Below are 46,595 nucleotides of genomic sequence, written 5' to 3'. Positions count from 1 at the left end.
GACAAGTCGAGCAGAGACGAAAGTCGGCCATAGTGATCCGGTGGCTCCACGTGGACGGGCCATCGCTCAACGGATAAAAGGTACGCCGGGGATAACAGGCTGATGACTCCCAAGAGTCCATATCGACGGAGTCGTTTGGCACCTCGATGTCGGCTCATCACATCCTGGGGCTGGAGCAGGTCCCAAGGGTTCGGCTGTTCGCCGATTAAAGTGGTACGTGAGCTGGGTTTAGAACGTCGTGAGACAGTTCGGTCCCTATCTGCCGTGGGTGTCGGAGTTTTGCGAGGATCTGTCCCTAGTACGAGAGGACCGGGATGGACATACCTCTGGTGCACCGGTTGTCACGCCAGTGGCATGGCCGGGTAGCTAAGTATGGACGGGATAACCGCTGAAAGCATCTAAGCGGGAAACCCACCTCTAAACCAGAGCTCCCTTGAGAGCCGTGACAGACCATCACGTCGATAGGAGGCATGTGGACGGGCAGCAATGCTCGAAGCTAAGCCTTACTAATCGCTCGATCGGCTTGATCTCACCCCACACAACCGCGCCATGCGCAGCAGCAAGCCTGCTTGACGCAACACCGCCAGTTCGATACTCCTCCCTCACTTGCACTGAACAAGCACATGCTTCGGAGAAAGCGTCGGTCTTGAGCCTTGGTGACCTGGTGGTCATGGCGAGGTGTCAAACACCCGATCCCATCCCGAACTCGGCCGTGAAAAGCCTCCGCGCCAATGGTACTGCGTCTTAAGACGTGGGAGAGTAGGTCGCCGCCAGGTCACCAAGCCTCAAGAGACGCTCAATCACCAAAGCATAAGCTTGCATCTTCATCGTCCGGCACCCCATATCAAGAACATCCGCGGGGTGGAGCAGCCCGGTAGCTCGTCAGGCTCATAACCTGAAGGCCGCAGGTTCAAATCCTGCCCCCGCAACCAAATCAACAAAAAGCCCGCCTCCTAAAGGAGCGCGGGCTTTTTGCTGTTCCCATTTTCCGGATGGACGGGCGTGATGTCCGGCCTTTCCGCTTGTCTAGGAACAAGGGCGCCACTTGCCGGCGCCGTCCAGGACAAGGACCGTGATGCCGACCATGCTCGACTGCCTGATCGTCGGCGGTGGCCCCGCCGGGTTGACTGCTGCCATCTATCTCGCGCGCTATCGCCGCAAGGCTCTGGTGGTCGACGAGGCGAAGAGCCGCTGCGCCTGGATCCCGACCTCCCACAATCTTGCCGGGTTTACCGGCGGCATCGGCGGTACCGACCTGTTGGAGCGTATCCGGGCACAGGCCGAAAGCTACGGTGCCTGCATCGAGACGGGGTCGGTGGCGACGCTGGAGCGTCTGCCGGGCGGTCGCGGCTTTCGTGCCGGTTTGGGCGATGGCCGCGAGATCGACGCCGCGTCCGTGCTGCTCGCCACTGGCGTGATCGACGGCCAGCCGCGGATGCCCCATCTCTACGAGGCGATGCAGCGCGGCCTGATCCGCGTCTGTCCGATCTGCGACGGGTATGAGGTGATCGACCGGCGCATCGCCGTTCTGGGGCACGGCGTCCAAGCGGTCGGCGAAGCCCGTTTCATCCGCACCTACAGCCCCTATGTCACCTTGCTGACGCTGGGAGAGCGGATGGCCCTGTCGATTGAGGAGCGGGGTGAACTGGATGCCGCCGGCATCGCGGTGATCGAGGAGCCGGTCGCCGCCGTCGGCACCTGCGAGGATGACAGCACCCGCCTGACCCTGGAGAGTGGCCACATCCTTGACTTCGATACGCTCTATTCCGCCCTTGGCATCACCGCCCGCTCGGGCTTGGCGGAGCGGCTCGGCGCCGCCATGGATGAGGATGGCCGCCTGATCGTCGACCGGCACCAGCGCAGTTCCGTCCCCGGCTTCTATGCCGCCGGCGACGTCGTTTCAACGCTGAACCAGATCGCCGTCGCCATGGGGGAGGCCGCTATGGCCGCCACCGCCATCCACAACGACCTGCGCCATCGGGACTGAACCTGACTCGACGGTCAATGAACCTCCCGTTCGACGCGGGTCAGCAGATCGGTGAAGAAGGTCACCTCCTCCGGCGTCAGGCCCAGCTTGGCGTGACGGGGAAGGAACTGGGCAACCGGCCGGCCACTCTCCCGCCCTTGTAGGACGCCGTCGCGGACCACCAGCGACTCCCTGGCCAGATCGGCCGCGGACTCGTGACAGCGGCCGCACCGCTCCTGAAAGCGCGGTCCCGTGCTGGCTTGGGCGAGCAGCATCTCGTACATCGGCTGAACGAGGTTGTCCGGCAGATGGTGGTTGTGCAGGAAGACCAGCAGGTCGTCCTTGTGATGGACACCCTGGAGCTTTCCATCGGTCACGGTCAGGGACCGTCGGGCGAAGGGTCCGGCATGGCGATGACAGTCCCCGCAGGTCTGCTCCCAGAACCGGTGAAGATCGGTCGCGTTGCCAAACGATGCCGGCAGAAGACCTGCGAGCAGGAATGCCGCCGCGATTGCTCTTTTCATCTTGCGCCTCCCGGTGGAGTTGCAGGCGTGATGGAGGCGACGTCCGCACGCAGGCACCCGATCCACCACCAACATCAGCCAAGGCTGACATCATTCCGGTCGGGTTGCGACCTGCGCCGACGGGACTGTGCCGTTTGTCACGACCTGCACCCCATGCCCCGCGGTCATTGCGGTTGCGCCATGGGGTCGGCATGTCGTACCCATTTCGCCAGTTGCATCCACACGGATGCCCCCGCTTTGCATGCTTTTTGGGTGTGCGGGCAAGTTGCGAGCAGATGGCGAGCCCATGGCCAAGCGCAAGGTTTTCGACGATTTCGATCCGGCACCGTCCGGTCCCTCCGTCTCCGAGACTCTGCGCGCGACGCGCATGGCGCATGGTTACGACCTGCGCGACGTCGCGACGATGCTGCGCATCCGCTATCCTTACCTGCTGGCGATCGAGGAAGGTCGGTACCAGGAATTGCCGGGCAGCACCTATGCCATCGGCTTCCTGCGCTCCTACGCGGAATGCCTGGGGCTGGACCCGGACATGGTCGTCACCCGCTACAAGGAGGAGGCGGCCGGTACCGTCCGCCGGCAGGAGTTGTATCTGCCGACACCGGCGGCCGAAGGGCGCGCCTCCGGCGGGACTCTGTTGCTCGGCACGCTGGTGCTGGCCGGCATCGTCTATGGCGGCTGGTACTATCTGTCGGCGACCGACCGGTCGGTCGCCGATCTTGTGCCGGTCCTGCCGGACCGTCTGGTATCGCTGTTGGACGGCGTGCCGGCCAAGCCGGCGGAGCAGGCCCCGGACCAGTCCGCCACCGCGCCGGGGCAGCCCACAGCCGCTCCCGAGGCGCCCACGCCGGTCATCGCGTCCGCTCCGCCTTCGTCTCCTCCGGCCGCTCCCACTGCGGTTCCGCCGTCCGCCGTCACCTCGCCTGCCGCGCCGTCCCCGTCCACCACGACCCCTGCCGCCGGCAGTCCGCAGGCCGTCGCGTCGGCGCCGTCCGCCGCATTGCCGCCGCCGGGGCAGACTGGCGCGAAAACTCCGGCAGCCTCCGCGCCCGCTGCGGCAACCCCGGGGCAGGGCATCGTCAATGTTCCGGCCCCGCCGGCGGAGGACGATGACGAGGCCTCGCCGCAGGACCCGACTCCGCTGAATGCCGCGACGACGCCGCCGGCCGCACCCGCCGCCCCGACGGCGACGGTGCCGGCCAACGGCAAGGTGTACGGCACGCTGAACACCAACGCGAAGCTGATCCTGAAGGCGACGCAGGACAGCTGGCTGCAGGTGCGCGACGGCGGCGACATCGTCTTCACCCGCGTGCTGAAGCCGGGCGACACCTTCCGCGTCCCCGACAAGCCCAATGTGAAGATCCGCACCGGCAATGCCGGCGGGTTGGTGGTGATGGCCGACGGCGGCGAGAGCCCGCCGCTGGGGTCGGTCGGGCAGGTTCTGCGCGACGTCGCCATCGACGCCCATGGGGTGGTGCGGCGCTGACGCGCCGTTCGGGGCTCCGGTTTGGGGCGGCAGCCATGCATCGGCGGCGCCCCACCACCGTCCTCTCTTGAATCCCGGGCGCCGGAGCGCACTTCTGGCCTGACGCCGGCTGCGCTAGGATGCGGCATCCGGTATTGCTTTTCGCTGTCCAGAGGCTGACCTGAGATGACCGTCCGCGCCTACCGCCAGATCCTTCGCCGCAAATCGCGCCAGATTCGCGTCGGCAACGTGTTGGTCGGCGGCGATGCGCCGATCTCGGTCCAGACCATGACCAACACGCCGACCACCGACGTCAAGGCGACGGTGGAGCAGATCCAGGCTGCCGAGCGGGTGGGGGCGGACATCGTCCGCGTCTCCTGCCCCGACCGTGAGTCGGCTCTGGCGCTGAAGGAGATCGTTCGGCAGGTGAAGGTGCCGATCGTCGCCGACATCCATTTCCACTACAAGCGCGCCATCGAGGCGGCGGAGAGCGGGGCGGCCTGCCTGCGCATCAACCCCGGCAACATCGGCTCGGCCGAGCGGGTGCGCGAGGTGGTGAAGGCGGCCAAGGACCATGGCTGTTCGATGCGCATCGGCGTCAATGCCGGCTCGCTGGAGCAGGATTTGCTGGAAAAATACGGCGAGCCCTGCCCTGAGGCGATGGTCGAAAGCGCGTTGAACCATGCGAAAATCCTGGAGGACAACGATTTCCGCGAGTTCAAGATCTCGGTGAAGGCATCTGATGCCTTCCTGGCCGTCGCCGCTTATCAGGGCTTGGCGGAGGCCTGCGATTACCCGCTGCACATCGGCATCACCGAGGCGGGCGGCCTGCGCGCCGGGACGGTGAAGTCGTCGATCGGGCTGGGCATGCTGCTGTGGTCGGGGATCGGCGACACGCTGCGCGTTTCGCTGTCGGCCGAACCGGCGGAAGAGGTCCTGGTCGGCTACGACATCCTGAAGTCGCTGGGCCTGCGCCGCCGCGGCGTCACCGTGATTTCCTGCCCCAGCTGCGCCCGGCAAAACTTCAACGTCATCAAGACGGTGGAACTGCTGGAGCAGAAGCTGGCCCACATCACCACGCCGCTGACCCTGTCGGTGATCGGCTGCGTCGTGAACGGACCGGGCGAGGCGCGGGAGACCGACATCGGCCTGACCGGCGGCGGCAACAACACCCATCAGGTCTATCTGTCCGGCGTCACCGACCACCGGCTGAAAGACCAGGACATCGTCCAGCATCTGGTTGGGCTGGTCGAGAAGAAGGCGGCGGAGATCGAGGCGGCAAAGGCCGCGGCGGAAGCTGCCGAAGCCGAAACCACCCGAGAAACCAAGCGAGACGTGGCCCCCGCCGCAGAGTAAGCTGCCCGGAATTCGGGCAGGGACAGCGACCCTAGGCGTGACCACCACCTCCTACCTCGTCATCGGCGCCAGCCACCGGACCTGTTCCGGCGTCGTCCGCGACCGCCTGTCCACCGACGAGGCGGAAGTGGCGGGCATGCTGGACCGGCTGCGCGCCTCAGGCGTGGGGCAGGCGGTGTGGCTCAGCACCTGCGACCGGGTTGAGGTGCAGGCGGTCCACGAGCGCCCGAACGAGGCGGCGCTGGCGATCGCCGAGGCGATGGCCGACCGGGCCGGGCTGTCCACCGCCGATCTGGCGCCGCAGCTCTACACCCGCACCGGCATCGACGCCGTGCGCCACTTGTTCGCGGTGGCCTGCTCGCTCGACAGCCAGATCGTCGGCGAGCCGCATATCCTGGGCCAGCTGAAGGCCGCCCACCGCAGTGCCGCCGGCGCCGGGCTGACCGGGCCGGAGCTGGAGGCGGTGCTGCAGGCCGCCTATGCCGCCGCCAAGCGGGTGCGCAGCGAGACGCCGATCGCCGAGGGCGCCACCTCGCTGGCCGCCGCCGCCATCCAGGTGGCGCGCGACCTGCACGGCGACATCCGGCGCTGCGGCGCCCTGCTGGTGGGATTGGGCGACATGGGCGCCCTGGTGCTGGAGGGGCTGCGCGAGGCCGGGCTGCCGCGGCTGACGGTCGCAGCACCGGTGGACCGGCGGGCGGAAGCCGCGGCGCGGCGGCTCGACGGGCATTTCGCCCCCTGGGCCGATCTGGAGACGGCGCTGACCGGCGCCGATATCCTGGTGACCGCAGCCGGCCTTGGGCGCTATATCCTGACCGCCACGATGATGGAGGCGGTGTTGAAGCGCCGCCGCCGCCGGCCGGTCTTCGTGGTCGATGCCGCCATTCCGTCGGACGTCGACCCGGCGGTCGCCGGCATGGACGGCGCCTTCGTCTATGATCTGGCCGATCTGGAACGTGTGGCGTTGCAGGGCCGCGTCGGGCGCGAGGCGGCGACCCAGGCGGCCTGGATGATCGTGGACGAGGCGGTGGCCGCCTTCGCCCGCGACCGTGCGGAACGCGCCGCGGTGCCTGCCGTGGCGGCGCTCCGCACCCATTTCGAGGCGGAGCGTCGGCGCCTGCTGGCCGGGCATGCCGATCTGGACGCGGCGTCGGCGACGCGGCTTCTGGTCAACCGGCTGCTGCACGCCCCGTCGGAGGCGCTGCGGGCGCTGGCAGCCGATGGCAGCGGCGAAGGGTTGGCCGAACGGGCCGCGGCCGAACGGCTGATGTTCCGTCTTTTTGGGCTGGACAGGCTGACCGGCGCGGCACTGGAAGAGACTGAACGGGATAAGGACGAGCGACGTGAGCCTGGACGAGAAGTTCGATAAGGTGATGGCCCGGTATGACGAGCTGCGCGACACGCTTGCGGCCGGCCTGACCGAGTCCGGCGACTTCGCCCGGCTGTCCAAGGAATATGCCGACCTCACCCCGATCGCCGAAGCCATCGCGGAGCTGAAGAAAGGCCGCGCCGAGGCCGCCGATCTGGCGGAGATGATTGCCGACTCAGGTGCCGATCCCGAGATGAAGGCGATGGCGGAGGAGGAATTCCACGTCCTGACCAAGCGCATCCCGGAGCTGGAGCGCAAGGTGCAGATCTCGCTGCTGCCGAAGGACGAGGCGGACGAGAAGAACGCCATCCTGGAGGTGCGTGCCGGCACCGGCGGCGACGAGGCTGCCCTGTTCGCCGCCGAGCTGTTCGAGATGTACCGCCGCTATGCCGGCCTGCGTGGCTGGCGCTTCGAGGCGATGGACGTCAGCGAGACCGGCATCGGCGGCTATAAGGAGGCCACCGCCAACATCACCGGCCGCGGCGTGTTCGCCCGGCTGAAGTTCGAGTCCGGCGTCCACCGCGTCCAGCGCGTTCCGGCGACCGAGGCGCAGGGCCGCATCCACACCTCCGCCGCCACCGTCGCCGTGCTGCCGGAGGCGGAGGAGGTGGACATCCACATCGACGAGAAGGATCTGCGGATCGACGTGTTCCGCTCCTCCGGCCCCGGTGGCCAGTCGGTCAACACCACCGACAGCGCCGTGCGCATCACCCACCTGCCGACCGGGCTGGTGGTGAGCCAGCAGGACGAGAAGTCGCAGCACAAGAACAAGGCCAAGGCGCTGAAGGTGCTGCGTGCCCGGCTGTACGACATGGAACGCGCCGCCAAGGATGCCGTTCGCGCCGCCGACCGCAAGAACCAGGTCGGCAGCGGCGACCGATCCGAACGCATCCGCACCTACAACTTCCCGCAAGGGCGGGTGACCGACCATCGCATCAACCTGACGCTCTACAAGATCGACAAGGTGATGGCCGGCGAGGCACTGGACGAACTGGTCGACGCGCTGATCGCCGAAGACGAGGCCGCCCGGTTGGCGGAGCTGGGGTGAGCCTTCACACGTCTACGCCCCAATCTCCCTCTCCCGCCGAAGGCGGGGGAGGGTCTGGGAGGGGGCCGAGCACCTCCCAGATCATGCGCGCTACTCCTTCGGGATTGCTGAGCACATCGGTGTTCCAGAAGCGCATCACCCGCCAGCCGGCATCCCTCATCCGCCGGTCCCGCACGGCATCGTAGGACGACCCGTTATGCTGTCCGCCATCGACTTCGACCACGAGCTTCGCTTCAATGCAGGCGAAGGCGGCGATATAGGGCGGGATCGGGTGTTGGCGTCGGAAGTACCATCCGCGAATTTGGCGGCGGCGCAGCAGACTCCAAAGCTTGCGCTCGGCGTCGGTGGGAATGCGGCGCATGCCGCGTGCCTGGGTGAGCGCGGATTTCTTGGCGCGTGGCATGTGGTGTCGGCGTATGCCCCCTCCCTACCCCTCCCCCGCTTCGCGGGAGAGGGAACTTGGGGCGAGTTTGAGTACGTATGTGTGGTTGAGGAAGGTGTAGAAAGGTCGCATCCATGAATCTCCGCACCCTGCGGGCGCAGGCCGAGGCGCGGCTGCGCGAGGCCGGCGTCGATACGCCGGAGCTTGACGCCCGCTATCTGCTGGAACATGCGCTGACCCTCACCCGCACCGACTTCGTTACGAAGGCGGAACAAGTCATCCCTGACGATGATGCTGCGCGTGCGCTGGCGCTGGTCGAGCGCCGCGCCGCGCGGGAGCCGGTGGGGCGTATCCTGGGGCACCGGGAATTCTGGACCATCGACCTCGCCCTCAACGCCGACACGCTGGAGCCGCGGCCGGACACCGAGACGGTGGTGGAGGCGGTGCTCGCCGCGATTCCCGACCGAAAGGCCAATCTAAAGCTCATCGATTTCGGAACCGGAACGGGTTGCATTCTGCTGGCGCTGCTGTCGGAACTGCCGAACGCCACGGGTCTCGGCGTCGATCTCAGCCCGTTGGCGGTGGAGGCGGCGGTCGGGAATGCCGAGCGCAACGGGCTGGCGGACCGGGCCCGCTTCCAGACCGGCGATTGGGCCAAGGGGATCGGGGATCGTTTCGATATCGTGGTGTCCAACCCGCCCTACATCCCCAGCGCCGACATCGCCACACTGGAGCCGGAGGTGCGGGAGCACGATCCGCTTCGCGCGCTGGATGGCGGTCCTGACGGGCTGGAGCCTTACCGCATCCTCGCCGCCGAACTGCCGCGCCTGCTGGTCCCCGGAGGGCTGGCTGCTTTCGAGGTCGGGCAGGGTCAGGCGGAGGACGTGGCGGCGCTGGTCGAGGCGCAGGGCTTGGGCGAGACCGCGATCCTGTGTGACCTTGGTGGGGTAAAGCGTTGCGTGCGGGCGCGGAAGGGGCTGTGAGGCAGTCGCTTATCCAAAAAAACGGTTGGATCGGCGGGCTTTGGCGGGTAGTGTGCGGTACACGACCGCGAACCTACGGCCTGCGGAGCAAGAATCTCGGATGGTTTTCTGCCGAGCGCTGTCCGCCATGGCCCGCCGCACCTGATGCGGGCGCGTCGTTTGAACCCCGTGAGCGACCCATGGAAATCGTCCATGGCGGGCTCGGTGGCCGGGCCGCAAGGCCGGATGGCCGCCGGAGCGTTCCGGGGACTGCACTTCTCTTGCATGGGGCCTTAAGAGCCGAATGAGACAGGGACCGAACTCCAGGCGTTCGCGTGGTCGTGGCAACAGCGGCGGCGGGGGCAGCGGCGGCGGTGGTGGCGGGGGCGGCGGTGCCGGCCGGCGCCAGAACGTTCCGCTGCGTCATCAGACCTTCGACAGCAACGGCCCCGACGTCCGCATCCGCGGCAATGCGTGGCAGGTGCAGGAAAAATATCAGGCGCTGGCCCGCGACGCGATGTCGTCCGGCGACCGCGTGCAGGCGGAAAACTACCTGCAGCATGCGGAGCATTATCTCCGCATCATCAACCAGATCCAGGAATCGGAAAACCGCCAGCGCGGCGGCCAGCCCAGCATCGGGCATGGTCATCAGTCGCAGAGCGCCTCGCATGCCGGCGATGACGACGATCAGGGCGCCGAGGACGAGACCGACGGCGAGGAACGGGCGGCCGTCAACGCCTGAGACGTGACGCTTACCAGACGTGACGCTTATTCGGCCGGCGTGACCGGGTCGCCCACCGCGATCCGGCCGCCGCCTGTCACCCGGGCGCGCAGCAGGATTTGGCTGTGGCCATAGCCGCGCTCCATGATGTTCGGCAGGCTGAGATCGGCGACGCCGGTGTCCGGGTTCACGTCGTTGCCGGGCGTACAGTCCAGCGCCTCCACCACCTCCAGCGTCGCGGCACCCACGGTCAGGGTCCGGCCGATCCAGCCGCGTTCCGCCCAGGGATCGATGCCGTCCACCAGCAGGTTGGCCCGCAGGCGCCGGGGATCGACCGGCTGCTTGGCGATCCGCTCTTCCAGATCGTGCAGGCTGGCGAGGTTCAGCAGCGTGACCGACGGCTCCTCGCTGTTGCCGAAGGCGCCATGCTGCGCCTCGATCAGGCGGGGCATGCCGGGGACGATCCCGGCCAGATAGGCGGCGAAGAACTGCTCCAGCAGCGTGCGGCCCATCGGCTGGTCCAGCCGGCCGCGCGACACCTGCCGTCCGCCGCGGCGGATGATCAGCGCCCGCGTCGCCTCGTCGAATTCGGTCTGCAGCGCCGCCAGCTTTTCCGTGCGGTCCAGTGTGAAGAAGTCCGACGGCAGGCGCCAGCCCTCCGTCTCGGTATCCAGGGCCGCCGGGCCGTGCAGCAGGCCGTAACGGCGGTCGAGCGGAATGGCCTGGCCGGCGGTCAGGTCGGTGGCGGGAAGGTCCTGGCCGCTCATGCCCTTGACGGGATAGCGGCGGATGGCGGTCAGTGTGGCGTTCATTGCACTGCACAATGAAAGGGCTGGAGCATCCCTGTCAACCGATGCTGTGCCTGTATCTTACGCTTCGGCTGGGGTAAAGGCCGTCGGAATCGACCGAACCGCCCGCTCCACTCCCTAATCTGGTGCCGTTACCAGCGTTCGGCGACCGGGCGGTGCCCCAGAAATTCCTCCAGCCGCCGTCCGGTGGCCGGCGACAGCCCTGCCGGCAGCTGATCGAGTGGGAAGAATCGGGCCTCCACGATCTCCACCCCGTCCGCCTTCGGGCTGCCGCTCCAGCCCTGCACAACATAAACCGCCACATGGTCGCTCGCGCCGTTGCGGAAGCGGGCGTAGATGCCGAAAGGCTGAGCGGGACGGTCGGCAATCAGTCCGACCTCTTCCCGCACCTCCCGCCGCATGGCGTCGGCCAGCGTCTCCCCGCGTCCAACGCCGCCGCCCGGCAGATGCCAGCCATCGACATAGCTGTGCCGGATCAGCAGAACGCGCCTGCCCTCCGGGTCCGACTCGTCGATGATGATCGCCCGCACCCCCATGGTCAGCGGCCGGGCGATCTGGTGCCAGACCCCGCGCAGGGTCCAGGCGAGACGAAGCAGTCGGGCCGTCATGGTCCTGGGCATGGCGTGGTGGGCGGGAACCGGCGAAGGTTTGGTGGTGGGGGCGGTGGTGCGCGTGCTGGTACTGGAGGCGGCCAAATCGGTCATGATGGAAATCCGGAAGGACCCGTGGACGGCGGGCGGACGGAAGTCTAGCCGGGCCGGGCGCGTGCCGTGTAGGGGGGCAATCGGCGGGGCGGGTGCTACCCCTTTTCCACGGTCCTAGGCGGTCCGTCAGAGAGGGCCGTGGCAGCGTTTCTCCAACGATACCCTTTCTGCGCCGATGGTCTTGCATGGCTTTTTGCCATGCTTACATCTTCGGCAGCATCCTTGCGGATCGCACAGGTACGTGGATCGGATTGACCGGGCTGCCTCGCGGACGGTCGACAGGAGAAGGGGAGCATCATGGATTTCGAGCAATACACCGAGCGCAGCCGCGGGTTCATTCAGTCTGCGCAGACCCTGGCCGTGCGCCGTGGGCATCAGCGCCTGACCCCGGAACATCTGCTGAAGACCCTGCTGGACGACAAGGAAGGCCTTGCCGCCAACCTGATTCGTGCGGCGGGCGGCGACCCCAAGGCGGCCCTGTCGGCGGTCGATGCCGAACTGGACAAGCTGCCGAAGGTCGAGGGCAGCGGCGCCGGTCAGCTCTACCTGACGCCCGAACTCTCCCGCGTGTTCGAGCAGGCGGAGAAGGTCGCCGAGAAGGCCGGCGACAGCTTCGTCACCGCCGAACGCATCCTGCTGGCGCTGGCCATGGCCGACGGCACCCCGTCCGCTAAGGCGCTGAAGTCCGCCGGCGTGACGCCGCAGGCGCTGAACACCGCCATCAACGACATCCGCAAGGGCCGCACCGCCGACAGCGCCAGCGCCGAGCAGGGCTATGACGCGCTGAAGAAGTACGCCCGCGACCTGACCGCCGCGGCGCGCGACGGCAAGCTCGATCCCGTCATCGGCCGCGACGAGGAAATCCGCCGCACCATCCAGGTGCTGGCCCGCCGCACCAAGAACAACCCTGTCCTGATTGGCGAGCCCGGTGTCGGCAAGACCGCCATCGTCGAAGGGCTGGCCCAGCGCATTGTCAAGGGCGACGTGCCGGAAGGGCTGAAGAACAAGCAGCTGCTGTCGCTCGACCTCGGCGCGCTGGTGGCCGGTGCCAAGTATCGCGGTGAGTTCGAGGAGCGGCTGAAGGCGGTGCTGTCGGAAATCCAGGCGGCGGCCGGCGAGATCGTCGTCTTCATCGACGAGCTGCACACGCTGGTCGGCGCCGGCAAGTCGGATGGCGCGATGGACGCCTCCAACATGCTGAAGCCGGCGCTGGCGCGCGGCGAGCTGCACTGCGTCGGCGCCACCACGCTGGACGAGTTCCGCAAGTATATCGAGAAGGACGCGGCGCTGGCCCGCCGCTTCCAGCCGGTCTTCGTGTCGGAGCCGACGGTGGAGGACACCATCTCCATCCTGCGCGGCCTGAAGGAGCGCTATGAGGTGCACCACGGCGTGCGCATCACCGACAGCGCCATCGTCTCGGCGGCGACCCTGTCCAACCGCTATATCACCGACCGTTTCCTGCCCGACAAGGCCATCGACCTGATCGACGAGGCGGCGAGCCGCCTGCGCATGGCGGTGGACAGCAAGCCGGAGAGCATCGACGAACTCGACCGCCGCATCATCCAGCTGAAGATCGAGCGCGAGGCGCTGAAGCGCGAGCAGGATTCCGCGTCGCGCGACCGCCTGACCAACCTGGAGCGCGAGCTGTCCGACCTGGAGCAGGAATCGGCCGAGCTGACCGCCAAGTGGCAGGCCGAGAAGGACCAGCTGCAGGGCGCGCAGAAGATCAAGGAGGATCTGGAGAAGGCCCGCACCGAACTGGAGACGTCGCAGCGCGACGGCAACTGGGGCCGCGCGGGCGAGCTGGCCTATGGCGTCATTCCGGGTCTGGAAAAGGCCTTGAAGGATGCCGAGGAGCATGCCAGCAGCCGCATGCTGAACGAGGAGGTGCGCGACAGCGACATCGCCGCGGTGGTCAGCCGCTGGACCGGCGTGCCGGTCGACAAGATGCTGGCCGGCGAGCGCGAGAAGCTGCTGGCGATGGAGGAGAAGCTGCGCGGCCGGGTCATCGGCCAGGACGAGGCCATCGTTGCCGTGTCCAACGCCGTGCGCCGTGCGCGGGCCGGCCTGCAGGACCCGAACCGTCCGATCGGCTCCTTCCTGTTCCTGGGTCCGACCGGCGTCGGCAAGACCGAGCTGACCAAGGCGCTGGCCGAATTCCTGTTCGACGACGAGACGGCGATGGTCCGGCTCGACATGTCGGAATACATGGAAAAGCACTCCGTCGCCCGCATGATCGGCGCGCCTCCGGGCTATGTCGGCTATGAGGAGGGCGGGGCGCTGACCGAGGCGGTGCGCCGCCGGCCCTATCAGGTCGTGCTGTTCGACGAGGTGGAGAAGGCCCACCCCGACGTCTTCAACGTGCTGCTGCAGGTGCTGGACGATGGCCGGCTGACCGATGGGCAGGGCCGTACCGTCGACTTCCGCAACGTCGTCATCATCATGACCTCCAACCTCGGCTCGCAGGCGCTGGCCGAGCAGGCGGAGGGCGAGGACAGTGCGGCGGTGCGCGACGAGGTGATGGAAGCCGTCCGGGCCCATTTCCGGCCGGAGTTCCTTAACCGCCTGGACGAGATCCTGCTGTTCCACCGGCTCGACCGCCGGCATATGGGCGGCATCGTCAAGATCCAGCTCGGCCGCCTGACGAAGATGCTCGCTGACCGCGAGATCACGCTGACGGTGGACGAGGCCGCGACCGAATGGCTGGCCGAGGCCGGCTACGACCCGGTCTACGGCGCCCGTCCGCTGAAGCGGGTGATCCAGCGCGAGTTGCAGAACCCGATGGCGACCCTGATCCTGGAAGGCCGCATCAAGGACGGTCAGACGGTGGCGGTCGGGGCCGAAGGCGGTTCGCTGACCATCGATGGCCAGCCGGTGAGCGGGCTGGTCCGTAAGGGCTGACGTCTGTGCCGGCCGCATTGCACCGATGAGTGCGATGCAGCTTTGTCGGGTGGCTGAACTGTGCGTATGATCGGCGGAACTGTTTAACATATCGAACAGTTTCCGCCGATCCTTCGCGGACGGCGGGGCAACGCACCCGAACGCCCGAACAGGAAGCCACGTTCCATGACCGCTCCCGTCAGCACCGCCGGCAATTCCGCCGCCAGCCGCGACAAGGCCTTCGTCCTCCATCCCTACACCAACCTGGATGTCCACGAGACGCAGGGGCCGATGATCATCGAGCGCGGCGAAGGCATCCGCGTCTTCGACGACGGCGGCCGGGATTACATCGAGGGGATGGCCAGCCTGTGGTGCGTCTCGCTCGGCTGGGGTGAGGAGCGGCTGGTCCAGGCGGCGACCAAGCAGATGCGGCAGCTGTCCACCTATCACATCTTCGGCCACAAGTCGCACGAACCGGGAATCGATCTGGCGGAAAAGCTGATCGGGCTGGCGCCGGTACCAATGTCGAAGGTCTTCTTCGCCAATTCAGGCTCGGAAGCCAACGACACCGCGATCAAGCTGATCTGGTACTACAACAACGCGCTCGGCCGGCCGGAGAAGAAGAAGATCCTCTCGCGCCAGCGCGCCTATCACGGCGTGACGGTGGCGACCGCCAGCCTGACCGGGCTGCCCAACAACCACCGCGATTTCGACCTGCCGATCGCCCGCATCATCCACGGCGACTGCCCGCACCACTACCGCAATGCGCTTGAGGGCGAGAGCGAGGAGGCCTTCGCCACCCGTCTCGCCGAACAGCTGGAGGCGCTGATCCTGGCCGAGGGGCCGGACACCGTCGCCGCCATGTTCGCCGAGCCGGTGATGGGCGCCGGCGGCGTCGTGGTGCCGCCCGCGACCTACTTCGCCAAGATCCAGCCTGTGTTGAAGAAATACGACATCCTGCTGGTCGCCGACGAGGTGATCTGCGGATTCGGCCGCACCGGCAATTTCTGGGGCAGCCAGACCATGGGCATGCAGCCGGACATCCTGACCTGCGCCAAGCAGCTGTCGTCCGGCTATCTGCCGATCTCCGCCGTCATGGTGTCCGACGCGATCTATCGCGCCTGCGTCGACGAGAGCCGGAAGATCGGCACCTTCGGCCATGGCTACACCTACTCCGCCCATCCGGTGGCGGCGGCGGTGGCGCTGGAAACGCTGAACATCTACGAGGAACGCGACATCGTCGGCCATGTCCGCTCGGTCGCGCCCGCCTTCCAGTCGCGGCTGAAGGCGCTGGCGGAGCATCCGCTGGTCGGCGAGGCCCGCGGCACCGGCCTGATCGGCGCGTTGGAGCTGGTGGCCGACAAGGCGACCAAGACGCCCTTCGATCCGCCCGGCCGCGCGGGCGCCCTGGTCAACGGCCTTGCCCAGGACAACGGCCTGATCGTCCGCGCCATGGGCGATTCCATCGCGCTCTGTCCGCCGCTGGTGATCTCGGAGGCGGAGATCCACGAGACCTTCGACCGGCTGACCAAGGCGCTCGATTCGGCAGTGCCGGTTCTGCGCGGGTAAGGATCGGCGGAGGGGGGTGGGGCCTGCGCCCTATCCCCGCCGCAGATGCATCTTGCCCAGGCCGCCCAGCGCGTCGAACAGCTGGCGGAACTGGGTGAGGAACTGCTCCCAGGTCACCTTCGTCGTCGGCTCGATGGCAGCGTGCAGGGCGCCCAGGCTGGTCTTGCCGTCGATCCGCGACAGGATCGGGCCGGCCAGCCGGGGCAGGGGCAGCGCCACCACGCTGCCCATCAGGTCGAACTCCAGGCTGCCGCCCGGCGGCACGGCCTTCGCCACGGTCTTGCCGTCGATGTCGCGCAGGACCGGAACCACGTCGGGCCCAGCCGGCGCGATGCGGGCGGCGTCCAGATCGGCAGGGCGCAGCAGATAGGCGATGTGCTTGGTAAAGGCGCCGGTGATCCGCTCGGTCCAGGCGGCGCGCTCCAGCATGCTGAGCCCCGCCAGTTGCTTCAGGACGCGGGCGTCCTTGACCCACAGCGACGGCTCGTAGCGCAACGGGTCAATCAGCGTCGCGATGGCCAGCCCGGCGCTGTCCGCCAGTTCCGCCAGTTGCGGCACGCTGTAGGGGCGGTCGCAGCTGTGCAGCAGCAGGTCGTAGAGGTTGGCGTCGGCCAACCGGTGGTCGCTGATGTGCGGGTTGTTCAGCAGCCAGTTGGTCGGCGGCAGCGCCTGGATCAGTCGGCGGGCCAGCGCCACCTTCTCGGCCGGCGGCAGCCCTTCGGTCATGCTGCGCAGCGCCTCCTGCATCGGGTAGACGCCGGTGCGGCCGTAGGGGGCGTAGACCATGATGCCGATGCCGCCGCCGGGCGCCAGCGCCCTGGCCAGCGAGCGCAGGCCGGCCGACGGGTCGTCCAGATGGTGCAGCACGCCGCAGCAGTCGATGTAGTCGAACGGCCCGGCTTCCGACGTTACCCCATCCAGTTCCAGCAGTGACCCGCGTCGGAAGTCGATGTTGGTCAGGCCGCGCGCCTTGGCCCGCGCCTCGGCGATGGCGCGGCTGGCGTCCGACAGGTCGATGTAGGTGAGGCGGCCGGGATTGCCGGCATCGGCCATCTGCTGCGCCAGCATGATGGTGCCGTCCCCCGTGCCGCCGCCGGCCACCAGCACACGCAACGGCTTGGAATGATCGATCCGGCCGCCGAAGACGTGCTGGACCAGCTCGTCCAGATGGCTGGGCGAGCCGGTGACCAGCCGTTCGGCCTCGTCGGCCGGATTGCGCGCCGGGTAGGGATAGACTTCGTACTGGGCGCGCAGGTCGTCGATGCTCATGGGGGACTGCTCATAAGGAACGGGCGCGGCGACCATAGCACCGCATCCGCTCGTGGGGCACCCGTTCGGTGACGGCCATTCGCCGGGGTTCAGCCGGCCAGGGGAACGCAAATCTCCGTCAGCCACTCGGCCGGCGGCAAGGCCCGCGGGTTGTTGAGGTATTCCTCGTAGCAGGGGGCGTTTCCCGGCGCGTGGCCGCTGTTGGGCAGCCATTCCCCATAAAGCCAGCGGTAGACTGCGCCCAGTTCGGCATAGGGACCCTTGTGCCGCACCACGGCATGGCGCCCGCCGGGAATCTCCACCACGCGGACCGTCCCGTCCTCCACCACATCCCGGTCCAGCATAAGCCCGGCGAAGGAGCGCAGTTCCTCCGGCTTCACCGATTCCGGATCATCGTAATAGATGGCGAAGCTGCGGGTGCCCGGGCCAGTAAGTCCCTGCTTGGACGTCCAGGCGAAGAGCCTGTCGAAGCTGGTGCCGATGGTCATGTAGGGGCCGGTGTGCGGCAGCCCGACGATGCGGTAGGCGGGGAGATCGCGGATTTCGACCTCGTGCATGCTGTCCTCCGTTCGATGAGTGGTCGGGACTGGAGGATTGAGCCGCCCCCGCTTGCGGTAAGCGGCCGGCGTCACGCCATAGCTTTGCCCGAAGGCGCGGGTGAAGGCTTCGACGCTGCCATAACCCGCCCGCCGGGCGATGGCCGGCATGGCGATGCTGTCGCGCACCAGATCGCCTGCCGCCCGGTGCAGGCGCAGCCGGCGCAGGGTTTCGGCCGCCGTCTCACCGGTGATCGCCCGATAAACGCGGTGGAAGTGGTACGGCGAGAAGCAGGCGACCTCCGCCAGCCGGTCGAGGTCGAGCGGTTCATCCAGATGGGCGGCAATGAATGCCACCACCCGTTCGATCCTGTCGCCGTAATCAAGCCGCGTGCCGGGCTTGGCCGCAACCGCGGAACACGGCACGGGCCAAGCTGCCGATGAGCCGGCGGAGATGCTGTCGTGGGTCATGGGGTGACGTCCTCCAGTCCCGCCGATGCTAGCCGGCAGCCGCTTGATCGCGCTTGCGGAGTTACGCCGCCGGCCAGCCCGTCGCCGCACGCACCTCACCCACCCGCGTGCCGGCGCGGTTCAGCAGCGGGGCGGTCAGCAGGTGCGGCACACGCGCCCATTGGGCGTCGGTCAGCGCCCGGGTCGAGCGGATCAGCGCGGCAAGCGCCACTTCACGGGCGCGGGCGGCGCCATCCTCGATCTTCAGGGCGATGCCGATTCCCTGCTCCGGAATCACGGCGCAGCCGACACCCTCGGCCCCGCCCTTGACCAGCACGGCGCCGCCAGCCGCCTCCATCAGCGCGGTGTCGAAGGTGCCGGTGCCGCCGATCAGGAAGGGGTGCTTGCCCCAGGCGGCGGCGATGCGGGTGACGGCCTGCGCCCGGGCATCGGGCAGGTCGACCGGGTCGGCGATGCGGGCCATGGCATAGGCGATGGCGCCCAGCGGGATGCCGATGGTGGGGATGGAACAGCCGTCGACGCCCCAGGGCGCGCCGAACAGGTCCTGGCCGGTCATCTGCTCCATCACGCCCAGGATGCGCTGCTGCACCGGGTGTTCGTAGCGGACATAGCCCTTCAACCGCTCGCCCTTGTGCTTGGCGGTGGTCAGGAAGCCGCTGTGCTTGCCCGAACAATTGTTGTGGAAGGCGGTCGGCGCCTCGCCGCGGCGGACCAAATCCTCGGCGGTGGCGGGATCGTAGGGGATCTGCGCGCCGCATTCGTAATCGTCGAGCGTCAGCCCGACCCGTTCGGCCCAGGACCGCACCAGCTCCGTGTGCCGTGCCTCGCCATTGTGGGAGGAGCAGGCCAGCGCCAGTTCCTCGTCCCCCAGCCCAAAGGCGTCGAGCGCGCCGCTTTCCACCAGCGGGATCGTCTGCAGCGACTTGATGGCGGAGCGCGGGTAGACGGGCGCGTCGATGTCGCCCCAGCGCGCCAGCACATGGCCGCCGGCATCGATGATGCAGGCACGGGCGCGGTGGACCGACTCCACCAGGCTGCCGCGCGTCACCTCGACGGTGATCGGGCTTTCCGCCGGGCCGGAAAGGTCGGCGCGGCCTTCGGCGCTCTCGCCATGATGGTGGGAATGGCCGTGGTGGTGATCCCCACCGCAGCAGGAATGGTCGGGAGTATGATCGTGGCTCATGCCGGCAAGCTTGCCTCGGGCGACCGGCGGCGGCAAGCTCCCGCCCGGTTATCCTTACCTCGGAATGTGCGGGTTCTTCATGCGTGGTTATTTCGGAATTGGGGTCGAGCGGATCAGCAAGCCGGGCAACGTCGGCAACCTGATGCGCACCGCCCATGCCTTCGGCGCCTCCTTCTTCTTCGCCATCGATCCGGAACCGGATCTGCGGGAGACGAAGCTGGTCGACACCTCGGGCGCCACGCTGCACCTGCCGCTCTACATCCACGAGCGGGTCGCCGACTTCACCCTGCCCCGGGACTGCATGCTGGTCGGGGTGGAACTGACCGACGACGCGGTGGAACTGCCGAGCTTCCGTCACCCGTCCCGCGCCGCCTATGTGCTGGGGCCGGAGCGCGACAGCCTGTCGCCCGCCCTGCTGGCGCGTTGCGACCATGTGGTGAAGATCCCGATGTCCTTCTGCATCAATGTCGGCGTCGCCGGGGCGCTGGTGATGTATGACCGCATGATCTCGCTCGGCCGCTTCGCCGAGCGCCCGGTCCGTCCCGGCGGCCCGCTGGAGGCGCCGGCCCAGCACCGCCACGGCCGCCAGATCATGCGCAATGCCGACCGCCGCCGCCGCATCCGCGGGGAGCAGAAGCCGGTGGAGAGTGACGGCGACGAGTAAGGACCGGGATCAGATCGGCAGCGGATCGTCCCCGGCGACGGCGCAGATCCGCTGCACCACCGCCGGCTTCGGTGCCGACACCTCCCCCTGTTCGAAGGCCACCACCTGAAGCGTGCCGCGCACGGCCTCCAGCAACTCGCCCCGGCGCAGCAGGAAATCGGGGGAGGAGGGGCGGCCGAAGCGGGCGTTGCCGTCGGCGAAGGTCTCGTAGATCAGCACGCCGCCCGGCTCCAGCGTCGCCAGCAGGGCGGGGAGGAGCGGACGGTGCAGGTAGTTGGTGACGACGATCCCGGCGAAGCGGGCGTCGGCGGGCAGGGGGCCGAGGCGACCTGCCGAATCGCCGGTTTCCAGATCGGCCTGCACCAGGGTAACGCCGGCAATCCCCTCGAGGTCGGCGACGCCGCCGAGGTCGCGGTCCAGCCCGACCACCGGATGGCCGCGCCGCTGGAACAGACGCAGATGCCGCCCGCCGCCGCAGGCGAGGTCGAGCACCGGGCCGCCGGCGCGCACCAGCGGAGCGAATCGCTCCACCCAGGCGGAGGGCGGCGACAGCGGATGCGGTGTCGGCATGGCGGATTTTCCTTATCCAGACTTTTTTCGATGGCCGCGGGAACGATATCACAGGAGCTACGTCGGACAGGCCCGTCCGATGTTTGACGGCGCGGCCCGGCCGTGCTGAATTAGGGCGATTCCCCGAGTCGCGCCGCTACCCGGACCGGCGTACCGGGGCCTGTCCTTCCTGCTGCGGGTTAGTTTGGGGCTTGTGGGGATATGATCCTCTTCGCGTTGAGATGCTCGGCCGACCACCAGTTCGAGGCGTGGTTCCGCAACGGCGCCGCCTATGACGAACAGGCGGCGGCGCACCAGATCGCCTGCCCGATCTGTGGCGACACCGTCGTCGGCAAGGCGCCGATGGCCCCGCGCATCGCCAAGGGCGTCGCCAGGGCCGCCGACCGCGCCCGCGAACAGGCCGAAGCGGTGGCCGCGAACGCCCCGCCGTCCGCGGCCCCGGCCGTCCCGGCCGTCCCGGCCAATGCCGTGCCCGCCGCCCTTCCCGCGCCGATCCCCGCACCCGTCCCTCTGCCGAACGCCGCCGACGTCGTCGCCGCCCTGCCGCCCAGCCTGAACGACGCCCAGCGCGAGGCGGTTGCGGAGGTGATGCGGCAACTGACCGAGGTGCGGCGCAGCGTGGAAAAGAACTGCGACTATGTCGGCGACCGCTTCGCCGAGGAGGCGCGGCGCATCCATTATGGCGAGTCCGACCCGCGCGGCATCTATGGCGAGGCGTCGGACGAGGAAGTCGCCGAACTCAACGACGAGGGTGTGACCTTCCATCGCATTCCCTGGATTCCGCGCACCGACTCCTGAGCACGACCGGCGGGCAGATCGGCGGCCATCGTCCGGCCGGCCGGCGGATCGCCACTGATTCCGCACGAAACCATTTGAAAAACTGACTATTTGCAGGGCGCTCCCAACAGGGGGCGCCTTTGCATTTGCGGCTACTGCATTGAGTTGGTTTTGTTTTTTGGCATGCGCCGGCCTACCGGCAACCCGCCCCATCGACCAAGGTAGGGGGTGCGCCCAACAATGATCTGTATCAAACAATTGGGCAGGTCAAGGGCGTACGAATTACGGGGAGAAACCCGGACGCGACTGCCCGGACGGCAACTGCCAGCCTGTCTCTTGGACGTGTCTCTCGGACCCAGCCTTGCGGACGGCCGAACACTTGCCGGCACTCGATGAGGGGACGCACATGAATCAAAATGCACAACGGATCGTGAACAATCCGAAGTTCCAGGAGCTGGTGGCCAAGCGGTCCGCCTTTGCCTGGACTTTGTCGATTGCCATGCTGGTCATCTATTTCGGCTTCATTCTGCTGGTTGCCTTCGGGAAAGAGTTCCTGGGCACGCCCATCGGTTCGGGCGTCACCACCTGGGGCATGCCCATCGGCGTCTTCACCATTCTGTCCGCCTTCATCCTGACCGGCATCTACGTCCAGCGGGCGAACGGCGAATTCGATGAACTGAACCGCCAGATCCTGGAGGAAACCAAGTGATGCGCGCCGTCACCACCCGCATCGCCAGCACGGTCGCCGCGACGGCCGCCGCGGCCGGTGCCCTGGTTCCCGCCTCCGTCTATGCCGCTGGCGCCGTCGAGGGCGCGGTGCAGAAGCAGGCGACGAACGTCGAAGCCATCGTGATGTTCCTGGTCTTCGTGCTGTTCACGCTGGGCATCACCTACTGGGCGGCGCGCCGTACCAAGTCGGCCAAGGACTTCTACGCCGCCGGCGGCGGCATCACCGGCTTCCAGAACGGCCTGGCCATCGCCGGCGACTACATGTCGGCAGCCTCCTTCCTCGGCATCGCCGGCCTGGTGTACGCCAACGGCTTCGACGGCCTGATCTACTCGGTCGGCTTCCTGGTCGGCTGGCCGATCGTGCTGTTCCTGATCGCGGAGCGGCTGCGCAACCTCGGCAAGTACACCTTCGCCGACGTCGCCTCCTACCGCTTCCAGCAGACGCCGATCCGCACGCTGTCGGCCTGCGGCTCGCTGGCGACGGTCACCTTCTACCTGATCGCCCAGATGGTCGGCGCCGGCAAGCTGATCCAGCTGCTGTTCGGTCTCGACTACATGGTCGCCGTCATCATCGTCGGCGTGCTGATGATCGGTTACGTGACCTTCGGCGGCATGCTGGCGACCACCTGGGTGCAGATCATCAAGGCGGTGCTGCTGCTGTCCGGCGCGTCCTTCATGGCCTTCATGATCCTCGCCAAGTTCGGCTTCAGCCCCGAGGCGATGTTCAAGGCCGCCGTCGACGTCCACCCGAAGGGTCTGGCCATCATGTCGCCGGGCGCCTTCGTCACCGATCCGGTCGACACCATCTCGCTCGGCCTGACCCTGATGTTCGGCACCGCCGGCCTGCCGCACATCCTGATGCGCTTCTTCACCGTTTCCGACGCCAAGGAAGCCCGCAAGTCGGTCTTCTACGCCACCGGCTTCATCGGCTACTTCTACATCCTGACCTTCATCATCGGCTTCGGCGCCATCGTCCTGATCCTGGGCAAGGATGCCAACGGTGCCTATCCGTTCCTGACCGCCGCTCCGGCGGAAGGCGTCAAGGCGGCTGTCGCCTCGGTCATCGGCGGCACCAACATGGCGGCCATCCACACCGCCCATGCGATCGGTGGCGACCTGTTCTTCGGCTTCATCTCCGCCGTCGCCTTCGCCACCATCCTGGCGGTGGTCGCGGGTCTGACGCTGGCCGGCGCCTCGGCCGTGTCGCATGACCTCTACGCCTCGGTCTTCGCCCGTGGCCGTGCCAACGAGGCCGACGAGATCCGCGTGTCGAAGATCACCACGGTCATCATCGGCATCGTCTCCATCGTGCTGGGCATCGCCTTCGAGAACCAGAACGTCGCCTTCATGGTGGGTCTGGCCTTCGCCATCGCCGCCTCGACCAACTTCCCGGTCCTGCTGATGTCGATGTTCTGGGGCAAGATGACCACCCGCGGCGCCGTCATGGGCGGTGCGATCGGCCTGATCTCCGCCTGCGTCATGATCGCCCTCGGCCCGACCGTGTGGAAGGCCGTGCTGGGTCACCCGACCGCCATCATCGGCTACGCCAACCCGGGTGTGTTCTCGATCGTCCTCGCCTTCGTCGGTATCTGGTTCTTCTCGATCACCGACAACAGCGCGCAGGCCCAGAAGGAGCGTCGCGACTTCGAAGACCAGTATGTCCGGTCGCAGACCGGCCTGGGTGCCGAGGGTGCGTCGGCTCACTAAGAAGAAGAACCAAGGAAGGGATTGCGTCTCGCACCGCATCCCTTCCCCCCTCGGGCGAGCCTGAACCCGGGGGGCCAAGTCTGGGCGGTGACCGAACTACGCCGCCAAATGTCGCACCCGCTTCCGGCGTCCCGCCCGGCGGGTGTATCCTGAAAAGCGCCTCCGGACTCGATCCGGGGGCGCTTTTTTCATGATCAGCCATCTCCCGACCCTGCCATCTCCCGACGGAGTCCGCCCGTGCAGCATGCGATGCCGACCGCCTCCCCGGATTTCGATTTCGGGCGTCCTCCCTTCGACCTGCTGACGGAGGGGCAGCGCGCGGCGCTGGCCGGTGCGCTCGACATCGCGCTCTATCCGCGCGACACCGTCATCCTCAGCCGGGAGGAACCGGCCGACGCGCTGTATGTCGTGCTGCGCGGCGCCGTCCAGGAGCGCCGCGGCGGCGAGGTGGCGGCGGTTCATGGTCCCGGCGACCGGTTCGGCCTGCAGGCGCTGTACGCCACCGCGGGCGACGGAGCCGGCGTGACCGGCGCCCGCCGCTTCGTCGCGGCGGAGGAGTGTGCCTGTCACCTGATTCCGCGCGCGGCGCTGGAGGCGCTGGCCGCCGAGAACCCGGCGTTCGGCACCGCCATTCTCGGCGATTTCGCCCAGCGCATGCGCGATCTGGCCGCCTTGCGCTCCAACCGCGAGATGGCGGCGCTGACCATGGCCCGCATTCGGCAGGCCTATCTTCACCCGCCGCTGTTCGTCGATGCCGCCGCCAGCCTGCGCGACGCGGCGGAGGCGATGCGGCAGAACCGCGCCAGCAGCGTGCTGGTGCGCGGGGCGGATGGGGCCATGGGCGGCACCACCGGCATTCTGACCGGCACCGACCTGCGCGATCTGGTGGTGCTGGACGGCCGGCCGGTGACCGACCCGGTCGGGCCGGTCGCCCGCTACGGCCTGTTGACGCTGGACCGCGACGATCTGCTGTTCAACGCGCTGGTGCTGATGACCAAGCATGCGGTGCGCCGCATCGTGGTGACGGAGAACGGCGCCATCGTCGGGCTGTTGGGGCAAAGCGACCTGCTGGCGGTGCTGTCCAACCATTCCCAGGTCATCGGGCTGCAGGTGGAGCATGCCACCGATCCCGCCGACCTGCGCCGGGCCAGCCGCTCCATCGTCGAGCTGATCCGCACCCTGCACGCCACCGGCGTGAAGGTCTCCTTCATCGCCGATCTGGTGACGGAGCTGAACCGCCGCATCTTCCGCAAGCTGTTCGAGCTGCTGGCCCCGCCGGAGCTGCTGGCCAACAGCTGCCTGATCGTGATGGGCAGCGAGGGGCGCGGCGAACAGCTGCTGAAGACCGACCAGGACAACGGCCTGATCCTGCGCGACGGCTTCGAGTGCCCCGATCTGCCGAGGATCGCCGCCGACTTCACCCGCCATCTGGTCGAGTTCGGCTATCCGCCCTGTCCCGGCAACATCATGGTCTCCAATCCGGAATGGACCCGGCCGCTCGCCGGCTACAAGGACGCCCTGTTCAACTGGGTCCACCGCCCGGACGAGGCGGCGCAGATGAACCTCGCCATCTTCTACGACGCCGCCCCGGTGGCCGGCGACGCCACCCTGCTGGCCGAGGCGAAGGACTATCTGCTGAGCCGCCTGCAGGACAACCAGATGTTCTTCACCCAGTTCGCCCGGCCGACCCTGTCCTTCGACACGCCGAGCGGCCTGTTCGCCGCGCTGTTCGAGCGGCGCCGGGCGGAGCCGGTCGACATCAAGAAGGCCGGCATCTTCCCCATCGTCCATGGCGTGCGCGCGCTGGCGCTGGAAAAGCACCGGGCGGAGACCAACACGGTGGAGCGCATCCAGGTGCTGGCCGAGCTGGGGGCGCTGGACCGCAAGATGGCCGCCGATCTGGTGGAGGCCTTCACCATCCTGTCGACCATCCGTCTAAAGGCGCGCGTCGATCTGCCGGATGAAACCGAAGGAGGGGAGGAGGGGGCGGAACTGGCGATCGACAACCTCGTCCACCCCGACCGGCTGGGCAAACTCGACCGCGACCAGTTCAAGGACTGCCTGGCGCTGGTGAAAAGCTTCAAGGAGCTGATCGCCCACCATTTCCGCCTGAATCATTGAGGCGGCGACCATGGGATATCCCGATCACGGCGACACCGACCGGCGCGAGCGTGTGGCGATCCATTGCGAAGCGACCAGCTTCGATCCGGAGGCCGCAACGCCTCTGGCCTTCGCAGCCATCCGCATCCGCGGCCCCCGCATCCTGACCGGAAGCGCGCTGCTGCTCCATCCCGGCAGCGACACCGGCCTTGCTGAGGCCGGCGACCTGCTGCACGCCTTCATCGGCGACCGTCCGCTGGTGGGCTACTACCTCGACTTCTCGGTCACCATGGCGGAGCGCCTGACCGGGCGGCCGCTGTCGGACGAGCGGACGGAAGTGTCCAGCCTCTATTACGCCCGCAAGATCCGCAGCATGTCCAAACAGGCGGTCGATCTGCGGCTGGACAGCCTGATCCAGGATCTCGACCTGCCGGTCCGGCCCGACGGCGCCTTCGGCATCGCGTTGACCGCCGCCATGGCATGGCTTCGGCTGACACAGGACGGGCGCTGAAGAATCAGAACCCGATGCGCTCCACCGCGACGTCGCGGTCGTGGGTCAGCGACGGGACCATGCCACGGGCCTCCGCCACCCGGTCGAGGTCGAGGTCGGCGGTGATGAAGCCGACATCAGTGCCGGCATCGGCCAGCACTTCGCCCCAGGGGGCGATCAGCAGGGAGTGGCCGTAGGTCTGGCGGCCCTGGTCGTGACTGCCGGTCTGGGCCGGGGCGACGACGAAGCAGCCGGTCTCGATGGCGCGGGCGCGCAGCAGCGTGTGCCAATGGGCGCGGCCGGTCGGCACGGTGAAGGCGGCCGGCACCGTCAGGATCGATGCCCCCGCCTGGGCCAGCACCCGGTACAGATAGGCGAAGCGCACGTCGTAGCAGACCGTCATGCCGATGCCGCCCCAGGGGCTGGCCGCCACCACCGCCCGCTCGCCCGGCTGGAAGGTCGCCGATTCGCGATAGGACTCGCCGTCCTTCAGCGTGACGTCGAACATGTGGATCTTGTCGTAGGAGGCGACGATCCCGCCATTCGCGTCGAACAGGTAACTGCGGTTGGCGGCGCGCCCGTCGTCGAGCAGGACATGCAGGGTGCCGCCGAGAATCCAGGCTCCGGTCTCCCGCGCCAGATCGGCGAAGAAGGGGATGCCGGGATGCTCCGACTCGGTGCGGACGCGCTCCATGGTCTTGGCGCGGCCCTGGACGATCCAGCCGACATTCTCCGGCAGGGCGATGAAATCCGCCCCGGCGTCGCGGGCGCGGCGGACGAGGTCGCCCGCCGCCCGCAGGTTCGGCTCAAGCTCCGTGCCTGCATTCACCTGGACGCAGGCGGCCTTCAGAATGCCGGCAACGGCACGTCCGTTCAGGCCGTCGCTCATGCGGCGATGCCGAGCAGCGGGTCGAGCTTGCCGGCGCGGTCAAGCGCGTGGATGTCGTCACTGCCGCCGTAGGGCTTCCCGTCGATGAAGATCTGCGGGACGGTGGTCCGGCCCTCCGACCGCTCGATCATCTCGCTGCGGCGGCCCGGCTGGGCGTAGAGGTCGATTTCCTCGTATTTCACGCCCTTGCCGTCGAGCAGGCTCTTGGCTCGCATGCAGTAGGGACAGAAAGGCGTGGTGTAGATGACGACGTCGGCCATGCCACTTGGCTCCTGTTGCAGGTGGAGAAACTATAGGATCAACCTGCGGGAGGCGCCAGACGTTGCAACCCGCGCCGAACGCCGGTCAGCGTCGCCGGGCATGCCCCTTTTCAAGCGTCAGCGATGCACCACGCGCGCCAGCGTCAGCACGTCGACCTGGGCCGCCCCGGCGCGCAGCAGGACCCGCGCGCATTCCGCCAGCGTCGCCCCGGTGGTCATCACATCGTCGACGATCACCAGCCGCTGGCCGGTCACCGACTGTCCCGGCCGCAGGCGGAAGGCGCCCTTGACGTTGCGATGGCGCCCCTGGCGGTCCAGTCCGCCCTGGGTCGGGGTGGATCGGTGGCGTTGCAGCAGGTCGGGGGTGGCGGCAACGCCGCAGTGGCGCGACAGCGCCTGCGCCAGCAGGGCCGCCTGGTTGTAGCGGCGGTGGAACAGGCGGGCGCGGTGCAGTGGGACCGGCAGCAGCCGGTCGGCATCCTCCAGCAGCTCCCGCCCGGCGCGGGCCAGCCAGACGCCGTAGGCCTTGGCGGCATGGATGCGGTCGCCATGCTTGAAGCCCAGCACCAGCGGCCGGCTGCCATCGTCATAGGCCAGGACGGCGCGGGCGCGGGTGAAGGGCGGCGGTGCGGCCATGCAGGCGCCGCACAGCGTGCCCTCCTGCGCCTCATACTCGAAAGGCAGGCCGCAGCAGGCGCACAGCGGCGGGGCGATGAAGCTCAGCTTGACCCAGCAGGCGGCGCACAGGCCGCCCTGGCGGTCCACCGCCTCGCCGCAGCTGAGGCAGCGCGGCGGCAACAGTGCGTCGAGCAGCAGGGTCGCCGCACCGGTTGCGATGCGGCCAATTCCGGCGAGAGAGGCGGGCGCCTGCATCGGCCGGACCCCTCATTGCAGCATGGCGATGCGTTCGAAGATCACGCCGGTGTAGTCGCGCAATGCCAGATAGATCGCCGGGCCGGTGGCGAACAGGATCAGCAGCGTCGCGAAGAACTTCACATCCTGCTGCAGCGACGATTCGTTGATGTTGGTGGCGCTTTGGAACAGCATCAGCCCGGCCGACAGCAGGGCGGTGATGCCCAGCGGCGGCAGCGCGATCTTCAGGATGACCATCAGCGCTTCGTGGCTGACGGCAATGGCTTCGTCGATGCCCATTCCAATGCCTGTGCGGGTGGTGGCGTGGCGAAGGTGACTTGAAGAAGGTATCTGGGCTGCGAGTGTAGCACGGTTGTCGTGCCGCCGGGCTGGGGTATAGTGCGGCCATGACAAGCCCCGACAGCATGACCGTCTTCGACCGCGCGCTGGTCCGCCGCCGCCGCGACCGCGCCGTCGCCGAATTCACCGACCACGCCTTCCTGTTCGAGGAGATCGCCGACCGGCTGGCCGACCGGCTGGAGGACGTGATCCGTCCCTTCCCGCTGGCGCTCGACGTCGGCTGCCACGACGGGGCGATGGGACGCATCCTGAAAGGCCGCAAGGGGATTGAACGGCTGGTCGCCTGCGACCTGTCGCCGGACTTCGCGCGCGCTGCCGGCGGTCCGGGCAACCCCACCGTCGCGGCCGACGAGGAGTTCCTGCCCTTCGCCCCCGGCAGCTTCGATCTGGTGGTCAGCAATCTCAGCCTGCACTGGGTCAACGACCTGCCGGGCGCCCTGGTGCAGATCCGGCAGGCGTTGAAGCCGGATGGGTTCTTCTGCGCCTCCATGCTGGGCGGCCAGACGCTGGCCGAACTGCGCCGCTGCCTCTTCGAGGCGGAGATGGAGGTGTCGGGCGGCGTCTCCCCCCGCGTGTCGCCCTTCGCCGAGATCAAGGATGCCGGCGGGTTGCTGCAACGTGCCGGCTTCGCCCTGCCGGTGGTCGACAGCGATGTCATCACCGTGACCTACTCCGACGCCTTCGCCCTGATGCGCGAACTGCGCGGCATGGGCGAGACCAACGCCGTGCTGGCGCGGCGCAAGGTTCCGGCAACCCGGTCCATGCTGTTCGACGCGGCCCAGCGCTATGCCCAGCTCTACGCCGAGCCGGACGGGCGGATTCCGGTGACCTTCGAGGTGCTCTATCTCGCCGGCTGGTCGCCGCATGAAAGCCAGCAGCAGCCGCTGAAGCCCGGCAGCGGACAGATCCCGCTGGGCGACGCGCTGAAGGGCAAGGGCCTGCACTGAGCCAGGAGGCGGGAGGCCGGTTTACGCAACCAGCTTCCACGCCATCCAGCCCAGAACCCCGGCGTTCACCAGCATGATCGCCGGGGCGACGCGGGCGACGGCGGTCCGCCAGGTGCGGCCGGCGATGTGGCCGGCCAGTCCGACCGCCAGCAGGCTCGGCACTGTGCCGAGCGCGAAGGCGGCCATGCCGAGGGCGCCGGTCAGCGCGCTGCCGCTCGCCGCCGCCACCGCTATGGCGCCATAGAGCATCCCGCAGGGGATGAAGCCCAGCGCCACCCCCAGCCCATAGCCGCGCCATCCCGTCGGATTGCCGAACAGCGGACGGGCGAGCCGGGACACCCGGTCGCCCCACCAGCGCTGCAGCCCGTTGTTGCCCAGGGAGGGCATCCTGGGCAGCCAGGACAGGACGTTGCGAACGGCATAGCCGAGGAAGAACAGCGCCGCCAGCGCCAGCAGCGCCACCGACAGCCAGCGCAGGCCGGGCAGCGCCCCGACATGACCGGCGACCGAGGCCGACAACGCGCCGATCAGCGCATAGGTCGTCGCCCGGCCGGCATGGTAGGGCAGCACCGCCGCTCCGGTCAGGCGCCTGAACTCCGACATCGCCGACAGCGGCACCCGCTCCAGCCGCGCCGATACCTGGGCCAGCACGAAGGGGCCGCACATGCCGGTGCAATGGGTGGTGCCGCCGACCAGCCCGGCGGTCAGCAGGGCCAGCAACAGCCCGCCGTCGCGGTCGATGACCACGGCACACTGGTTCAGTCCGGCATCCAGCAGCGACAGCGCGTCCAAGGCAAGGCCTCTCCGGTTCGGGAACTCGCGGCGATCATAGGGAGAGGGGGAGGGCGGCCCAATGACGTGCGTCAATGGTCGAGGTGCGCTTTTGGGGGTGTGGGGCAAAGCGACCGGGAATGGTTCAGCGGCGGTCGCTTAACCCCACGCCCCTACGCCAGCAGGCGGGCGATGGGCGGTCGGCTGGGGTGGAGGACGACGCCGTCGTCGGCCGGTTCGACCTTCGCATCCGGATAGGCGGCCAGCGCATATTGCAGGGCCTGGACGAAGCGCGGCTTGAAATGCTTCATCTGGTCGTAGCCGGCGCCGAACTGCGCATAGAGCGACGGCCAGGAGATTGGCTGCGGCCGGCTCAGCGAATGCAGCCGATAGGCCAGCCAGACATAGAGGTCGAGGCTGAGCGAGCGGTCCTTCAACTGCCGCACCGCCTCCTCCAGCAGCGGCACCGGGTGGTCGCGCAGGGCCTGGAAGAAGGTCTCGTCCAACTGCACCACATCGTTCCACAGCGTGCCCTGGCGGTCGTCGCCGAGATCGTCGTGGAAGATCAGGCCGCGCTTGACGATGCCGCCCTTCTCGAACACGTCGGCGTCCTCGCCGTCCCAGAAGAATTTCAGCGTGCAGGCGGAAATGCGCAGCGACTGTTCGCGGAAGCCGCGGAAGGTCTCGCCGCCGACGCTGATCCCCATCCGGGTCAGCCAGTCGCGCATGGAACGGCCCAGTTCGACCTCGCGCCGGCCGGTGCGCACGGCCTGGGTCTGCAGATAGATCAGGATCATCCGCGCCCGCGCGCCATAGGGGACGCCGAACAGCTTCATCTTGCCGTTCACCTTCAGCCGGCCGGGTTCGACCAGCAGCGTCACCTGATGGCCGCGCTTTTCCCAGGGAACGTCGTCGGCCAGCTTCTTGTGCGGCAGGCTGGTCAGGCAGAAGCCGCTGTAGGTGATGCCGAGATGCTGGTTCTCGTCCGCCAGGATGTCGGCGGCGATGTCCACCAGCGTCCGCTCCTCCGGCCGGACCAGGGCGCGCGCCTTGTCCCGGCCATGTTCGATCACCAGCCTGTGTATGTCGCCCATGGCAGCCTCACCCGGATGTTGTGGCATCCTGGTGAGCGGCGGGCGGTGGAGTCAATGTGGGGTTAGGCGACCGGGCTAGTCGACGGTTAGTTGTTAGACTTATTAGTTGAGTCGCCGCTTATCCCCATGGGGAAAGCCCGAGTCGCGCCGCTTTTCCCCACGATTCCGACGCTTTTCCCCACGGGGGACGGGGTGGAGAAAGGGTGCCGGTCGCTTTTCCCCACGGGGCGCGAGGGGCGACTCGCGGTGGTTGCGGAGGGACTCGGGGGCAGCGGGGGCGGTCGCTTAACCCCACGGGCGGGACAGTGCCGTTGCCCCCTCCCTAACCCTCCCCCGCCTCTGGCGGGAGAGGGAACTCTGCCGCTCATGCACTCACCCCCCTCTCCCGCGAAGCTCTCGCACAAAGCTATGCTTTGTGCTGACGCGACAGGCGGACCGGAGGTCCGCTGAGAGCGGGGGAGGGTCGGGGAGGGGGCATTCGAAGCCGAAACGTCCTCAATGGCTCATCAACACCGGAACCGTCATGTGCCGCAGCATGAAACGGGTCATGCCGCCCAGCACCAGTTCGCGGAAGCGGGAGCGGCCATAGGCACCCATCACCAGCAGGTCGCAGCTTTCGTCGGCGGCCATGTTCAGCAGGGTGTCGCCGGGCTCCACCACGTCGGTGGCGACATGGGTGGCCTCCACGCGGCAGCCGTGGCGGGACAGGTGGCGGGCGATGTCGGCGCAGGGCTCGTCGCCCAGGCCGTTCGGGCCGGGCTTCGGATTGGCGGCCATCACCACCACGCGCTTGGCGGCGGTCAGCAGGGGCAGGGCGTCGCCGACGGCGCGCGCCGCTTCGCGGCTGCCGTTCCAGCCGACCAGAACCCGCTCGCCGATGGTGGCGAAGCGGCCGGCATAGGGGACGACCAGAAGCGGGCGGCCGCATTCGAACAGCAGGTCGGCCGGCTGGGCGACGGGCTGGTCGCGGTCGCGGTCCGGATCGGGCTGGCCCACCACGATCAGGTCGGCGTAACGGCCGCGCACCGCGGCGGTGATGGTCGGGTCGCCTTCCTGCGTCAGCCATTCGGACCGGTCGGTCAGACCATGGTGGCGCATGGCGTCGTCGAAGGCCGCCGCCATCCGGTCCGTCTGGTCCTTGCGGCTCTGCCGTCGGCTTTCGCGCAACTCCTGCGGGATTTCGGCTTCGATATAGCCGGGGAACACCGTGTCGGTGAAGACATAGAGCGCGGTCAGATGCGCATCGCACCGGGTCGCGAGCCGCGCCGCAAGGTCGAGACGTGCCGCGGACGCGGGCGTATCATCGACGACGACCAGGAAGTCCTTGAGAGCCATGGCGTAATTCCTGCCCAAATTGTGATCGTTGCCGTTATCGTCGGGGGTCTGTACGACCATGCGGTGCCGATCGGGGCGACATCCCCAGCCGCGTTGGCCCCACTTGTATTGGCAGTATAAATCCGACCGGCTCAGCCGCCGCCTTTCCATTCCAGGGCACAGCCATGCCCCCGCCGCGTTCCTGCACCGCACAAAAGCGATCGGGGGTCGGACTTCCGGCCAAAGTTGCAATCTCAGGCCGCAAGTGGCGTGACAAAGAACCGAGACAATTCCATCGCTCTTTCTCTGCGAAACAGAAAACCCGGATTGTGTGCGTTGCTTTGCTGCAACCGCGGCTTGAATGAATACTATGATATGCCCATGGACATGCCCATGTGTCTCCGTTGCATCGCCTGTAGAAATGTCCAAGCTCTGTTGCACCGGGGCAGCTTTGGTTTTGACGGGTGGGTGACACTTCGCGTAAGTGTTGGGTATCGATTTCCTGATGAGTACCCCACTCTATCCTCGCCATGAGTCCAGATCCCCGAATCTCCGCGCTGGCCGACGCTTTATCGGGTGCCGCTTCCGGTGCGCCGGGGCTTGACGCCCTGCGTCAGATTCTCGACGCCATGACGGTGAAGGTGGCGTTGATGGACCCGCAGCGGCGGCACATCTACGCCAACCGCGCCTATCTGGAGATGATGGGGACGACGCTCGAAAAGGCGGTCGGCGGCACCATCGGCGAACTTCTGGGGCCGGATCTTCAGCGCAACACCCAGGCCGCTGCCGAACGCGCGCTGGCGGGCGAGACGGTGCAGACCGAAGGCTGGATCACCCAGGCCGACGGCCAGCAGCGCTACGTGATGCGGCTGCACGCGCCGCACCGGGCGGAAGACGGCGCCATCACCGGCTATTTCGTGATCCTGCAGGACATGACCGAGCGCCGGCAGGTGCAGGACGACCTGTTCCGCCTCGCCTACTACGACCCGGTGACCGGCTTGGCCAACCGCCTGATGCTGCTGAAGCACATGGCGGACTATCGCAACATGGGCGAGCCCTTCACGCTCGTCATCCTGGACATCGACCGCTTCGCCGAAATCCGCAGCAGCATGGGGCAGGGCTTCGCCAACGAGCTGCTGGACGGTCTGGCGCAGCGGATGGCGGCGCAGGCCGCGGCCTTCGACCTGATCGCGCGCGTCAGCGACCATGCCTTCGCCATGCTGGCCGGCGGCGTCTGCGATCGGCCGGCGCTGGAAAGCGCCGTCGAGGAGCTGGCGGCGGTGGTGCGCTCCGCCCGCTCCAGCTCCGGTGGCACCGTGTTCCTGTCCGCCAGCATCGGCGTCGCCGTCTCGATGCCGACGCACGAGCGCCCCGACGACGTGCTGCGCGATGCCGAGATCGCCACCGCCCGCGCCCGCGAGCAGGGCGGCGGCCGGCAGGCCTGGTTCGATCCGGCGATGCATTCCCATGTGGTCGAGCAGGTGCGGCTGGAACACGATCTGCGCGGCGCGCTGGACAGCGGCAGCGACCTGTGGGTCGCCTACCAGCCGATCGTGGAGATGGTGACCGGTGGCCTTGCGGGGTTCGAGGCGCTGATGCGCTGGACCCATCCCGAACGCGGCAACATCCCCCCCGGCATCTTCATCCCGATCGCCGAGAGCACCGGTCTGGTGGTATCGCTCGGCACCTGGGTGTTGCGGCAGGCCTGTCGGCAGATCGCGGAGTGGCAGGACCGCCGGGAACCGGGCTCCGCCCCGCTGTTCATGAGCGTCAACCTGTCCAGCCACCAGCTGTCCGACCCCAACTTCGTCCAGGTCGTGCGCGAGGTTCTGCGCGAAACCGGGGTGGAGCCGTCCTGGATCAAGCTGGAGCTGACGGAAAGCGCGGTGATGGACAAGGCGGAACAGTCGATCCGCCTGCTGCGCGACCTGCGGGCGCTGGGCATCAAGCTGTCGATCGACGATTTCGGCACCGGCTATTCGTCGCTGTCCTACCTGCACAAGCTGCCGATCGACAGCCTGAAGGTCGACCGGTCCTTCGTCTCGGCCATGCACCAGTCGGAGGAAAACCGCGCCATCGTCCGCATCATCATGGATTTGGCACGTCTGCTGGGCTTCGACGTGATCGCCGAGGGCATCGAGACCAGCGCCGACGCCAACCTGCTGCGCGCGCTGGCCTGCGACTACGGCCAGGGCTATCACTTCGCCCGCCCCTTGCCGTCGGCGGAGGCGGGCAAGCTGGTCGGCGGAGAGCTGCCGTGGCAGATGCCGCGGTGAGGGCGGCGGCCTGACGCCGCCCCCTGAACCTTACTTTCCTCGGGCTTACTTTCCCCGGACGAACTTCGGCGTACCCGCCGCGCTGGGCAGCAGGCGGATGGCGTAGGGGCTGGTGCGCATCTGCGCCACCGCCTGGGCCGGGCCCGGCACGCTCTCGCGATAGCCGACGATCAGGTCGGCGCCCTTCTGCTGCACGCTGTCGATGGCGACGCCATAGCCGGCCGTATCGCGCGGCCCCAGGAAGACCGCCACCGCCATCCGGCCGCCGGGCAGGGAGGACGGGGTCGGCTCGCCGACCCGCGCCCACAGCGCCGACCATTCGCCGGAATCGCGGGCGACGACATAGGCGCGTTCGGCGGCGCTGCTGTGGTCGCCCTGCCAGCCGGTCCCGGCCTCCGCCTGGGCCGGCAGCAGATTGCCGTCGGCACGGTCGTTGCCGCCCTGGCAGGCGGCCAGAAGCAGCGCGGGCGTGAACAGCAGCGGGATCAGGCGGAGACGGAACGGCATCTTCATGGGACGGTCAGGCGCTCCGCGGCAGGATCGTCTCGACCAGCGACGCCCAATAGCTGGCGCCGGTGGTCAGGATCGCGTCGTTGAAGTCGTAATGCGGGTTGTGCAGGCGGCAGGAGGGCCCGCGATGTCCGCCGTGGCCGAGCCAGATGTAGGCGCCCGGCCGCTCCTTCAGCATATAGCCGAAATCCTCCGCCGCCATGGTCGGGGCGGGGGCCCAGACCACATTCTCGTCGCCCACCACCTTGGCCGCCGCCGCCGCCGCGATGCGCGCCTCCGGCTCGCTGTTCACCGTGGCGGGATAGCCGGGACGGAAGCGCAGTTCGGCCTTGGCGCCCAGACCTTCGGCGATGCTGGAGACGAGGCGGGCGAACTGCTCCTGGATGCGGCGGTGGTTCTCTTCCGAGAAGGTGCGCATGGTGCCGAGCATCCGCGCGCTGTCGGGGATGACGTTCGCCGCGGTGCCGGCCTCCACCACCGTGATCGACACCACGGCACTGTCGGCCGGGTTGGTGCCGCGGCTGACCAGGCTCTGCGCCGCGGTGATGATGTGGGCCGACACCAGCACGGGATCGATGCCGCGGTGGGGCATGGCGGCGTGGGCGCCGTGGCCGGTCACATGGATTTCGAACTGGTTGGCCGCCGCCATCACCGGGCCGGGATGAACGGCGATCTGGCCGGCCGGCAGTTCCGGCCAATTGTGCAGGCCATAGATCTGCTCGCAGTCGAACTGCCGGAACAGCCCGTCGTCGATCATCCGCTTCGCACCGCCCAGCCCTTCCTCGGCCGGCTGGAAGATGAAGTGGACGGTGCCGTCGAAGTTGCGCGTCTCCGCCAGATAGCGGGCGGCGCCCAGCAGCATCGTCGTGTGGCCGTCATGGCCGCAGGCGTGCATCTTGCCGGCATGGCGCGAGGCATGGTCGAAGTCGTTGGCCTCCGGCATCGGCAGCGCATCCATGTCGGCGCGCAGGCCGATGGTCCGGCCGCTGCCGGTGCCGAGCCCCTTCAGGGTGCCGACCACCCCGGTCCCGCCCAGGCCGCGATGCACCGTGATGCCGAATTCCGCCAGCTGCGCGGCGACGATGTCGGAGGTGCGCTCCTCCTCGAACCCCAATTCCGGGTGGGCATGGATGTCGCGCCGCCACGCGGTCATGTCGTCCTGGAAGGCGGCGATGCGGTTGTTGATCGGCATGTCTCTAACGTCTGGTTGGAACGGCTGGATGGCGTTCAGGGGAACTGGCGGGAGAAGGTGGCAAGGGACAGTGGATCGGCAACGAAGATGGGGCGTACGGCCGGAACCGGCCAGACCGGGGCGGCATCCCGGACGTAATGGCGCCAGTCTGGCCGATTTATGTGGCGAACGCCAGCGACAGCAAAGAGCAATTCCGGGACTTAGAACGGCGCGGCTCCGCCGCAGGAGAACAGCCCGGTGCAGCCGTCGGGCTTTACGATCCGCGTGGTCGACGGCGGATTGGCCGCCAGCTTCGAGGCCGGACGGATCGGCCGCCGCACCAGTTCGCCCCCGCAGTTCGGGCAGCGTTCCCCCGGCAGCCGGGCGCGGCAGTCGGCGCAGAAGGTGCACTCGAAGGAGCAGATATAGGCGTCCGGCGCCTCGGGCGGCAGGTCGCGGTCGCAGCATTCGCAGTTGGGGCGCAGGTCCAGCATGGCGTGGTCTCCGGTTCAGGGATGCGCCATGGAGGATAGCGAGAGTTTCGGCGGCCGGTGAGTGGCACGAATGCCGACGGGCGTGAAGATCTTGCCAAAGCGGTGCGCTGTCGTCGGCAGAGGCCATCGATGCGGTGGTTCAGCCTGCGACGAGCGCGGCCAGGACTTCGGACGCCAGCAGGCTGGGGTTGACCGGCTTGGCGATGACGCGGGTGACGCCCAGCTTGGCGAAGGCGGCGGAGGTCAACTGGGACGGCACCTTGTCGTCGATGGCCGACAGGATGACCACCGGCATCTCCGGACGCAGGGAACGGGCGGCCTTGATCACCTCGAATCCATCATGGTCCGGCATGATGATGTCGGTCAGGACGAGGTCGAACTTCTGCACATACAGGATACCGATCGCCTCCGTGGCGCCGGCGCACAGGGTCAGGTCATGACCTTCGCGCGTCAGGATCGCGCGGATCAGGTTGCGCGTGACCGGATCGTCGTCAACCACAAGCAGCTTGGCCATGCCAGTTCCCGTCGCCTCACTATTGCGCGCAGATATAGCCTGAACTTCGGCCTAAGCCAGAGGTCCTAGTCAATAGCACGGGCGCCATTCCGCGTGTCAAAATGTCACGCGGCGCCCAGTTGCAGTCATTTGGATGCCACGCTGTGAGAAACAGACCGGTTCCGGTCCGCCGGCCTTGGAATGCGTTGTCCGTTTGGGGTAGTGTCCGCCCGCACCCCACGGACCAACAACGAGCAGACGCAAGACCGATGTTGCTTCCCAACGCCGTCCGCCGAATTGCCGGGGCCGCCTTTGCCGGTTCTGTCCTGTCCACCGTTTTCGCCGCCGGGCTTTTTGCCTCCGGCATGGCCGCCGCGCCGGCCGCCGCGGCCGATCCGCGCCATCTCGGCACCTTCAAGGACTGGAACGCTTTCGTGTTCGAGGAGAAGGGGCAGAAGGTCTGCTACATCTCCAGCCAGCCCAAGAAGACGGAGCCGAAGGCGAAGCGCGGCGACATCTATACGCTGGTCACCCACCGCCCGGCGGAAAAGGCCCTGGACGTCGTCAGCGTCATCGTCGGCTATCCGTTCAAGAAGGGCAGCGAGGCCGAGGTCATCATCGACGGCAAGGACTTCAAGCTGTTCACCGACGGCGAGACGGCCTGGGCCCGTGATGCCGACGGCGACCGCGCCGTGACCGCGGCAATGCGCGACGGCAAGCAGATGGTGGTGAAGGGCGTGTCCGGCCGCGGCACCAAGACGACCGACACCTACAGCCTGACCGGCGTCGGCCAGGCCTATGACGCCATCAACGAGGCCTGCGGCGTGAAGCGCTGATCGCCACAGCAGTTTACTTGGTCTTTTTCCCCTCGAGTCTTTTGACTCCGCGCGCTCATGGCCCTATGTAGTGGGGCCATGAGCGCCTCCAATCATGCCTCCGCCTTCGTTCCGCCGGCGACCGATGCCGACGGACGCAAGAACCTTGTCGGCCTGTCCCGCGAAGAGCTGGAAGCCGAGATGCTGTCGATCGGCCTGGAAAAGTTCCGGGCGCGCCAGCTCTGGCACTGGATCTATCACCGCGGCTCCACCGATTTCGCCGAGATGACCACGCTGGCCAAGCCGGTGCGGGAAAAGCTGGCCGACGTCTACATCGTGGCGCGGCCGACGGTGGTGAAGGACCTGAAGTCGGCGGACGGCACCCGCAAGTGGCTGCTGCGCATGCCGGACGGGCAGGAGGTGGAGAGCGTCCACATCCCCGAGGAGGATCGCGGCACGCTCTGCGTCTCCTCGCAGGTCGGCTGCACGCTGACCTGCCGCTTCTGCCACACCGGCACGCAGCGTCTGGTGCGCAACCTGGATTCGGCGGAAATCATCGCGCAGGTGATGCTGGCGCGCGACATGCTGGGCGAATGGCCGGCGCCGCCCGACGGGCGCATGCTGTCGAACATCGTCATGATGGGCATGGGCGAACCGCTGTTCAATTACGACAACGTCGCCAAGGCGCTGAAGATCGTGATGGACGGCGACGGCATCTCGATCTCCAAGCGACGCATCACGCTGTCGACCTCCGGCGTCGTGCCGATGATGGAGCGCTGCGGCGAGGAGCTGAACGTCAACCTCGCGGTCAGCCTGCATGCGGTGAACGACGAGCTGCGCGACATCATCATGCCCATCAACCGCAAATATCCGCTGCGGGATCTGATGGAGGCCTGCCGCAATTACCCCGGCCTGTCGAACGCCCGGCGCATCACCTTCGAATATGTGATGCTGAAGGGGATCAACGACACGCCGGCCGATGCGCGGGCGCTGGTGAAGCTGCTGGAAGGCATCCCGGCCAAGATCAACCTGATCCCCTTCAACGAATGGCCGGGTGCGCCGTACGAGCGGTCGACCGCGCGGGCGATCCAGGTCTTCGGCGACATCGTCAACAATGCCGGCTACGCCAGCCCCGTCCGCACCCCGCGCGGCGAGGACATCATGGCCGCCTGCGGCCAGTTGAAGAGCGCCAGCCTGCGCCTGACCGCCGCCGAACGCGCCGCCATCGCCAACGTCATCGCCGAGAAGGACGCGGCGCTGGCGTCGTAAGGACGGCTTCCCGACAGTGCGTCGCCCCCGGTAATTGCGGAGGGCGCCGTGCTGTGACAGGGTGTCGGCACTTCCGCCAACCAGATCCGGCCCCAGCATCGGTATGCCCGCCCCCATCGAGGACATCATCGCCAAGGCGATCAAGGATGCCGACAAGTCCTTCTTCAACGAGGATTATGCCAAGCAGGCGAAGGCGGTGACCGCCGCGCTGAAGAAGGCGGGGTACGAGGTGGCGCCGGTGAAGCCGCCGCCGGGGCTGGTCGAATGGGCCAAGGACAACATTCCGTTCGGCCGTCTTCGACCCGCTGAACTGATTACGCAGATGTACTCGATGATGGTCGAGAACGTGCGCCGCTTCGACAAGTAGCGAGGGGCCAGGCGCGGCGGCCCCAGACTGGCCTCATTCGCTGGTAATACCACAGAACCCGAAGGCCGTTTCTTTTCAGCCACTTCCCGCGCTGCGCCAAAATCGTCACACCAGCACTTTCGGCCACCCCCCGCCGTTGACTCGGCTGCTGCGGGAGCGTAATTCATTGCGCCAACCAATAGGACGGGACAGCCGTCCCAAAAGGGCACGCACCACCCAGCCGCCGCGGCAATCGTCATGTTGCGCCGCGTCCGGCCGCGAACAGAGGACGACGCAATGGCAAACGGCAGCGGTCGGCCGCTCTCCCCGCACCTTCAAGTCTACAAACTCCCGTTGACCGCAGTTATGTCCATCACGCACCGCATCACGGGCGTTGGACTGGCTGTCGGCACGCTTCTGCTGGTCTGGTGGCTGGTCGCCGCCGCCGCCGGTCCGGAGGCGTTTGCGCGCGCGCAGGGCTTCATCGGGTCGTTCTTCGGCCTGCTGCTGATGTTCGGCTGGTCGGCGGCGCTGTACTACCACCTGTGCAACGGCATCCGCCATCTGGTCTGGGACGCCGGCAAGTCGTTCGAGCTGACCGATGCCGACCGCAACAACAAGGTCGTCCTCGGCGCGACGGCGGTGCTGACCGTGCTGACCTGGATCGTCGGCTTGGCCGTGTGGTGAGGAGATAAGACATGGCGTCCAATAGCAAGACCCTCCGTTCGCCGCTTCAGGTCGCGCGCGGTCTGGGTTCCGCCAAGCATGGCACCGAACATTGGTGGTCGCAGCGTCTGACCGCGATCGCGCTCGTCCCGCTGACCGTCTGGTTCGTCTTCGGCGTCATCGGCCATCTCGGCGCCGATCACGCCGGGTTCATCACCTGGATGAAGTCGCCCTTCTCGGCCGTCATGATGGTCCTCACCGCCGTGGTCACCTTCCACCACGCCCAGTCCGGGCTGCAGGTGGTCATCGAGGACTACGTGCATGTGGAATGGCAGAAGATGGCGCTGATCATCGGCGTCAAGTTCCTGTCCTTCGCCCTGGCGGCGGCCTGCGTGCTGGCCGTCGTGAAGATCTTCATCGGAGCCTGACGACCATGGCGACCGCCTACAACATCATCGACCACACCTATGACGTCGTCGTCGTCGGCGCCGGCGGCGCCGGTCTGCGCGCCACCTTCGGCATGGCCGAAAAGGGCCTGAAGACCGCCTGCATCACCAAGGTGTTCCCGACCCGCTCCCACACCGTGGCGGCGCAGGGCGGCATCTCGGCCGCGCTCGGCAACATGGGCGAGGACGACTGGCGCTACCACATGTACGACACCGTGAAGGGGTCGGACTGGCTGGGCGACCAGGACGCCATCGAGTACATGTGCCGCGAGGCCATCCCGGCGATCATCGAGCTGGAGCACTACGGCGTGCCCTTCTCGCGCACGCCGGAAGGCAAGATCTACCAGCGCGCCTTCGGCGGCATGACCGCGCAGTACGGCAAGACCCAGGCCTACCGGACCTGCGCCGCCGCCGACCGCACCGGCCACGCCATCCTGCACACCCTCTACCAGCAGTCGCTGAAGCATGAGGCGGAGTTCTTCGTCGAATACTTCGCGCTCGACCTCATCATGGAGGACGGCGTCTGCAAGGGCGTGCTGGCCTGGAACCTGGACGACGGCACGCTGCACCGCTTCCGCGGCCAGATGGTCGTGCTGGCGACCGGCGGCTACGGCCGCGCCTACTTCTCGGCGACCTCGGCCCACACCTGCACCGGCGACGGCGGCGGCATGATCCTACGCGCCGGCCTGCCGCTGCAGGACATGGAGTTCGTGCAGTTCCACCCGACCGGCATCTACGGCTCCGGCTGCCTCATCACCGAGGGCGTGCGCGGCGAGGGCGGGTACCTGACCAACTCCAACGGCGAGCGCTTCATGGAGCGCTATGCCCCGTCGGCCAAGGATCTGGCGTCGCGCGACGTCGTGTCCCGCTCGATGACCATCGAGATCCGCGAAGGCCGCGGCGTGGGTGAGCACAAGGACCACATCCACCTGCACCTCGAGCATCTGCCGCCGGAGATCATCCACCAGCGCCTGCCCGGCATTGCCGAGACGGCCAAGATCTTCGCCGGCGTGGACGTGACCAAGGAGCCGATCCCGGTTCTGCCGACCGTCCACTACAACATGGGCGGCATCCCGACCAACGTTCACTGCGAGGTTCTGTCGCCGACCGCTTCGAACCCGGACCAAGTGGTGCCGGGCCTGATGGCGATCGGCGAGGCGGCCTGCGTGTCGGTCCACGGCGCGAACCGCCTGGGCTCCAACTCGCTGCTCGATCTGGTGGTGTTCGGCCGCGCGGCAGCCATCCGTGCCGCCGAGGTCGTCAAGCCGGGCAAGGCCCCGTCGGTCAAGGCCGACAGCTGCGACAAGGCGCTGGAGCGGTTCGACCGCATCCGCAACGCCAAGGGCTCGATCAAGTCGGCCGACCTGCGGCTGGAGATGCAGCGGACGATGCAGAACAACTGCGCCGTCTTCCGCACCGGCGAGGTCCTGGACGAAGGCGTGAAGAAGATCGACGCCGTCTATGCCAAGAAGGGCGAGATGGCGATCTCCGATCGTACGCTGGTCTGGAACTCCGATCTGGTCGAGGCGCTGGAACTGGACAATTTGCTGGGCCAGGCGGTCGCCACCCTGCATTCCGCCCAGAACCGTCCGGAAAGCCGCGGCGCGCATGCCCGTGAGGACTATCCGAACCGCGACGACGAAGGCTGGATGAAGCACACCGTCATCTGGGTCGCGGACAACGGCGAGACGAAGATCGATTACCGCCCGGTCCACATGTACACCCTGACCGACGAGGTCGAGGTATTCCCGCCCAAGGCCCGCGTGTACTAAGGCCCGCCGGATAAAGGAAATCAGCTATGGTTGAATTCAACCTGCCAGCCAACTCCAAGGTCGGCGTCGGCAAGACCGTCAACGTCGCGAACGGCGCCAAGCGGGCCAAGACCTTCAAGATCTACCGCTGGAACCCGGAGGACGGCCAGAACCCGCGCGTCGACAGCTATGTGGTCGACCTCGACAAGTTCGGGCCGATGATGCTCGACGCGATCATCTACATCAAGAACCAGGTCGACAGCACCCTGACCTTCCGCCGGTCCTGCCGCGAGGGCATCTGCGGGTCGTGCGCGATGAACATCGACGGCACGAACACGCTGGCCTGCCTGAAGGCGATCGACGAGGTTCCGGGCGACGTCAAGATCTACCCGCTGCCGCACATGCCGGTGGTGAAGGATCTGGTCCCCGACCTGAAGCACATCTACGCCCAGCTCGCCTCGATCAAGCCGTGGCTGCAGACCCAGTCGCCGGCCCCGAGCCGCGAACGCCTGCAGTCGCCGGAGGACCGCGCCAAGCTGGACGGCCTCTACGAGTGCATCCTGTGCTTCTGCTGCTCGACCTCCTGCCCCAGCTACTGGTGGAACGGCGACCGTTACCTCGGCCCGTCGATCCTGCTCCAGGCCTATCGCTGGATCGCCGACAGCCGCGACGAGATGACGGGCGAGCGCCTCGACAACCTCGAGGATCCGTTCCGTCTCTATCGCTGCCACACCATCATGAACTGCACCAAGGCGTGCCCGAAGGGTCTCAACCCCGCCAAGGCCATCGCCGAGATCAAGAAGCTGATGGTCGTGCGCCGCTGACCGCGAAGAGCGTTTGCGACAAGGAAAAAGGCGCCCCTTCGGGGGCGCCTTTTTCGTTTGTACGGGGTCAGACGAAGTCGGGATCGGTGGGCCGCGACGGCGGCAGGTCGTTGCCGGGGGCCGGGGCGTCGGTGGTGCCGGGACCGCCGGGATCGGGCAGGTCGGGGTTGTCGGTCCCCGGCAGGTCGACGACCGGGACATCCTCGTGCGGGCCGGGAAACGGGTTGGGTGGGGCGGCGCTGAGGCCGGGTTCGGTGATCGGCATGAGGTGGCTCCTTCCGTCGATTGTTTGCGGTCGTGCGCTCCCCTGTATCAACGGCCGAGTCCGCGATCCGCTCCATCGCACGGGACGATTGCATGCGGACCGGTTGACCGGCGGCGGAGAGGGGGTATGCTCTTCGGGAGATCACCAACGACGACGAGCCACGAATGGGCGGTGCCGGCCGGCGGCGCCCAGCGTATGGACACATTTTCTTTCTAGGGAAGGACCAATCATGGGCGGCATGGCAGGCCAGGCGTGGAGCTGGATCCAGGGCGAATGGATGGAGGGCAATCCGCCAATCGTCGGACCGCTGTCCCACACGCTGTGGCTCTCTTCGACGGTCTTCGACGGCGCTCGCGCCTTCCAGGGCGTGGCCCCCGACCTCGACCTGCATTGCGCCCGCGCCATCCGCTCCGCCCAGGTGATGGGGCTGGAGCCGATGGTCACCGCCGGCGAGATCGAGGAGCTGTGCTGGGACGGCATCCGCCGCTTCCCGAAAGAGGCGGAACTGTACATCCGCCCGATGTTCTACGCCGATGACGGCTTCGTCGCCCCGGCGCCGGAGAGCACGCGCTTCGTCCTGTCGATCTACGAGGACCCGCTGCCGCAGCCGACCGGCTTCGCCGCCTGCATTTCCACCCGCCGCCGTCCGATCCCGACCATGGCCCCGACCGAGGCCAAGGCCGCCTGCCTGTATCCCAACGCCGGCATGGCGCTGACCGAGGCGCGTAAGCGCGGCTTCCAGAACGCCATCATGCTGGATGTCATCGGCAATGTGGCGGAGTTCGCCACTTCGAATATCTTCATCGCCAAGGACGGCGTCGTGCGCACCCCGGTGCCGAACGGCTGCTTCCTGAACGGCATCACCCGCCAGCGCGTCATCGCTCTGCTGCGCAACGACGGCGTGACGGTGGAGGAATGCACCCTGACGCCAAAGGATCTGCTTGAGGCCGACGAGGTCTTCTCCACCGGCAACCACGCCAAATGCGTGCCGGTGACCAAGGTGGAAGACCGCAGCTTCGCAGCCGGTCCGATCTTCCAGCGGGCGCGTGCGCTCTATTGGGAATACGCGTTCCGCTGATCGAGCAGCGCCACCGCCGCCCGGCGGTGATGGGCCAGCGTGGCGGCCAAGCGGGTCAGCCACGCATCGGTCCGACAGGCGGTCGCGCTCAGTGCGCCGCGACGCCGGGCGGTGGCGAGGCGCGCTTCGGCCGCGAGGTCCGTGTGCAGCCGGAGCGTCGCGGCGCGTTTGACGGCATTGGCGCGGGCCGCGCCGCCAAGCAGGGCGGTGCGAAGCTCGGGCTTCGGTGTCGGGCCGTCATGGGTGCGGTGAAGGCTGTCCAGGCGGGCGGCTCGGTCCATGGAATGGACGGTAGCGCCTGCCTGGATGGTAGCAAAGGTAAATTTTCCTAGGATCGATCGCCAACCGTTGAGGTGTTTGCCCCCACCCTCACTGGCTCGCCCAGATGATCCGTGCCATCCAGGCGACGTCCGACAGCGGGATGCTGCGGTCGGGGTGGGCGCGGTTGATCGACAGCAGTTCAATCTTGGTCGCCGTCTCGCGGATCAGTTGCTTGGCCATCACCTCGCCGCCCTTGGTGCGGACGACGACGCGGTCGTTGCGGCGGATCTGCGCGGCGGGGGAGACGATGATGGTGTCACCGTCGCGATAGACCGGCTCCATGCTGTCGCCGGAGATCTCCAGCGCATAGGCGTGAGGGTCGCCCAGGCTGGGGAACAGCAGTTCGTCCCAGCCGCTGCCGGCGGGAAAGCCGGCGTCGTCGAAATAGCCGGCCGATCCGGCCTGGGCATAGCCGATCACCGGAACCCGCTGCAGCGGGGCGGTGCTGGCGCCGTCGCCGACCAGCGACACGAATTCCGACAACGACGCGCCGGTGGCGTCCAGCACCTTGGAGATGCTTTCCGTCGAGGGCCAGCGCAGCTTGCCGTCGTTGGTCGTGCGCTTGCTCTTGTTGAAGGTGGTCGGGTCCAATCCGGCGCGCCGCGCCAGCCCGGAGGCGGAGAGCCCGTGCTGCGCCGCAAGACGGTCGATGGCCCGCCAGATGTCCGTGTGTTTCAGCATGGGACGATAATCTCATAAAGCGGCGACAGCGTCCCTAGGAACTTTTTCATAAATCTGTTGACCGCATGCGTTGGTCGGAACATAACGCAAACAGATGGCGCGGCCACAACCCAGGCCCGGCGCCCGCTCTTTCAAAAATCCGAAGCCGCAAGGAGACCAGCATGCTGAGTCCGGCCGCCTCCGCTTTGCCCGCCGCCCGCCTGTCCCAGATCGTGCCCTTGAAGGCGGAGCCTTACAGTGTCGACGGCGAACCCTTCGCCGACGCGGAAGAGGCGTGGTTCTGGGCGGTGCAGGCGCATGACGCCAAGGCGGCGGGCGCGCGGGTCGTCGCCGGCTGCGGGCAGGTGGCGCGGCCCTGCGAGCCGCAGGACGTTCTGCGGGTGGTCGACCGCCTGTTTCGAATGCGCAAGCTGATGCGCGACCATCTGCATGTCATGGTCCATTACGGCCGCCG

48 protein-coding genes, 1 tRNA gene and 2 rRNA genes (2 of these 51 cut by a window edge) are annotated in these 46,595 nt (G+C 67.7%); 29 read left to right on the top strand and 22 right to left on the bottom strand.

Annotated features, from left to right (window positions below):
- The 4 genes from M5E06_RS11820 to M5E06_RS11805 all read left to right on the top strand — a co-directional run.
- Nucleotides 1-531: ribosomal RNA gene (locus M5E06_RS11820) — 23S ribosomal RNA — on the top strand (it extends 2,214 nt beyond the left edge of the window).
- Nucleotides 532-660: 129 nt separating this feature from the next.
- Nucleotides 661-776, top strand: a 5S ribosomal RNA gene (rrf, locus tag M5E06_RS11815).
- Between the two features lie 79 nt (nucleotides 777-855).
- Nucleotides 856-932: transfer RNA gene (locus tag M5E06_RS11810), tRNA-Met, on the top strand.
- A gap of 143 nt (nucleotides 933-1,075) precedes the next feature.
- Nucleotides 1,076-1,987, top strand: a complete 912-nt coding sequence (locus M5E06_RS11805; RefSeq protein WP_252138295.1) for an NAD(P)/FAD-dependent oxidoreductase — start codon at nucleotides 1,076-1,078, stop codon at nucleotides 1,985-1,987.
- Nucleotides 1,988-2,001: 14 nt separating this feature from the next.
- Here M5E06_RS11805 and M5E06_RS11800 read toward each other — a convergent pair whose 3' ends face one another.
- Nucleotides 2,002-2,490, bottom strand: coding sequence for a hypothetical protein (locus tag M5E06_RS11800; RefSeq protein ID WP_252138294.1), 489 nt, complete (start codon nucleotides 2,488-2,490; stop codon nucleotides 2,002-2,004).
- A gap of 286 nt (nucleotides 2,491-2,776) precedes the next feature.
- On the opposite strand from M5E06_RS11800, the gene M5E06_RS11795 reads away from it, so the two are divergent.
- The 4 genes from M5E06_RS11795 to prfA all read left to right on the top strand — a co-directional run bounded on the left by M5E06_RS11795 (nucleotide 2,777) and on the right by prfA (nucleotide 7,725).
- On the top strand, nucleotides 2,777-3,973 hold the full coding sequence (locus M5E06_RS11795) for a helix-turn-helix domain-containing protein (protein ID WP_252138293.1): 1,197 nt from the start codon (nucleotides 2,777-2,779) through the stop codon (nucleotides 3,971-3,973).
- Between the two features lie 165 nt (nucleotides 3,974-4,138).
- Nucleotides 4,139-5,308 carry a flavodoxin-dependent (E)-4-hydroxy-3-methylbut-2-enyl-diphosphate synthase gene (gene ispG / locus M5E06_RS11790; RefSeq protein WP_109152393.1) on the top strand — a complete coding sequence of 390 codons (1,170 nt, stop codon included), beginning with the start codon at nucleotides 4,139-4,141 and terminating at the stop codon, nucleotides 5,306-5,308.
- A 37-nt stretch (nucleotides 5,309-5,345) separates the two neighbouring features.
- On the top strand, nucleotides 5,346-6,677 hold the full coding sequence (gene hemA, locus M5E06_RS11785) for a glutamyl-tRNA reductase (RefSeq protein ID WP_252138292.1): 1,332 nt from the start codon (nucleotides 5,346-5,348) through the stop codon (nucleotides 6,675-6,677).
- A complete protein-coding gene (gene prfA / locus M5E06_RS11780; RefSeq protein ID WP_109152395.1) occupies nucleotides 6,652-7,725 on the top strand; it encodes a peptide chain release factor 1 in 1,074 nt (357 codons plus the stop codon). The genes hemA and prfA overlap by 26 nt, the downstream gene beginning before the upstream one ends.
- Nucleotides 7,726-7,729: 4 nt before the next feature.
- Here prfA and M5E06_RS11775 read toward each other — a convergent pair whose 3' ends face one another.
- The gene (locus M5E06_RS11775; protein WP_252138291.1) at nucleotides 7,730-8,128 is read right to left on the bottom strand and encodes an endonuclease domain-containing protein; all 399 of its coding nucleotides are present in this window, start codon (nucleotides 8,126-8,128) and stop codon (nucleotides 7,730-7,732) included.
- 113 nt (nucleotides 8,129-8,241) lie between these two features.
- Here M5E06_RS11775 and prmC point away from each other — a divergent pair, with 113 nt between their 5' ends.
- Nucleotides 8,242-9,090, top strand: coding sequence for a peptide chain release factor N(5)-glutamine methyltransferase (gene prmC, locus M5E06_RS11770; protein WP_252138290.1), 849 nt, complete (start codon nucleotides 8,242-8,244; stop codon nucleotides 9,088-9,090).
- A 283-nt stretch (nucleotides 9,091-9,373) separates the two neighbouring features.
- Entirely contained in the window at nucleotides 9,374-9,811 is a 438-nt protein-coding gene (locus tag M5E06_RS11765) for a DUF4167 domain-containing protein (protein ID WP_252138289.1), read from the top strand.
- A 26-nt stretch (nucleotides 9,812-9,837) separates the two neighbouring features.
- Here M5E06_RS11765 and M5E06_RS11760 read toward each other — a convergent pair whose 3' ends face one another.
- The gene (locus tag M5E06_RS11760) at nucleotides 9,838-10,602 is read right to left on the bottom strand and encodes an MOSC domain-containing protein (protein ID WP_252138288.1); all 765 of its coding nucleotides are present in this window, start codon (nucleotides 10,600-10,602) and stop codon (nucleotides 9,838-9,840) included.
- Between the two features lie 128 nt (nucleotides 10,603-10,730).
- On the bottom strand, nucleotides 10,731-11,303 hold the full coding sequence (locus M5E06_RS11755; protein WP_252138287.1) for an NUDIX domain-containing protein: 573 nt from the start codon (nucleotides 11,301-11,303) through the stop codon (nucleotides 10,731-10,733).
- 297 nt (nucleotides 11,304-11,600) lie between these two features.
- Here M5E06_RS11755 and clpB point away from each other — a divergent pair, with 297 nt between their 5' ends.
- Together clpB and M5E06_RS11745 are read left to right on the top strand one after the other, a co-directional pair.
- Nucleotides 11,601-14,204, top strand: a complete 2,604-nt coding sequence (clpB, locus tag M5E06_RS11750) for an ATP-dependent chaperone ClpB (protein WP_252138286.1) — start codon at nucleotides 11,601-11,603, stop codon at nucleotides 14,202-14,204.
- Nucleotides 14,205-14,369: 165 nt separating this feature from the next.
- On the top strand, nucleotides 14,370-15,752 hold the full coding sequence (locus M5E06_RS11745; RefSeq protein WP_252138285.1) for an aspartate aminotransferase family protein: 1,383 nt from the start codon (nucleotides 14,370-14,372) through the stop codon (nucleotides 15,750-15,752).
- A 30-nt stretch (nucleotides 15,753-15,782) separates the two neighbouring features.
- Here the strand turns inward: M5E06_RS11745 and M5E06_RS11740 are convergent, their stop codons facing one another.
- The 3 genes from M5E06_RS11740 to M5E06_RS11730 all read right to left on the bottom strand — a co-directional run bounded on the left by M5E06_RS11740 (nucleotide 15,783) and on the right by M5E06_RS11730 (nucleotide 19,211).
- Nucleotides 15,783-17,021: a class I SAM-dependent methyltransferase gene (locus M5E06_RS11740; RefSeq protein ID WP_252138284.1), complete on the bottom strand. Its 1,239-nt coding sequence runs from the start codon at nucleotides 17,019-17,021 to the stop codon at nucleotides 15,783-15,785.
- A gap of 89 nt (nucleotides 17,022-17,110) precedes the next feature.
- Entirely contained in the window at nucleotides 17,111-18,028 is a 918-nt protein-coding gene (locus tag M5E06_RS11735) for an AraC family transcriptional regulator (protein WP_252138283.1), read from the bottom strand.
- Between the two features lie 61 nt (nucleotides 18,029-18,089).
- Nucleotides 18,090-19,211: an asparaginase gene (locus tag M5E06_RS11730; protein ID WP_252138282.1), complete on the bottom strand. Its 1,122-nt coding sequence runs from the start codon at nucleotides 19,209-19,211 to the stop codon at nucleotides 18,090-18,092.
- A 79-nt stretch (nucleotides 19,212-19,290) separates the two neighbouring features.
- Between M5E06_RS11730 and M5E06_RS11725 the strand changes: the two genes are divergently transcribed.
- Nucleotides 19,291-19,875, top strand: a complete 585-nt coding sequence (locus M5E06_RS11725; protein ID WP_109076076.1) for an RNA methyltransferase — start codon at nucleotides 19,291-19,293, stop codon at nucleotides 19,873-19,875.
- 9 nt (nucleotides 19,876-19,884) lie between these two features.
- On the opposite strand, the gene M5E06_RS11720 is transcribed toward M5E06_RS11725, so the two are convergent.
- Complete coding sequence (locus tag M5E06_RS11720; RefSeq protein ID WP_252138281.1) at nucleotides 19,885-20,445, bottom strand: class I SAM-dependent methyltransferase; 561 nt, start codon at nucleotides 20,443-20,445, stop codon at nucleotides 19,885-19,887.
- Nucleotides 20,446-20,646: 201 nt separating this feature from the next.
- Between M5E06_RS11720 and M5E06_RS11715 the strand changes: the two genes are divergently transcribed.
- From M5E06_RS11715 to M5E06_RS11695, 5 genes are all read left to right on the top strand, one after another.
- Nucleotides 20,647-21,243 (top strand): DUF1178 family protein, encoded by a 597-nt coding sequence (locus M5E06_RS11715; RefSeq protein ID WP_252138280.1) that lies wholly within the window; start codon nucleotides 20,647-20,649, stop codon nucleotides 21,241-21,243.
- A 385-nt stretch (nucleotides 21,244-21,628) separates the two neighbouring features.
- Nucleotides 21,629-21,931 (top strand): DUF485 domain-containing protein, encoded by a 303-nt coding sequence (locus tag M5E06_RS11710; protein ID WP_109152408.1) that lies wholly within the window; start codon nucleotides 21,629-21,631, stop codon nucleotides 21,929-21,931.
- Nucleotides 21,931-23,658: a cation acetate symporter gene (locus M5E06_RS11705; protein ID WP_252138279.1), complete on the top strand. Its 1,728-nt coding sequence runs from the start codon at nucleotides 21,931-21,933 to the stop codon at nucleotides 23,656-23,658. The genes M5E06_RS11710 and M5E06_RS11705 overlap by 1 nt, the downstream gene beginning before the upstream one ends.
- A 249-nt stretch (nucleotides 23,659-23,907) precedes the next feature.
- On the top strand, nucleotides 23,908-25,779 hold the full coding sequence (locus M5E06_RS11700) for a DUF294 nucleotidyltransferase-like domain-containing protein (protein WP_252138278.1): 1,872 nt from the start codon (nucleotides 23,908-23,910) through the stop codon (nucleotides 25,777-25,779).
- A 10-nt stretch (nucleotides 25,780-25,789) separates the two neighbouring features.
- Nucleotides 25,790-26,269, top strand: coding sequence for a 3'-5' exonuclease family protein (locus M5E06_RS11695; RefSeq protein WP_109152411.1), 480 nt, complete (start codon nucleotides 25,790-25,792; stop codon nucleotides 26,267-26,269).
- Between the two features lie 4 nt (nucleotides 26,270-26,273).
- On the opposite strand, the gene M5E06_RS11690 is transcribed toward M5E06_RS11695, so the two are convergent.
- From M5E06_RS11690 to M5E06_RS11675, 4 genes are all read right to left on the bottom strand, one after another.
- Complete coding sequence (locus M5E06_RS11690; protein ID WP_252138277.1) at nucleotides 26,274-27,137, bottom strand: carbon-nitrogen hydrolase family protein; 864 nt, start codon at nucleotides 27,135-27,137, stop codon at nucleotides 26,274-26,276.
- A complete protein-coding gene (gene grxC, locus M5E06_RS11685) occupies nucleotides 27,134-27,397 on the bottom strand; it encodes a glutaredoxin 3 (RefSeq protein ID WP_109152413.1) in 264 nt (87 codons plus the stop codon). Before grxC ends, M5E06_RS11690 begins: the two co-directional genes overlap by 4 nt.
- A 117-nt stretch (nucleotides 27,398-27,514) precedes the next feature.
- On the bottom strand, nucleotides 27,515-28,270 hold the full coding sequence (locus M5E06_RS11680; protein ID WP_252138276.1) for a ComF family protein: 756 nt from the start codon (nucleotides 28,268-28,270) through the stop codon (nucleotides 27,515-27,517).
- A 12-nt stretch (nucleotides 28,271-28,282) separates the two neighbouring features.
- On the bottom strand, nucleotides 28,283-28,549 hold the full coding sequence (locus tag M5E06_RS11675) for a flagellar biosynthetic protein FliQ (protein ID WP_109152415.1): 267 nt from the start codon (nucleotides 28,547-28,549) through the stop codon (nucleotides 28,283-28,285).
- A gap of 107 nt (nucleotides 28,550-28,656) precedes the next feature.
- Between M5E06_RS11675 and M5E06_RS11670 the strand changes: the two genes are divergently transcribed.
- Nucleotides 28,657-29,556 carry a methyltransferase domain-containing protein gene (locus M5E06_RS11670; RefSeq protein WP_252138275.1) on the top strand — a complete coding sequence of 300 codons (900 nt, stop codon included), beginning with the start codon at nucleotides 28,657-28,659 and terminating at the stop codon, nucleotides 29,554-29,556.
- A 21-nt stretch (nucleotides 29,557-29,577) separates the two neighbouring features.
- Here M5E06_RS11670 and M5E06_RS11665 read toward each other — a convergent pair whose 3' ends face one another.
- The 3 genes from M5E06_RS11665 to M5E06_RS11655 all read right to left on the bottom strand — a co-directional run bounded on the left by M5E06_RS11665 (nucleotide 29,578) and on the right by M5E06_RS11655 (nucleotide 32,756).
- Nucleotides 29,578-30,348: a sulfite exporter TauE/SafE family protein gene (locus tag M5E06_RS11665; RefSeq protein WP_252138274.1), complete on the bottom strand. Its 771-nt coding sequence runs from the start codon at nucleotides 30,346-30,348 to the stop codon at nucleotides 29,578-29,580.
- A 152-nt stretch (nucleotides 30,349-30,500) separates the two neighbouring features.
- Nucleotides 30,501-31,421, bottom strand: coding sequence for a replication protein RepA (locus tag M5E06_RS11660; protein ID WP_085090460.1), 921 nt, complete (start codon nucleotides 31,419-31,421; stop codon nucleotides 30,501-30,503).
- 495 nt (nucleotides 31,422-31,916) lie between these two features.
- Complete coding sequence (locus M5E06_RS11655; protein ID WP_252138273.1) at nucleotides 31,917-32,756, bottom strand: universal stress protein; 840 nt, start codon at nucleotides 32,754-32,756, stop codon at nucleotides 31,917-31,919.
- 509 nt (nucleotides 32,757-33,265) lie between these two features.
- Between M5E06_RS11655 and M5E06_RS11650 the strand changes: the two genes are divergently transcribed.
- Complete coding sequence (locus M5E06_RS11650; RefSeq protein ID WP_252138272.1) at nucleotides 33,266-35,011, top strand: putative bifunctional diguanylate cyclase/phosphodiesterase; 1,746 nt, start codon at nucleotides 33,266-33,268, stop codon at nucleotides 35,009-35,011.
- Between the two features lie 45 nt (nucleotides 35,012-35,056).
- Here the strand turns inward: M5E06_RS11650 and M5E06_RS11645 are convergent, their stop codons facing one another.
- The 4 genes from M5E06_RS11645 to M5E06_RS11630 all read right to left on the bottom strand — a co-directional run bounded on the left by M5E06_RS11645 (nucleotide 35,057) and on the right by M5E06_RS11630 (nucleotide 37,700).
- Nucleotides 35,057-35,524: a protease complex subunit PrcB family protein gene (locus tag M5E06_RS11645; RefSeq protein ID WP_252138271.1), complete on the bottom strand. Its 468-nt coding sequence runs from the start codon at nucleotides 35,522-35,524 to the stop codon at nucleotides 35,057-35,059.
- 7 nt (nucleotides 35,525-35,531) lie between these two features.
- Nucleotides 35,532-36,713 (bottom strand): M20 aminoacylase family protein, encoded by a 1,182-nt coding sequence (locus M5E06_RS11640; protein ID WP_252138270.1) that lies wholly within the window; start codon nucleotides 36,711-36,713, stop codon nucleotides 35,532-35,534.
- 200 nt (nucleotides 36,714-36,913) lie between these two features.
- Nucleotides 36,914-37,186, bottom strand: a complete 273-nt coding sequence (locus tag M5E06_RS11635) for a DUF1272 domain-containing protein (RefSeq protein WP_252138269.1) — start codon at nucleotides 37,184-37,186, stop codon at nucleotides 36,914-36,916.
- A 139-nt stretch (nucleotides 37,187-37,325) separates the two neighbouring features.
- Entirely contained in the window at nucleotides 37,326-37,700 is a 375-nt protein-coding gene (locus M5E06_RS11630; protein WP_109076094.1) for a response regulator, read from the bottom strand.
- A gap of 248 nt (nucleotides 37,701-37,948) precedes the next feature.
- On the opposite strand from M5E06_RS11630, the gene M5E06_RS11625 reads away from it, so the two are divergent.
- The 7 genes from M5E06_RS11625 (at nucleotide 37,949) to M5E06_RS11595 (ending at nucleotide 43,796) form a co-directional block, all read left to right on the top strand.
- Nucleotides 37,949-38,515 carry an invasion associated locus B family protein gene (locus M5E06_RS11625; RefSeq protein WP_109152090.1) on the top strand — a complete coding sequence of 189 codons (567 nt, stop codon included), beginning with the start codon at nucleotides 37,949-37,951 and terminating at the stop codon, nucleotides 38,513-38,515.
- A 78-nt stretch (nucleotides 38,516-38,593) separates the two neighbouring features.
- A complete protein-coding gene (rlmN, locus tag M5E06_RS11620; RefSeq protein WP_252138268.1) occupies nucleotides 38,594-39,763 on the top strand; it encodes a dual-specificity RNA methyltransferase RlmN in 1,170 nt (389 codons plus the stop codon).
- Between the two features lie 103 nt (nucleotides 39,764-39,866).
- Nucleotides 39,867-40,130 (top strand): hypothetical protein, encoded by a 264-nt coding sequence (locus M5E06_RS11615; RefSeq protein ID WP_014248979.1) that lies wholly within the window; start codon nucleotides 39,867-39,869, stop codon nucleotides 40,128-40,130.
- A gap of 276 nt (nucleotides 40,131-40,406) precedes the next feature.
- Complete coding sequence (gene sdhC / locus M5E06_RS11610) at nucleotides 40,407-40,796, top strand: succinate dehydrogenase, cytochrome b556 subunit (RefSeq protein ID WP_098738833.1); 390 nt, start codon at nucleotides 40,407-40,409, stop codon at nucleotides 40,794-40,796.
- 11 nt (nucleotides 40,797-40,807) lie between these two features.
- Nucleotides 40,808-41,203 carry a succinate dehydrogenase, hydrophobic membrane anchor protein gene (gene sdhD / locus M5E06_RS11605; RefSeq protein WP_109076099.1) on the top strand — a complete coding sequence of 132 codons (396 nt, stop codon included), beginning with the start codon at nucleotides 40,808-40,810 and terminating at the stop codon, nucleotides 41,201-41,203.
- A gap of 5 nt (nucleotides 41,204-41,208) precedes the next feature.
- A complete protein-coding gene (gene sdhA, locus M5E06_RS11600) occupies nucleotides 41,209-42,993 on the top strand; it encodes a succinate dehydrogenase flavoprotein subunit (RefSeq protein WP_109152087.1) in 1,785 nt (594 codons plus the stop codon).
- Nucleotides 42,994-43,019: 26 nt separating this feature from the next.
- Nucleotides 43,020-43,796, top strand: a complete 777-nt coding sequence (locus M5E06_RS11595) for a succinate dehydrogenase iron-sulfur subunit (protein WP_109152086.1) — start codon at nucleotides 43,020-43,022, stop codon at nucleotides 43,794-43,796.
- 67 nt (nucleotides 43,797-43,863) lie between these two features.
- On the opposite strand, the gene M5E06_RS11590 is transcribed toward M5E06_RS11595, so the two are convergent.
- Nucleotides 43,864-44,061 carry a hypothetical protein gene (locus M5E06_RS11590; protein ID WP_252138267.1) on the bottom strand — a complete coding sequence of 66 codons (198 nt, stop codon included), beginning with the start codon at nucleotides 44,059-44,061 and terminating at the stop codon, nucleotides 43,864-43,866.
- Between the two features lie 229 nt (nucleotides 44,062-44,290).
- Between M5E06_RS11590 and M5E06_RS11585 the strand changes: the two genes are divergently transcribed.
- A complete protein-coding gene (locus tag M5E06_RS11585) occupies nucleotides 44,291-45,139 on the top strand; it encodes a branched-chain amino acid aminotransferase (RefSeq protein WP_109152084.1) in 849 nt (282 codons plus the stop codon).
- Here the strand turns inward: M5E06_RS11585 and M5E06_RS11580 are convergent.
- Together M5E06_RS11580 and M5E06_RS11575 are read right to left on the bottom strand one after the other, a co-directional pair.
- Nucleotides 45,115-45,420 carry a hypothetical protein gene (locus M5E06_RS11580; protein ID WP_252138266.1) on the bottom strand — a complete coding sequence of 102 codons (306 nt, stop codon included), beginning with the start codon at nucleotides 45,418-45,420 and terminating at the stop codon, nucleotides 45,115-45,117. The genes M5E06_RS11585 and M5E06_RS11580 overlap by 25 nt on opposite strands.
- 88 nt (nucleotides 45,421-45,508) lie before the next feature.
- A complete protein-coding gene (locus M5E06_RS11575; protein WP_252138265.1) occupies nucleotides 45,509-46,141 on the bottom strand; it encodes a S24 family peptidase in 633 nt (210 codons plus the stop codon).
- Between the two features lie 161 nt (nucleotides 46,142-46,302).
- On the opposite strand from M5E06_RS11575, the gene M5E06_RS11570 reads away from it, so the two are divergent.
- On the top strand, nucleotides 46,303-46,595 hold the 5' portion of the coding sequence (locus M5E06_RS11570; RefSeq protein ID WP_252138264.1) for a hypothetical protein. Its footprint extends 124 nt past the window's final position; 293 of the gene's 417 nt are visible here — the first part of the coding sequence; its start codon is at nucleotides 46,303-46,305; its stop codon lies off the right edge, out of view.

Source organism: Azospirillum sp. A1-3, assembly GCF_023806445.1.
Classification (GTDB): Bacteria; Pseudomonadota; Alphaproteobacteria; order Azospirillales; family Azospirillaceae; genus Azospirillum.
Note: the sequence above shows the minus strand (reverse complement) of the source record. Positions and strands in the feature narration are given on the sequence as shown.

Coding starts and splice junctions, on each gene's coding strand:
- M5E06_RS11680 (WP_252138276.1), bottom strand. CDS start 28,270: ATGCAGGCGCCCGCCTCTCTCGCCGGAATTGGCCGCATCGCAACCGGT.
- M5E06_RS11720 (WP_252138281.1), bottom strand. CDS start 20,445: ATGCCGACACCGCATCCGCTGTCGCCGCCCTCCGCCTGGGTGGAGCGA.
- M5E06_RS11700 (WP_252138278.1), top strand. CDS start 23,908: ATGCCGACCGCCTCCCCGGATTTCGATTTCGGGCGTCCTCCCTTCGAC.
- M5E06_RS11715 (WP_252138280.1), top strand. CDS start 20,647: ATGATCCTCTTCGCGTTGAGATGCTCGGCCGACCACCAGTTCGAGGCG.
- M5E06_RS11650 (WP_252138272.1), top strand. CDS start 33,266: ATGAGTCCAGATCCCCGAATCTCCGCGCTGGCCGACGCTTTATCGGGT.
- M5E06_RS11575 (WP_252138265.1), bottom strand. CDS start 46,141: ATGCTGAAACACACGGACATCTGGCGGGCCATCGACCGTCTTGCGGCG.
- M5E06_RS11625 (WP_109152090.1), top strand. CDS start 37,949: ATGTTGCTTCCCAACGCCGTCCGCCGAATTGCCGGGGCCGCCTTTGCC.
- M5E06_RS11795 (WP_252138293.1), top strand. CDS start 2,777: ATGGCCAAGCGCAAGGTTTTCGACGATTTCGATCCGGCACCGTCCGGT.
- M5E06_RS11740 (WP_252138284.1), bottom strand. CDS start 17,021: ATGAGCATCGACGACCTGCGCGCCCAGTACGAAGTCTATCCCTACCCG.
- M5E06_RS11630 (WP_109076094.1), bottom strand. CDS start 37,700: ATGGCCAAGCTGCTTGTGGTTGACGACGATCCGGTCACGCGCAACCTG.
- grxC (WP_109152413.1), bottom strand. CDS start 27,397: ATGGCCGACGTCGTCATCTACACCACGCCTTTCTGTCCCTACTGCATG.
- M5E06_RS11670 (WP_252138275.1), top strand. CDS start 28,657: ATGACAAGCCCCGACAGCATGACCGTCTTCGACCGCGCGCTGGTCCGC.
- M5E06_RS11805 (WP_252138295.1), top strand. CDS start 1,076: ATGCCGACCATGCTCGACTGCCTGATCGTCGGCGGTGGCCCCGCCGGG.
- M5E06_RS11595 (WP_109152086.1), top strand. CDS start 43,020: ATGGTTGAATTCAACCTGCCAGCCAACTCCAAGGTCGGCGTCGGCAAG.
- M5E06_RS11580 (WP_252138266.1), bottom strand. CDS start 45,420: ATGGACCGAGCCGCCCGCCTGGACAGCCTTCACCGCACCCATGACGGC.
- M5E06_RS11730 (WP_252138282.1), bottom strand. CDS start 19,211: ATGAGCCACGATCATACTCCCGACCATTCCTGCTGCGGTGGGGATCAC.
- M5E06_RS11800 (WP_252138294.1), bottom strand. CDS start 2,490: ATGAAAAGAGCAATCGCGGCGGCATTCCTGCTCGCAGGTCTTCTGCCG.
- M5E06_RS11695 (WP_109152411.1), top strand. CDS start 25,790: ATGGGATATCCCGATCACGGCGACACCGACCGGCGCGAGCGTGTGGCG.
- M5E06_RS11735 (WP_252138283.1), bottom strand. CDS start 18,028: ATGACCCACGACAGCATCTCCGCCGGCTCATCGGCAGCTTGGCCCGTG.
- M5E06_RS11675 (WP_109152415.1), bottom strand. CDS start 28,549: ATGGGCATCGACGAAGCCATTGCCGTCAGCCACGAAGCGCTGATGGTC.
- M5E06_RS11690 (WP_252138277.1), bottom strand. CDS start 27,137: ATGAGCGACGGCCTGAACGGACGTGCCGTTGCCGGCATTCTGAAGGCC.
- rlmN (WP_252138268.1), top strand. CDS start 38,594: ATGAGCGCCTCCAATCATGCCTCCGCCTTCGTTCCGCCGGCGACCGAT.
- sdhA (WP_109152087.1), top strand. CDS start 41,209: ATGGCGACCGCCTACAACATCATCGACCACACCTATGACGTCGTCGTC.
- M5E06_RS11705 (WP_252138279.1), top strand. CDS start 21,931: ATGCGCGCCGTCACCACCCGCATCGCCAGCACGGTCGCCGCGACGGCC.
- M5E06_RS11585 (WP_109152084.1), top strand. CDS start 44,291: ATGGGCGGCATGGCAGGCCAGGCGTGGAGCTGGATCCAGGGCGAATGG.
- clpB (WP_252138286.1), top strand. CDS start 11,601: ATGGATTTCGAGCAATACACCGAGCGCAGCCGCGGGTTCATTCAGTCT.
- M5E06_RS11760 (WP_252138288.1), bottom strand. CDS start 10,602: ATGAACGCCACACTGACCGCCATCCGCCGCTATCCCGTCAAGGGCATG.
- M5E06_RS11755 (WP_252138287.1), bottom strand. CDS start 11,303: ATGACCGATTTGGCCGCCTCCAGTACCAGCACGCGCACCACCGCCCCC.
- M5E06_RS11745 (WP_252138285.1), top strand. CDS start 14,370: ATGACCGCTCCCGTCAGCACCGCCGGCAATTCCGCCGCCAGCCGCGAC.
- M5E06_RS11615 (WP_014248979.1), top strand. CDS start 39,867: ATGCCCGCCCCCATCGAGGACATCATCGCCAAGGCGATCAAGGATGCC.
- ispG (WP_109152393.1), top strand. CDS start 4,139: ATGACCGTCCGCGCCTACCGCCAGATCCTTCGCCGCAAATCGCGCCAG.
- M5E06_RS11725 (WP_109076076.1), top strand. CDS start 19,291: ATGCGTGGTTATTTCGGAATTGGGGTCGAGCGGATCAGCAAGCCGGGC.
- M5E06_RS11710 (WP_109152408.1), top strand. CDS start 21,629: ATGAATCAAAATGCACAACGGATCGTGAACAATCCGAAGTTCCAGGAG.
- prmC (WP_252138290.1), top strand. CDS start 8,242: ATGAATCTCCGCACCCTGCGGGCGCAGGCCGAGGCGCGGCTGCGCGAG.
- M5E06_RS11660 (WP_085090460.1), bottom strand. CDS start 31,421: ATGGGCGACATACACAGGCTGGTGATCGAACATGGCCGGGACAAGGCG.
- M5E06_RS11775 (WP_252138291.1), bottom strand. CDS start 8,128: ATGCCACGCGCCAAGAAATCCGCGCTCACCCAGGCACGCGGCATGCGC.
- sdhD (WP_109076099.1), top strand. CDS start 40,808: ATGGCGTCCAATAGCAAGACCCTCCGTTCGCCGCTTCAGGTCGCGCGC.
- M5E06_RS11655 (WP_252138273.1), bottom strand. CDS start 32,756: ATGGCTCTCAAGGACTTCCTGGTCGTCGTCGATGATACGCCCGCGTCC.
- M5E06_RS11645 (WP_252138271.1), bottom strand. CDS start 35,524: ATGAAGATGCCGTTCCGTCTCCGCCTGATCCCGCTGCTGTTCACGCCC.
- M5E06_RS11590 (WP_252138267.1), bottom strand. CDS start 44,061: ATGCCGATCACCGAACCCGGCCTCAGCGCCGCCCCACCCAACCCGTTT.
- M5E06_RS11765 (WP_252138289.1), top strand. CDS start 9,374: ATGAGACAGGGACCGAACTCCAGGCGTTCGCGTGGTCGTGGCAACAGC.
- M5E06_RS11640 (WP_252138270.1), bottom strand. CDS start 36,713: ATGCCGATCAACAACCGCATCGCCGCCTTCCAGGACGACATGACCGCG.
- sdhC (WP_098738833.1), top strand. CDS start 40,407: ATGGCAAACGGCAGCGGTCGGCCGCTCTCCCCGCACCTTCAAGTCTAC.
- M5E06_RS11635 (WP_252138269.1), bottom strand. CDS start 37,186: ATGCTGGACCTGCGCCCCAACTGCGAATGCTGCGACCGCGACCTGCCG.